This window comes from Rufibacter radiotolerans, assembly GCF_001078055.1.
GTDB lineage: Bacteria > Bacteroidota > Bacteroidia > Cytophagales > Hymenobacteraceae > Nibribacter > Nibribacter radiotolerans.
On sequence record NZ_CP010777.1, the window covers coordinates 3,098,700 to 3,156,370 of the forward strand.

A 57,671-nucleotide genomic window follows, 5' to 3' on the forward strand; every position below is an offset into this window, starting at 1 on the left:
CCTACCAGGCCAACCGCCTCAAACTACGCCAGCGCACCGAAGGCGGCAAACCCCAGCTCCTGCACACCCTCAACGGCAGCGCACTGGCCCTGCCCCGCATTGTAGCGGCATTACTAGAAAATAACCAGACCCCGGAAGGGATTAAATTACCAAAAGCCCTTCACCGGTTCACTGGGTTTGAGATGATTACCAAATAGCGGTAAGGAAAATTTATCAAAGGCGTTTTAGGCTTGTTTTATGGAAAACAGGCTTAAAACGCCTTTTTATATTGGTTCTGTTTTGCTTTCGGCTAGTAATTGTAGTTAGCCTTGGATTGGCTGCTTCTTATTTTTCTGCCTTTCCATTCCGCCCTTGGCTAGCGTGGTGTCTGCTCTCGCCTGAGTCCTTATACTCTTAAGTTTCATCTGCTCCCTCCGAGCGCTCACGGCCGCGGGGCCCCGTCTTTCCCCCTCGCACTGCCCTTGCGGCCTACTCTTGCTTATCGCTCTTAGCTAAAGCTGTTGCCGGGCCACAAGCGAGGCGCTCGAGGTAAAGACTGGAATCGGGGGAATGGACGCTATGAGTCATTAGCTCTTCCGGATTTGCAATCCGGAAGTTCCGAAAGGGGGATTTGCAATCCCCGGCGGAGGCGGCGTTCCCGATCTTAGTCCCAGGCGGATTGCAAATCCGCTTTACAGAAGTTCGGGATTGCAAATCCCGAACAGCACACTTGGCTTTGTTTTAGAGCCGTTTCTGCAAAACAGGGCCAAAACGCATCACCGCCTACTAATCACGGACTTTCCGCTTGAGGATTGCCCAAACGAGAGTTTGAGGCAGCGAGCGAAGCTCTGAAGAGGGGTGTTTACACAGGAGATTGGCTTTCCACTAGTGCGCAGAGCGCTGCCGCTAACTCTCCGAACAACACAGGTGAAGGCTTGAAAGTAAACTCAATAAGATAGAAGACCTTACCGCCCGCCGTTGTTGGTGTCCCAGGCCAACAACCACTTCGTCACCCGCCTCTAAAAGCCCAAACAGCTACAAACACCAAGAAAAGTACAATTATCCCTTCTCCTCCAATGCGGTATCCAGTTCTTCAGGCGATGGGTTTTTCATGGGGGTGCCCTCTCCTATGACCACCATCGGGAACCGTACCCTTCCACGGTTCATGTCTTTGATAGCTTGCATGGCTTCCTCGCTTTTTTCTACATCAATGTAATGGAAATCCAGGTCCCGCTCTTCAAAATAGCCTTGAATGGCGATGGTCTTTTTACACCAATCGGCGCCGTAGAGGATAGATTTTGCCGGCATAACAGTTCAAATCTGATGTGCCGTCTTGTACTTCTTTTCCTGAAAACAGGCTAAAAAGTGAATTTCCTGGGTTGTTAGTCTGCCCTACTGATTGGGGGAAGTTCAAAATTGAACTGGATTTCGCGCATGCACCGGAAATGGCCTTGCGGGCATTTAGAATAGCCAATCTTGGAGCAGGGGCGGCAATAGAGGTTTTTGACTTCCAGCACTTCAAAGTTCTGGGTGTACGGGTACATACCAAACTCGGGCACGGTATTGCCCCAGATGCTGTAGATTTTCTTTTGGAAGGCAGCCGCAATGTGCATGAGCCCGGTGTCATGGCTAAACACCGCCCTGGCCTGCCGCACCAGAGAGGCCGAACCGTTCAGGTTGTACTTTCCGGCGGCGTTATAGATAGCGGTGGTTTTAGACCCGGTGGAGGAAGTCTGAGAAAGGTAGGGCTGCGTGGTAAAGTAGATTTCTATCATCTTCGCCACCGGCACGTCTTCCTTGCCCCCTAACAGCACGATGGGGCCGTTTATTCTCTCGCAGAGTTCAATCACTCGGTCAATGGGCAGGCGTTTGGTGTAATGCTGCGCCCCAATGGCTATGGCATAATACCCATTTTGGTGTGTGGCCGGCAGGGTGGTTATATCTACCTCGTCTTTTTCCGGAATAAAATAATCCAGCCCCAGCCCATCGTTCTGCACACCTAATGAGGTAGCCGTGGCCAGGTAACGGTCCACAATGTGCACCTTGGGCATCTGGTTGATCTTGAATTTCACCAAAAGCCACTTCTGGTAATTAAGCTTGTTGAAGCTTCGGTGCGGACGGCCCAGACGGGCCTTCATGATGCGCGTGCGCAGGTTGTGGTGCAGGTCCAGCACCATGTCATAGTTCTCGGCCTTGAGTTGCTCCAGTAAGTCTTTGAGGGAGTTCTCCAGGCAAAAAACCTTATCCACGTAGGGATTGCTGGCAATAATATTTCTAAAAGCGGCCTTGGTGCAGAAATGAACCTCTACCCCAGGCACCTGCTGCTTCACGCACCGAATGACCGGAGTGGTAAGCACAATATCGCCAATGGAAGAGAACCGGATGATAAGGATTTTTTTCACGCGCCTGCCGTTTGTTGCCGGGGCAAAGGTACAGGTTGCCGGGGAGATTTCCCGCGGGAAGCAGCGGTTCTGTTTTAGGGCCGTTTTCTGAAAAACGCAATGAAAACGGCTAGGATGGAAAGGGCTAGGGCAATGTAGGAAATGTAGTCTTTATTGTTGATTTGGGTTTTTACTTCTTCGCGGTGGTTGTTTCGGTATGCGTTGAGGAGAGCGTATTCAATCGTCCAATTTGTAGTAAGAAGGAAACTCTCTTCTGCCTGATTAAATCCATTGTGTAGATAATACTTATTTATATCCCCTTTATACCCTGACGGAGGAGGAAGAACTAATCCTTGAGAGAGGGGAGGAAGAACTTTTGAAATAGAGCAGTCGCTTACATTAATTCCGCCATCGTCCATCTGAGTTGAATAAAATACTCCAAATCCTAAATAATAAATTGCTGAGCATTTATCATACATTTTTGCCAAATGGGTAGAACCTACCTTGAGCCTACCTTTAAACACATCAATGACTTTAATTAAAAAACTACCATCATTAGTTGAAATAACTTCCCCAACAAATACTTCTGGATAAGTAGCTAATTGGCTCTGAACAACTTTTACCCATTCCTTATTATTAGGAACGGCACACTCACAAGCAAAGGTTTGCTGCTAGAAAAGGGTAATTAAACCAAGCAATAGAAATTTCAAAAGCTTTTTCACAGGAGCAAGCACAAAGATATTAGGCCAATAGCAGTTCTCACCGCAGGCGATTCAATCAAAGCTGGGGCATCAATTCCACGCTCTGTCGTCCTGAAAGGACCTTGTGGGCGAACTAGAGAAGCGTTGTAGTAAATGTTATTACCGTTCGCAACCGAGATCCTTTCAGGATGACAAAAATGGAATTGTGATTGGTATTTTGGCCTAGTCAGATACCCTACAACCCGTACTTATCAATCAGATACACCAACGCGGCCATAGAGGCACCGCCCAGTTCTAGCTCCCTCCGGTTTACTTTGTCAAAGGTGTCGTTGGCGGTGTGGTGGATGTCAAAGTAGCGTTGGGAGTCTGGCCGGAAGCCGATCAAAGCCACTCGGCCATCCTTCAGGGGACCAATGTCAGCGCCGCCGCCGTTGCGGTCAATGTCGTGCAGGCCGTAGGGGGCCAGCAGTTGTTTCCAGCTGAGTGCTTTCTGAAAAGCCGGCTCAGTGGTGGCGCTGATTCCGAAGCCGCGGGGCGTAAACCCACCGGCATCTGACTCAATAGCGGCAATGTGCTTCTCGCCCTGCTTTTTGGCTACTTCGGCATACTTGGTGCCGCCGCGCAGTCCGTTCTCCTCGTTCATGTACATGACGGCCCTGATGGTGCGCTTGGGTTTGTAGCCCATACTTTTCATCAGGCGCAGTACTTCCATAGATTGCACGCAGCCGGTTCCGTCATCATGGGCGCCTTCGCCAATGTCCCAGCTGTCTAGGTGGCCGCCCACCACAATAATCTCTTCGGGTTTCTCAGAGCCTTTAATCTCGCCAATGACGTTGTAGCTGAGCACGTCTGGCAGCCACTGCGGGTTCATGCGCAGGTGGAACTGCAGTTTCTCATCTTCCTTCAGAAGTTTGGTGAGCAAATCTGCGCCTTTGCTGCTAATGGCCACGGCCGGAATCTTGGGGGCATCTTCTGCATATTTCAGTCCACCGGTATGCGGAAAATCATCATTGTTAGAGGCCATGGACCGCACCACTACGCCCACCGCGCCCAACTTGCCAGCCTCAGAGGGACCACTGGAGCGTTGGTCTACGGCATCACGGTAAGCAAGCCCCGTAGTAATATGCGTCTGGTTGAAGGCCCGGTTGAAGAAGACAATTTTGCCTTGCACTTTTTTCTTGCCCAGCTTCTTGAGCTCGTCAATGCTTTGCACCTCCACCACGTCGGCGGTAAGGCCGTTGGCGGGGGTTGCCACCGAGCCGCCCAGGGCCAGCACGTTCACTTCACGGGTGGGACTGATCTTGGAGTTCACAATGGCACCGTATTCTTTGTCGCCGCGCACCCAATGGGGCACCATCACTTCTTGCAGGTACACGCGGTCCAGGCCCATTTTCTCCATCTCCTGACGGGCCCACTCTACGGCAGCGGCAGCCTGCGGCGATCCACTTAGGCGGGCCCCAATACGGCTGGTGAGGTAGCGCAGTTGCTCATAGCTCTGGCCCTGAGTAAGCGCCTGGTCATATATTTTTCTGATGTGCAGAGAATCCTGGTTCTGGGCCGAGGCCCCAAGCGGAAGCGCAAGCGCTGTTGCCAGCGCCAAATGTTTAAACAGAGATTGCATGTTAGGTTAAGTAGTTTGTGCGAAGGTCCAAATTATACAATTCGGCGCTAAATGCTGCAAAAGGCCCGGCAACTTTTTGAAGGTGGGCCCACATACCTTAGAGCTTTCCGGTTATTGCTTTGTTTTCAGGAATTCCCCTGTGTTTCATGCTGTGTTTTCAAACCCTACTTTTTCTGATAGGACAGACCCCCTCTTGGTGCATTCTTCCGTTTGAGTTCAGGTGGCTGGAAAGACCGTTTAAGAGGCGTATCTTTGAACTATAAGGCCCCGGAAGACCTTTCTACTAGGTGGCGTTCAACAGCCTATTCAAATCTTTTCTCGACCTTCTTTTCTTGTTACCTGATCAGGAAAAATCAGGGTCGGTTAAACTAAAACCTATGCAAAGCCTACTTTCAAAAGAATATAAAAACGAGTTTGTCCAAACCTTTCCCGGCGATGATAGTGGCAATAATAAGCCCCGCCAAACGCCTGGGGTACTGTACAGCAAAACCATCCCTACCCCGGTAAAACTGCCGGTGCTCCTGGCCTGGTCAGAGGACCTGGCGCAGGAACTGGGCATTGCCAAACCCGAAGTCCAGCAGGAGATTGATATTTTGGGCGGTAACCACGTCACGTCTTCCATGCAACCCTACGCCGCCTGCTACGCCGGGCACCAGTTTGGTAACTGGGCCGGTCAGTTAGGTGATGGCCGCGCTATGACCTTAGCAGAATGGGAAGCCCCCGATGGCAAGACCTGGGAATTCCAGCTGAAAGGCGGCGGACCTACCCCCTACTCCCGCCGGGCCGACGGGCGGGCCGTGCTCCGGTCTTCGGTGCGGGAGTACCTCATGAGCGAGGCCATGCACCACCTGGGCGTGCCCACTACCCGGGCCTTAAGCCTGGTGGCCACCGGCGAAAAAATTGTGCGGGACATGTTCTACAACGGCAATCCTGCCTATGAGCCGGGCGCTGTAGTCATGCGCGTAGCCCCCAGTTTCCTGCGTTTCGGGAGTTTTGAGATGCCCGCCGCCCGCAAAGAGCTGGACAACCTCAGGCAATTGGTGGACTGGACCATTGACCGCTACTATCCGCACCTGCAGGGCGAAGGCCGAATTCTGGCCTGGTTCAAGGAAATAGTGGAGAAAACGGCCCACCTAATGGTGGAGTGGATGCGGGTAGGCTTTGTGCACGGCGTCATGAACACCGATAACATGTCCATCCTGGGCCTCACCATTGACTACGGCCCCTACTCCTTCCTGGACAACTATGACCTGCGCTTCACCCCCAACACCACCGACCTGCCCGGCCGCCGGTACGCCTTCGGGCAGCAGGCCACCATGGGGCAGTGGAACCTGGGTTGTCTGGCCAGCGCCCTGGCACCGTTGTTTTCGGGCACCGAGGAATTGGTAGCAGCTTTGGAAGCCTACGGCGATATCTTCTACCAGAAGTACTACACCATGCTAGGGAATAAACTCGGCCTTGATGAGGTAAAAGAAGAAGACCTCGCCTTGATCATGCAGGTAGAGAAAACCCTGTCTACCGTGCAGCCAGACATGACCATTTTCTATCAGTTGCTCATAGACCTTCCCTTAAATCTGCAAACCGAGGAAGAGGTGACCAACTACTTCAAAGACAGCTTCTACGCAGAGCTCCACGCCACTGAACGCGAAGCCCTGCACGCATTTATCACCGCGTATATTCCCCGTATCAAGGCCAACACCATTCCCCGTGAAGAAGCCCAGGAACGCATGCGCGTCGCTAACCCGCGTCTTATCCTACGCAACTACCTGCTGCACCAGGCTATTGAAGAATTAGAAAAAGGCGAAGACACCCTGTTCAAAAAACTGCAGGTAGCCCTGAAGACCCCGTACTCCAAAGAGCACGATGAGTTCTTTATGAAACGTCCCGACTGGGCCAGCCAGAAAGCCGGCTGCTCCATGTTGTCTTGCAGTTCTTGATGGACGGGTGAATAGAGCCTCTTAGGAAGAGTAAAAATGAAAAGGGTGAGCTACAGGATAGCTCACCCTTTTCATTTTTACTCTTCCTGGTTCAAGTTTGCAACTTGGACCTACTATGGTGGGAAGTTTGCAAATTCCTTTATGCAATAGCCGCAAAAGAGTATTTCATTTTTAGAGGTGTTTTTGGAAAAACAGGCTTAAAACGGTTTGCATAAAAAGCGCTTTAAGGCTTTTTAGGTTTTGTAGTGCTTATTTTTTATTTCTTCATTCCATCCCAATACCCTAACTCTCCTAAAATAGCCTTTATTTCTTTATCAACTTTTGATTTCGATGTGTAAAAGGCTAAAATATCTAAATATTTAGGAAATGGTTGTTTTATAAATGAGTTAAAGTCTATGTCTGTTCTATAAATTCTTAATTGTTTCAAGGAAGGCAAATTTCTAATCCCTTGAAGCTTATTGAATGTCTTACAATTGATTAACCTTAAATCCTCGAGGCCATTGAATGGCTTATCAAAAATTAACTCGGGCAACTGAATCTGGTCTTCTATAAGAAGCTTTTTAAGACTATTAAAGTTTGAGATGTTTGTAAAACTTTTAAAACCCCTAACTCTAATAATCTCTAAGTTTTCAATATTGTTCTCTTCAATTTCATTAATATTCTCCCTTCCGCCAAGAACAAAGTTTAAAGTTTTTAGCTTTCTAAGCCTGTTAATAAAATCTAATGGAACTTTAGAGATGGAATTTAAACCTAAATATTCTAAATCAGATAACTCTCCAATAGCATCAATGTTCTTAGTGTGTCCACAAATAGTCAAAGAAGTAAGGTTGTTGTATTCTTTTAAATAGTCTAGATTAAGCGCCTTTGTTCGCGTATCTGTAATAATTAGATCATTTAAGTTCTTCAAGTTGTCTGCATTAAAGAAGTCTACCTCTTTAAGCTCAAATACTCCCAAACTTAATTTTTTTAAATTTTTTAATTTGGTTACTACTAATAAGTTATCTGCTTTGATTAAGCAATCTAGATACAACGATTTAACATTTGGAATCTTTCCTACAACTTTACAATCAAACGAACCAGAGTAGTGCCCATAAAAACGCACTCCAAAATTCTCATCATAAACCGAACATAGCTCATTTATTTCGCTTAAAATTTTATCATTATATAACCCCTCTGAGTATTGAACAATAACTTCTTTTCCTTCTTTTAATTCCCTCTCTATTAAATTACGGTCAATTCTTTCTGGATTCTGGAATCTATTTTGAATTTTCATTAATTATGCAAAACTTTTTAGTAAATGAGATAATATAATTCCTATTCAATTAGAAAACACCCGCCACTACTGTTCGCCCACAAGATCCTTTCAGGATGACAGAAAGAGGGAGAAAGATATTGTGATAAAATGAAAAAGGGAGCGAGAAACATACAAAGAGACAGAGAAAGTGGGACTGAGCGAGTAAACCCTTTACCGCAACTCCTACCCTTACTTCACTTCCAAAATCCGTTTCAAATCTGCCGCAGAAACCGTAAGCAACCCAACCGGCGGGAGGCGCTCTGTTAAGATGCGCCAATTGTTGTCGGCTTTGAAAACGGGTTGCAGGATTTTGAGGGCATCGTCTACCTTGCCGGTGTTGGCCAGGGTAATGGCGTGCCAGTACTGCATCTCCAGATTGTTAGGCTGAAGTTGCTCGGCGGCGCTGTATTCTTTCATGGCCAGCGTCATATTGTTCTTCTCTACGGCCAGGTCGCCGTTGTTCATGTGCTCATAGGCGCGTTGCACGGTGAGCAGGCGGCGAAGTTCTTTTAACGGCCTCTCGTGGTCATCAACGCGCAGGTCCACCAGGCGCTCATTCCAGGGTTGCTTGTTGCTATTGCCCGGCACCACCAATATGGCCGCCGACTGCCGTCCGCGAATATCGCCCCCCTGGGCCTCGGCGGCATCAAGGGCTGCCAAAACCCGTTCGGCCAGGGGCAGATGGGCCTTCTCCTGGAAAGCCTTGGCCATGGCCGGCCATACCTTGTCTGAGAGCATCATGTTGGCCTGCACCGAGAAATCCTTGCCCGTGATATGCCCGGCATACGTGATGCACTTCTTACCGGTGTGGGTGGCTACGCCCCCTTTGGCGTCCAGAATAGCCACTTGGCGCACCTCGCGGCCCGCATCATCTGAGAGCAGAATTTTAAGCGTTTCCGCGGCAGATTTGCCTTGTTTCATGAGCGCCAGCCCCCGTAGCCCGAAGGATTTGTTGGTAAATGACTGCGTGGCCACTACGCCTACCCCAGCCTCGCCCCAGCTCACCGAGGTACCCACCGAAAACCAGTGGCTTTGCACGGCCACGGCCATCTCGCCGGTTTTGGGGTCGCGGGCCACAATGGAATACGTGTGCGCCAACGGTTCCTGGGGACTGTATATCTGCGCCGTGGCAGCGGGTGCGGCACCCAAAAGGCCTAGGCCCAATAGTAGGAAAAGCTTCTTCATGTAAGTAGTAATTGAATGAATAACCATGAAAGATAAGCAAAAAAGGATTCTGAAGGCGGCCGCATCCCCGGGCATTTCTATCCAAAAGACTATCCCGCAAGTACCAAGAATGACCACCGCCTGGGATTAACCGAAACCAGAAGGCGTTTTAAGCCTGTTTTCCCTAAAACAGGCTTAAAACGGCCCTGTTTCCAAACCTGCCAATTGTTGCTTACATTTAGGATGGTATTCCAAACTACCCAAACAAACCACCTATATGATCAAACATTTACCAAAGCTCTTATGCCTGTCATTGCTGGCCCTGGGGCAGGCGCAGGCGCAGAAATTGCCTATTGCGCAGTTCGGCCAGATGAAAGCCCGCAGCATTGGCCCCGGCGTGATGAGTGGCCGGGTAACCGCCATTGACGCCGTGGTGAGCAACCCAGACATTATCTATGTGGGCGCGGCCTCTGGCGGCGTCTGGAAAAGCGAGAATGGTGGCACCACCTTCGCCCCTGTCTTTGACGAGCAACCCAACATCAATATTGGGTCTCTGGCAGTGCAGCAGAGCAACCCCAGCGTAGTATGGGCCGGTACCGGCGAAGGGAACCCGCGCAACTCGGTGAACATGGGCAACGGCATCTACAAAAGCCTGGACGGCGGCCGCACCTGGAAACACATGGGCCTGGACAAGACCTTCAACATCCACCGTATCCTTATCAACCCCTCTAACCCAGACATTGTCTACGCGGGCGTGATTGGTTTGCCGTTTGGCGAGCACCCCGAGCGCGGCGTGTACAAAACCACCAATGGCGGCCAGACCTGGGAACGCATGTTGTTTACCAATGAGAAATCGGGCGTAGCCGAAATGATCATGGACCCCGTGAACCCCGACAAACTGATCGTGGCCATGTGGGAACACCGTCGCACCCCCTGGGACTTTACGTCAGGTGGTCCCGGCTCCGGCCTGTACATCACCTATGATGGCGGCAAGAACTGGAAAAAGAAAGGTGCCCCAGACGGCCTTCCGGCCGGAAACTTCGGTCGCTTAGGCCTGGCCCAGAGCCGAAGCATGCCCAGCCGGGTCTATGCCATGGTAGAGGCCACTAAAAACGGCCTGTACCGCTCAGATGACGGCGGCGAGAAATGGACCAAGGTCACCGAGGAGCCTTCCATTGTGACCAACCGCGCCTTCTACTTCAATGAGATCTATGTTGACCCCAAAAACGAGAACCGCATTTACATGCTTTACCAGCCGGTGGCGGTGAGCGAAGACGGGGGCAAGACCTTTAACGTGACCGCCTCTATGGACCAGGTGCACGCTGACCACCAAGCCTTCTGGATTCACCCCGAAAATCCCAATCTGCTCTTGGACGGCAACGACGGTGGCCTGGCCATAAGCCGGGACCGGGGCAAGACCTGGAGCTTTCCGGAGGCCCTGCCGTTCGGTCAGTTCTACCACATTAATGTAGACAACGAAGTACCTTACAACGTGTACGGCGGCCTGCAGGACAACGGCTCCTGGACCGGTCCTGCTTACACTTTTACCCGCGGCGGCATTAGAAACTACTACTGGCAGACGGTGCAGGGCGGCGACGGCTTTGACGTGGTACCTGACCCGGTTGACTCCCGCTACGGCTACGCCATGTCACAGGGCGGAAGCCTGGCCCGGTATGACAAGCTCACCGGCAACTCCTACATCGCCAAACCCACCGCCCCAGACCTCAAAACCAAACTGCGCTTCAACTGGAACGCGGCCATTGCCCTGGATCCCTTCAACAAAGCCGGGGTGTACTACGCCAGCCAGTACCTGCACTTATCCGGTGACAAGGGCCTTACCTGGCAGACCATCTCCCCGGACCTTACCCGCAACAACCCCGCCCAGCAGAAACAGCAGGAAAGCGGCGGCTTGAGCCTGGACATCACCTCGGCGGAGAACCACAACACCATTCTCACCGTGGCCCCCAGCACCCTGGAAAAAGGCGTGATCTGGGTAGGTACGGATGACGGCCACGTGCAACTCACCCGCGACGGCGGAAAGTCCTGGACCAACCTGCGTGACCGCCTGCCCGGCCTTCCGGCCGAAGCCTGGATTCCCCAGATCACCGCTTCTCGGCACAATGCTGGCGAGGCGTTTGTAGTGGCCAACCATTACCGTTTCGGGAAAGATTTCAGCGCCTATGTGTACCGAACCACCAACTACGGCAAAACCTGGACCCGCCTGGTAGATGACAAGAAAGTGCGCGGTTACTCCCTTTGCTTCTTGCAGGACCCTGCCCAACCTAACCTGATGTTCACCGGCACCGAGCACGGCCTGTGGGTGAGCCTCAATGAGGGCAAAGACTGGACACAATGGACCCAAGGCTTACCTTCGGTTCCGGTGATGGACCTGGCTATTCAGGAACGCGAGGCAGATCTGGTGATCGGTACCTTCGGGCGTGCCGTGTACGTGCTGGACAACATCCGGCCGTTGCGCCAACTGGCCGCTACTAACGGCAAGGCTCTTGACAAACCTATGGCTGTTTTCGAACCATCTGGGGCGTATCTGGCTTCCTATGCATCGGCGCCGGGCTACGGTTCTGAGGCAGACAACCTGTTCCAGGCGGCCAATAAATCTTCCGGTGCCACCATTCCTTATTACCTGAAACCGAAGGCTTCTACCCCCACCCCAGGCCCGGCCAAGAAAGCTCCAGCCAAGAAGAAATTACCTGCTACCGTGATGAACGAGGAAACGGGCACCCGCATGCCCACCTCTTTACCGGCCCGCGACACGGCTGCGGCTCCGGCGGCAGCCCGGGGCCCTAAAGTAGACTCGGTGTTCGTGCGGGTGTATGATGAGCAGAACAAACTCATCCGGACCCTTTCCCAGAAACCAGACTCCACCCTTGGCTTCCAGCGTATTACCTGGAACCTGACTGAAAAAGGTATCCGGCAGGCCGGCGGAGGCGGTGGCCGAGGTCAGCGGGGAGGCGGAGAGCCTAGCGGCAACCCGGTATTGCCCGGCAAATACAAATTGGTGATGCAGTACGCGGGCAGCAAAGACTCTACCCATGTGAACGTGCTCCCAGACCCGCGCATTCCGTTCCAGAAAGAGAACGTGATTGCCCGCCGCCAGCAGCTGGAGCGCCTGAATAAAAGCACCCTGCAGCTCAATGACGTAATAGACCGTTTGCAGCAAGCCTCAGACGCCACCGACGCCATTACTGGACAGTTGAAAGTAGTAGGTGGCAAAGAGGTCGCCGAGTTGCAGCGCGCCACCAAAGCCATGCAGGACTCCATCAAGACGTATCGAGAATCCCTGCAAGGCAAAGGTCTCACCCGCCAGGGCTATGGTCGGCCTAGCCAACTCACTGCGCTGTCCAAATTGCAGGAGGCCCGTTCTTACCTGGGTAGCCGCTCAGAACCCATCACCCAAACGGAGACGCAACTGGTAGAGCAGGCAGAAACGCTTACCCAGGAAGCTGTAGGAAAGGTTAATTCCTTCTTCTCTTCCATCTGGGCAGGCTACCGTCAAAAAGTGCAGTCAGCCAACTTAAATGTGTTTAAGGATAAAGACACCAAGGTAATTCTCTAGCCCATAGTTAGCCTCTTTTTTTACGGCCCGCTGGCCTTCCCCCAGCGGGCCGTTATAACTAAAGACGAAAAGGAGTTTCTACCGTATTTACTTGTACATCAGTCTCTTTTCACACCACCTATTCCTAGCTCGCTTCTATGAAAAGAAAGACCCTTTTTTGTATCCTCGTGCTTGTGCTCCTCTGCGCCGGTCAGCTTTATGCGCATGACCCCTCAGACCAAGACAACGTTACACAGACCGTCATCAATAATGGGGTTGGGTTAGGGTCTGTCATTGCGGTGGTGGCTTCCTGGTCCAGAAACAGCTCTATTCTTTGGGCTATCCTGCATGGCCTGTTTAGCTGGTTCTATGTGGTCTACTTTGCCGTAACCAGAGACGCTAAATAATAGCGTGTAATTTATTACTAAAGTGAGATCCCAGGCCAAGGGAATCAATATTAAAAAGGAGGAGTAAGATTCATTTCCTGAATAGCTCAAAAATTAAAAGCCCCGCTGCAGTGTTGTAGCGGGGCTTTTTTGTAGCTAGCACAGATATATTCCGCGAGATGAAAAAGCAAACGCTTTTAGGCCCGTAAAGGCGTTACAGAGTAATGCCGCTACGGGCGGAAGAACTGGTCTTCTTGCCAATTTGCGGGATTAGAGAGAATATAATTCTAAATTTGGACCAATTCACGCTGGCTCCTCACAACGCGGTCATGGAAGCGGGGCTGCCAGCCAAAAGGCTTATTACTCATACTCCTGATCATTTTAGTACAGGCTGCCTTATAGGATCCTACAATTCTAGAAATGGAGCCTGACTTAGGCGAAATAGTAGCCATCATTTCCTTCCTTACCTCTGCTTTAGAGGCGGCACTAAGTACCTCTAAATCATTCTCCTTTTTCAATGGGCTTTCTGCAGCACTTCCTTCCAACCCAAGTATTCCATGTATATGATTGGGCATAACTACGAATTCACCTAGAAAAACGCGAGACCAATGTTGTTCTAGTTCCAGCCAATAATCTTGGGCAACGAGGCCTTCGTCTGACAATTCCATTTGGCCATTCTTTACATCGCCAAAGAATGGCCATCGGTCTTGGGTGCAGATGGTAATAAAATACAGTCCCTCACAACGGTAATCATAGTCGGCCAGGCGGCGATTATTTTTGCTGAAGGTATCATATCTGGCCATAATGGGATGGGCAAAGTCAATTTCCTTTAACGAAAAGACATTAAGCAAGATTTAAATTCCAGATACGTAGCGGCGTTACCCTGTAACGCCGTGTCTCTATGAAACAGGAATCTTTCCACCAAAAATAGCCTTGCTCTTGGGCAAAAAAAAAAGGTGCTAGTTGCAAGAATGACCTTTAATAATTGAGGCTTCTTAGCTGCGTGGCACCACGGCATTACAGGGTAACGCCGCTACAGATCCTTCATTTAGGCCTATTTTCAGGGAAACACCGTTCATTCACCCAAAAAAAATCCCCACCCGCCAAATTCAGGCAGGTGGGGATTTTTAGTTTAAACTTTACTAGAATCCTAGCTGGCAACTACCTTACGCTCAATCTCGCGCAGGTTCTCCATTTTCTTATTGCGCAGGAAGCCGTTGATGTCTTCAAAGTGCTCGCGTATGCGCTTGTTCCCGAACTCAAACACCTTGGTGGCCAGGCCGTCCAGGAAATCGCGGTCGTGGGAAACCAGGATGAGGGTGCCGTCAAAGGCTTTGAGGGCGTCTTTCAGGATATCCTTGGTCTTGATGTCCAGGTGGTTGGTAGGCTCATCCAGAATCAGCAGGTTTACCGGTTGCAGCAAAAGCTTGATCATGGCCAGACGGGTTTTCTCCCCGCCAGATAGCATCTTCACTTTCTTCTCCACGGTATCGCCGCTGAACATGAACGCCCCCAGAATGTCTTTGATGCGGGTGCGCATGTCGCCCACGGCAATCTGGTCAATGGTCTGGAACACGGTTAGGTCCCCATCCAGCAACGACGCCTGGTTCTGTGCGAAGTACCCGATCATGGAGTTGTGGCCCAGCTGCAGCTTGCCGTCATAGTCAATCTCGCCCATAATGGCTTTAATGAGGGTTGACTTTCCTTCGCCGTTCTTGCCCACAAAGGCAATTTTCTCGCCCCGCTCAATGGTGAGCGACGCATCTTTGAACACGGTATGGTCGCCGTATTTCTTGGTGAGTTCCTCCACAATCACCGGGTAGTTGCCAGAACGTGGGGCGGGCGGGAATTTGAGGTTCAGCGCCGAGGTGTCTACCTCATCCACCTGAATGATCTCAATCTTCTCCAGCATCTTCACGCGGGACTGTACCTGCAGCGTTTTGGAGTAGGTTCCCTTAAAACGGTCAATAAACGCCTGTATGTCGGCAATCTCTTTCTGCTGGTCGTCAAACTGGCGCTGCTGTTGCTCGCGGCGTTCTTTGCGCAGTTGCAGGTATTGGCTGTACGGCACCTTGTAGTCGTAGATACGGCCCATGGTCACCTCAATGGTACGGTTGGTGATATTATCCACGAAGGCCTTGTCATGGGAAATCACGATCACGGCCTTGGCGTTGTTCAGCAGGAAATCCTCCAGCCACTGCACCGACTCAATATCAAGGTGGTTGGTAGGCTCATCCAGCAGAATCAGGTCAGGCTTCTGCAACAGGATCTTGGCCAGCTCAATGCGCATGCGCCAGCCTCCAGAGAACTCACTGGTAGAGCGGGTGAAATCTGTCCGCAGGAAACCCAGGCCCAGTAGCGTTTTTTCTACCTCGGCGTCAAAGTTGATTTCCTCAATGGAGTAGTATTTCTCACTCAGCTCAGACACGTCCTCAATGAGCTTCATGTAGGAATCTGACTCGTAGTCGGTGCGCGTTTCCAGCTGGAGGTTGAACTCATCCATCTGTTTTTTCATCTCCAGAATCTGCCCGAACGCCTTGGACGCCTCCTCAAACACGGTGCTCTCGTCTTTGGTAAGCAGGTGCTGCGGCAGGTACGCGATCACGGCATCCTTGGGGGCCGATACCTTACCGCGGGTGGGTTTGTTTACCCCGGCAATGATTTTGAGGAGCGTAGATTTACCGGCGCCGTTCTTGCCCATAAGGGCGATGCGGTCGGTTTCATTGATGTTGAAGGTGATGTTACTGAAAAGAGCCGCGCCGTTGAATTCAACAGCGACCGAGTCAACTGAAATCATGATTTTCTATAAATAAGACCGCAAAGATACTACTTTATTTTCCGGATTTTGCCCCCGCCGGCAAAGAGACAGAGGCGCTCACCCACAGGGTTTTGACAGGCACTGCGGCAAGAAGCCTCCCGGCACAGCAACCTTCCAAATACAGGAAAGGTTCAGGCGGAACGGGCACGGTACTTGCAGAAAAATCGTTATCTTTTCAGACACAAAAATATTTCCCTCCCTCTTTCACTGCGCAGCAGCAGCAAAAGCGGTTAACTAAATACGTCTTACATGAATCCATCCCATCATCATTTCCTGAGGTTCTCGCTGGGGCTTTTCTTGACCGGAGCCACCTTTTCCCCGGCCCTGGCCCAGGATAATCCTGCCCCTTCGGTGGCAGCCTTTGACCAATCTCTGGTGAACTGGCACAATCTGGACCCTACCAAAGACCAGGTGCAGGGCACAGGCGTAACCCGCGCCTACAAAGAGTTGCTGGCCAATAAAAAGCCCAAGAAAACCATTGTAGTAGCCGTGATTGACAGCGGTATTGATATTTTCCATGAGGAGCTGAAAGGCAAGATCTGGACCAACCCCAAAGAAGTTGCCGGCAATGGCCAGGACGATGACCAGAACGGCTACGTAGATGATATCCATGGCTGGGGTTTCCTGGGCAACGCCAAAGGCGAGAACGTAAGGTATGAGACGTATGAATACGTGCGGCTGCTAAGAAAACTGGCGCCCACCTACCAGAGCTTCAACTCCATTAAAGAGGTTCCACTGGCCCAGCAGCCCGAATACAAAACTTATCTGCTGAGCAAAAAAACCTATGAAAAAGAGCTGGCCAAACACACCGCCACCAGAGCCTCGCTTCAATCTTTTGAAAATGCCTTGACCACCGTGCAGGGCATTTTGGGCGAGCATTTTAAAGTCACTACCTACACCCTGGACCAAGTAAAACAGATTTCCTCAGCAGACGAGCGCCTGATGGCCGCCCGCGCCTGGTGGCTGGACATTCATGCCAAAGGCCTGAGCGTGGCCTCCTTTCTGGAATACAAGGAACACACAGACACCTACCTGGACAAGCACCTGAACCTGAACTTTACCCCCCGCGCCCTGGTAGCCGACAACCCCGAATCCATCACCGACACCAAGTACGGCAACAATGACGTGGTAGGCCCAAGACCCAACCATGGCACCCCGGTAGCAGGTCTTATTGCCGGTTTGCGCGGCAACAACCTGGGCATAGACGGCATTGCCGAAGACATCCAGATCATGGCGCTGCGGGCGGTCCCCGAAGGCGATGAGTATGATAAGGACATTGCCCTGGCCATTAGGTACGCCGTAGATAACGGGGCCAACATTATCAACATGAGCTTCGGGAAGGGCTTCTCGCCGCAGAAGTCTTTTGTAGATGAGGCCGTGAAGTATGCCGAGTCTAAAAACGTGCTGCTGGTGCACGCCGCCGGCAATGAGGCCACGAACAATGACCAGGTGACCCACTACCCCAGCCGGGTGCTCCTGGACGGAAGCCAGATCAAATCCTGGATTGAGGTGGGCGCCACTTCCAGAAAACTGGGCCAGGAATTTATTGGCGTGTTCTCTAACTACGGCAAGCAGACGGTAGACCTGTTCGCGCCGGGCGTGGACATTATCTCCCTGGCTCCTGAGAACAAGTACAACAAGATGGACGGCACCAGTTTCTCCAGCCCGGTAGTGAGCGGCGTGGCCGCCCTGGTTTGGTCGCATTACCCAGAGCTTACGGCGGTAGAATTAAAAGAAGTCATTCTCAAATCTGCTACCCTGCACCCCAAGGAAACCGCCACTTACCCCAATCTGGAATCTAAGGACAGGAAACGCGCGAAGTTGACAGACCTTTCCGCCACTGGCGGCCTTGTGAACGCCTACGGGGCTTTGGTCCTGGCCGAGAAAATGGTCAGCCAGAAGGGCCCCAAAAGCTAATCTCTAACAGCTTCTTTTTCAGGAACCGCCCCAGATACTTCATCTGGGGCGGTTCTGTTTTGGGATCGTTTTCCGGAAAATGGCCCTAAAACAGAACCGCGCTTTAATAATCTATAGGTGTAGCCCTTATCATTCCCGTGGAATGCACCAAAGAACCTTTATTAGCATATTTATATAATAAACGTAATTTTTTAGGGATAATTTTTCCTGATTAGAAAAGAACGAAATTAAGTCTATATTTGCCCTACCTACTCTATACACCCTTTATTATATAATTATTGAATGAAACGTATACTCAAGAAAGCCATCACTCCCTTCCTGCCTTCTTACAAGGTAGTGACCACCACCTACCAAATCATACCTGGTCTGCCTATCACCAAAAAGCTGTCTACCCATTCTTTTGACAAGGGAGCCGCCAAAGAAGCGAAAGCATTTTACGGCAAAGTGATTTCTTCTGAATTCACCAAGACCCTGGCCCCGGTGGAAGTAAAACTACGCGTGGCAGGTATCACCGTAAAGAAAACCCAATACGGCCCCATCCAGAAACTCAACAAGAGAAAAATACAGCACCACGCGTAATATCCAGGCCCTAAGGTGCTTCCTTCTTCAAAGCCGTCCTGTCTCCTAGCAGGGCGGCTTTTTTTTTGCATTGCCCCTTCAATCATCTCTTTTGGTCATCTCCCATTTTAAGGCCGTTTTTCTGAAAACAGAGCAAAACCAGCATTCCCTTTAGTTGACTCTGTGAACCCATTGGGCCTCCACCCTAAAGCAATGGTGGTTTCCGACAAGGCCTTTCAACCGCCGGCTTGCCCTTTACAATCCCATATTCTCTCTCTCCTGAAAAAAACCGGTAAATATTTCACAACCAACAAACTAGCTCCATTGCTATTTAAATAAGCGTAAGGTTAACATAAAAACAGTCAGAAAAACTAAATAAACAAACATCTGAAAACCAATTAGTTACCATATAGCAACTTTAATAAAAATTTTGCACACAGGTGCAATTTTTTGTGCAATCGATTGTGCAAGAAATTGCACACTTTTTAGATTTTTCTACTATTATTCTATCTTGGCGCTTAGGTTAAATTATATCAATTCAATAATTTAGGGACAGTTCCTGCTCCTGAAATTCATAATTTCTCAATAAATCCCCTAAGTATGAAAAGACAACTACTCCTTCTTAAACTATTGGCGCTTCTCCTCCTTTTAGGACTCAGTCCGCAGGTAGATGCCTTCACGCCTACTAACGTAGACATTACGGTGGCCCTGGACGGGACCGGAGATTTCACCAAAATCCAGGATGCCATCAACGCGGTGCCTTCCAACAGTGAGCGTCGCACCGTTATTTACATCAAGCGCGGCCTATATAATACTGAAAAGCTCATTGTGCCCGGCGACAAGAAAAACGTCTCCTTTATTGGAGAAAGCCGCGAAGAGACCATCATCAGCTACCATATCTATGACTGTGCTACCGGCAAGTGTCCCACCGCCGATGCCGCCAAATGGACCGGTGACAACATCCGGACATCGGCCACGCTCACCTTATATGGCGATGGGTTCAGGGCAGAGAATCTCACGCTCCAGAACACGGCTGGCCCCGTAGGTCAAGCCCTGGCCCTTACGGTGCTGGGCGACAAGAACGTGTTCATCAACTGTAACCTGTTAGGCTACCAAGACACCATTTACCTGTGGCAGCCGGGCAAACGCAGCTATTTTGAAAATTGCCTGGTGTTGGGTCGCACAGACTATATCTATGGGTCCGGCATTGGGTACTTTCAATCGTGTGAGATCAGGAGTTTCGGTGGCGGCTGGATCACGGCCCCGGCTACTCCCAAAGACCAAGCATATGGCTTCGTGTTCAACAATTGCAGGTTAACGTACGCCACCAACAGCCCCCGCGCCGGCGATGACGGCACTTTAATCCGGTTGGGCCGCCCGTGGCACGAGTACCCCAAGGTTACCTGGCTGAACTCCTACATGACGGAGATGATTCACCCGGAAGGGTGGGGCGACAAGTGGAGCATGGACTACTCAGACACCAGCCCAGACCTCAAACTGTTTGAGTACAACAACAATGGCCCCGGGGCCGATATGAGCAAGAGAGCCAATTGGGCCGGCCTGCGCGCCATAACCGCCACCGAAGCCCTGGAATACACGGTTCTAAAGGTCATGGGCGGTGCTGACAACTGGAACCCTACGGCAGAAGCGGCCACCGTGCAGTCTTTCACCTGGACCGGAACCGGTGCCACCAAAAGCTGGCTCCTGGCCAACAACTGGAATCCGGCGGCGGTACCCTCCACCGGCGAGTCCGCCACGGTAGACGGAACGCATGAAATTTTAGCAGATGGCGGCTCGTTTCTGGCAGATTTGGCTTTGAAAAACGGCGCCAAACTTACCCTCACCGCTAACAGCACCCTGGCCTATCTTTCTATGGCCACCTCTGAGATTTCTACGGCAGGCACGGCATCTCTAACCGGGAAAATAGCGACCAAAGAAGCTAACAGATTTACTATAACTGGCACGCTCACCTTGCCTGCCACCCTTACCGGAGTGCATGAATTCAGCAAAGAGGGAACTGGGAAACTGGTGTTGACCGGCAACAGCCCCGACTACTCGGGTAACTGGCTGGTGAAGGCAGGCATTCTGGAAGCTAACACGGCCAATGCCCTGGGCAAGGGCCACGTGACCGTAAGCAGCGGGGCCACGCTTACCATAGGCATCAGTAGCGCATTCCAGCCGAAGTCACAGTTAAAGGTAGTCACCGGGTCTGCCCTGGTCTTAAACGCTGACATTACCTTAAGTGAGTTCTTTCTCAATAACACCCTGCAAGCCATGGGCGAATACACCGCCGCCACGCACCCTACCCTCATTGCGGGCACCGGAAGGATCATTGTAGGCCGGCCCAGCACCTTCACGTTTGTAGGCGGCGCTAACGGCAACTGGGACAATCCCGCCCACTACAGCCCGCAGCTGTTGCCGCACGCCGGCGAGACGGTGCTAGTGAACAGAGAGATTGAAACTACCAGCCTGGTGTTCCCGGCTAAGCTGGTGATCCAGAGCGCCGGCAACATACGCATGCGCGGCAACCACTCCGCCACCGGCGAAATTGAAATGCTGACCGGTGCCCGCATTTCCTACGCCACCGGTGGGGCCAGTTTCTCTCTGAACGCCCCTTTGACCGTGACCGGTGACATTCTGGTACAGATCAGCAGTAACACTACCGCCGCGGGCGGACACCAGTTCCAGTACCTGGGCATGGCCAAAGGCGCCGGGAAAGTAACGGTGTACAATAACAGAGGCGCCCCGGCTACTACGGTTAATATGGTTTTGCAAGGAGACAACAGCGCGTTTACCGGCACCTGGGATCTTACCCGGGCGAACGGCGTGGCCGAGTCGGTTACCCGCCTGGAAGGAACCAGCGCCAATGCCTTCGGGAATGGCAAAATACTGGTGGGTGCCAACAACGTTCTTGTGTTCAACCATGAGAAAAGCGCGGGCAACAACCTGGACCTCACCGTTTCGGGCACCGGAAAAGTTACCCTGAAAACCAATGTACTGGTAAGAACCTTTACCCTCAACGGCACTGCCATGGCAGATGGCACTTATTCCGCTTCCACCCACCCAGACTTTATGGAAGGAACTGGTTCTATTGTGGTGTCTAACACGCTTACCGCCTCAAAAGAAGAGCTGCAGCAGAAACCGGTCAGGTTCTATGGGAACACCTTGTATGTTAACGGAAGCCGCTCCCTGGTCACCGTCTACACTATGACGGGCGCCGTGCTCATCAAGGAAAACAGAAATAACACCATCTCCTTCCAGGGCCAAAGACCCGGAATTTACGTGGCCCGCTACACCATTGACGGCAAACAAGGGGTATTGAAATTCTTTGTGCGGTAAGTCTCTGCGCCAGAGAAACAAAGGATTCACTTCAACAAAAAAGCCCGGTGTCCTCCGGGCTTTTTTGTTGAAGTGAATTTTCATGTTCTGTTTCTGATGTTCTCACAAAGTTGATAACAGGTAACAGTCTCTTGCTCCCTTCAGTCCGATCCCTTATATCAAAACCGTTTTGGGCCTGTTTTTGAGAAAACAGTTCTAAAACAGCTTACCCTTCGGCGGCGCCGCTTTCTGCGGTTTTGGAGCCTATCACAGGAATAGCCTCTGGGTTGAGGTTCCACTCATTGTTCAGGAGGGCGATGGCGTGGCTGGCAGTCATATCAAACTGGCAGGGCACCACAGACACGTAGTTATCGGCGAGGGCGGCCTCATCGGTGTCATCGCCTTTGTCAAAGTTCACAAAATTGCCCGTGAGCCAGAAATAGCTGCGGCCGCGGGGGTCCAGGCGTTCGTCAAATTTCTCTTCCCACTTGGCGCGGGCCTGGCGGCAGACCTTTACGCCGGCAATAGGTTCCGCAGATTTCTTGGGAAAGTTCACGTTCAGGGCCACGCCGTGCGGAATGCCAAACTCCAGGGCTTGGCGCACAATCAGTTCCACGTACTCCTCGGTGTGGGAGAAATCTATTTCATGGCCGTAGTCACAGAGCGAGAACCCAATGGCAGGCAACCCTTCAATGGCCGCCTCAATGGCCGCCGACATGGTGCCGGAATACAGCACACTGATGCTGGAGTTGGACCCGTGGTTAATGCCGCTCACCACTAAATCTGGGCGGCGGTCTTTGAGCACATGGTGCTTGGCCAGCTTTACGCAGTCGGCGGGGGTACCGGAGCACTCATAGGCCTCCACCTCGGTAAAGGCAAGGGATCTATCTAACCGAAGGGTATTGCCAATGGTGATGGCGTGTCCCATGCCAGATTGGGGCCCGTCGGGCGCCACTATTACCACCTCGCCTATTTTCCGCATTACCTTTACCAGCGTGTGAATGCCGGGGGCGGTGATACCATCGTCGTTTGAAATCAAAATAAGTGGCTTCTTCTTCATATTCTCTCAAAGTTTGCGACCAAATTACTTGGTATACGGGCTACCGCCAAATGCAAATACAGTAACTTCACGGGCAGGCTTGCGTTATGCCCCAAGATGCTGTACCTATGCTGTCTAAACTTCTTTGCACCATGAAGCACACCACCCTACTGCTGGGCGCCTTGCTGGCGCTGGCGGCCTGCAAACAAGAAACCACTTCTGAGAAAACCGATAAAGAGGCCCAACTGGAAGAAGCCGCCGGCAGTATTTCTGAGGATTCTGAACTAGACCCTACCCTGGCGGCAGACGCTTCAGATACTTCTGCACCCACTACTGCCAATGACGAGGCCATGTCTGAAGAGCCGCTTCCGGGGGCTACCTCCACGGCCTCTGCCGCGCCCAGTGCCGCCAACCCGCTCTTTAACCTAACCCTGCAGGCCGGCCAGGCCGGAGCCGTGAAAATAGGCATGACCATTGAGGAGCTTAAAAAGCAGTACGGGCAAAACAAGATCAGGGAAACGGAGCATTCCATAGAGGGCACCACCACCAAAGCCTATGAAATTCTGGGCGAACGCCGCCGGCCCGACCTGCTGGTGGAGCAGCAATGCAAAGGCAACGTCTGCACCGTCTTCCGGATCACGGTGCTGAACCCCTCCTTCCGGACCCAGGGCGGCATAGGCATAGGAAGCATGTTCAGAGACGTGAAAGAAAGCATTCCTATTTCCAGCGTAGGCGCCGGCGAAGGAAATTTTGTGGCTATCTCTGAAGGAGCCCGCATGAGTTTTGTGCTGGACATGCGCGGCATCCCGGCCCAGCGCTGGAACAAACTCAAGGTAAAAGACATCCCCAACACCACCATGGTCTCCGGCATCATGCTCTGGTAAGCCGGTTCAGGCTTTTTCTGTTTTAAAGGTGCTTTCCGGGAAACGGCCCTAAAGCACCCGTACGCTAAAATTTCAGATTATGACTTTCTTCCCTTCCCTGTACCGCTACCAAGACGAAGGCTTATTGATCATCCGGGTAGGTATTGGCATCATGTTCCTGTTGCACGGCTGGCCTAAAATGATGGGTGGCCCCGAGGTTTGGGCCAACGTGGGCAGCGCCGTGGAGACCGTAGGCATTACCGGCGGTTTTACGTTCTTCGGGTTTATGGCGGCGTTCGCCGAAACCGTGGGAGGCCTATTCATTGCCTTGGGCCTGTTCTTCCGGTTCTCCAACTTCCTGCTGTTTGCCACCATGGTAGTCGCTACGATGAAGCACGTGATGGCCAACGACGGCTTTAACGCGTATTCTCATGCCTTGGAAGCGGCTTATCTGTTCATAGGTCTCTTTTTTATTGGGCCAGGGCGCTATAGCCTGGATTACCTTTGGTTTGATAGAGCGCCAGTGGAGGAAGGGGATTGGGAGTAATAGGAAGGGAGGGTCGGTTGTTAGCCATAGCCTTTCGCCGTTGTTGGTGTTCCTAGGGGCCAACGACTGAGACTGCTGCTCCATCTGCCAATAAGCTTATACATTCTATTAACTTCCTGTCAAGCCTCAAGGCGGGAGTCGCGGCCTGCCCGCGTCTGTCACTTTTCTCCTTGATGAGAAAAGTAACCAAAAGAATCAAGAACCCCCGAACTCGCTGCCGCTCGGACAGGCGGGGCTCCAGAAAGGTACCACCTGGCAAAGGCTATCCGTTCCATAGGGAGCTTACGCCTTTGCCAATTGGATAGCCGCTGCCTGCCCCTGCCCATGCTTCGGGCTACGCGGTGGCGGCCCTCCGCCAGGTACGGGGCAGGATATGGGTTGCTGCTGGTCCGTTGCAATGCCTTCCTTCGCTTGGCGGGCGGAGGGAAAGAGTGCCTGTTTCTTGCTAGACTGCGCTGGCGCCGAAGACCTCGTAGCGCGCGCAGCTCCTGCGAGCGTCTGGGGCAGTGGCTTCTCCAAGTGTGCCCTCCCGTGTAAACACCCCTTCACCCCTCAAGGGGAGAGTCTGTGTTTAGTAAGCGATGCTGGAGTTATTAAGCCCTAATTGCGTTTTGAGGCTGTTTTTCGCAAATCTTGTTTAAAACACGCATCTCCACGTATTCCCCGTTTCCAGTCTTTACTTCGAGCGCCTCGCTTGTGGCCCTGCAACAGCTTTACTAAGAACAGAAGTCAAGTAGGCCGCAAGGGCAGTGCGAGGGCGGAAGGCGGGGCCCCGCGGCCGTGAGCGCTCGGAGGGATACCATGAAACATTACAGCATAAGGACTCAGGCCAAAGCAGACAATCCTAGGCTTAACCAAATTCTTCCTCCAATAACCAACAAGGCCCAAGGAAATATCCTCCACAATAGCAAAAGCAAAAACTTTCAAATAAACCTCAAAACCGCTAACATTACCGTTTCAACAAAACTTCACCCATGCTGCTTTCCCTGCTCCTTACCCTCAATACTTTTTTCACCGCGGCCCCAACACCCGACTGGAAAACGCCTTATGAAAAAAGCAATCGCACCAAGACCGCTACCTATCAGGAATGCATAGACTATTATCAGCGGCTGGACCAGGCGTACCCAGAAATTAAGATGACGGAGATGGGCATGACCGATGTGGGCAAACCGCTGCACACGGTGATCATCTCCACGGATGAGGATTTTGACCCGGCTTCCATCCACCGGAAAGGCAAGACGGTCTTGCTGGTACAGAACGGCATTCACCCGGGAGAGCCCGAGGGGATTGACGCCACCATGATGCTGGCCCGCGACCTCATGCAGCAGAAAAAGCTGAAGAGCCAGCTAGACAACGTGGTGCTGGTGATCATTCCTATTTACAACGTGGGTGGCGCCCTGAACCGTAACAGCCATACGCGCACCAACCAGAACGGGCCTGAGAGCTACGGCTTTAGAGGCAACGCCCGCAACCTGGACCTGAACCGCGATTTCATCAAAGAAGACTCAAAGAACGCCCGCACCTTCGCCACTATTTTCCGGACCTGGGACCCCGAGATCTTCGTGGACAACCACACCAGCAACGGTGCTGATTACCAGTACACCATGACGCTCATCCCCACGCAGCACAACAAGCTGGGCGGGGCGTTGGGTACCCTATTAAAGCAGCAGATGGTGCCCGCGCTTTACAAAGGCATGGAGAAACGCAAGTGGCCACTGGTGCCCTACGTGAACTCCCGCGGCGAATCGCCGGAGACGGGTATTTTTGGTTTTATGGAGTCGCCGCGGTATGCCACCGGCTACACGGCTCTTTTCCAAACCCTGGGCTTCGTGCCCGAGACGCACATGCTTAAATCTTTTGACAAGCGCGTGGCCTCTACCTATGACCTCATGCTGGAGTTCCTAGACTATGCTGCCAAACACGGCAAAGAGGTGCAGGCCGCCCGCCAGAAAGACCGCGCCGCCCTGCAGACACAGCAGCAATTTGTCCTGAACTGGGCCCCGGACACTACGCAGGTGGAGACCATCCAATTCAAAGGCTATGAAGCCAAATACAAGCCCAGCGAGGTAAGCGGACTGGAGCGGCTGTACTATGACCGCAAGGCCCCGTTCACGCGCCCAGTGAAGTTCTTTGACACCTACCGCCCTACCGTGACGGTTACGAAACCAGTCGCCTATATCATCCCCCAGGCCTGGGCCGAGGTGATTGAGCGACTGAAGCAGAATCAGGTAGAATTGAAACGCCTGAGCAAAGACACCGTGCTTACCCCCGAGGTCTATTACATCTCTGACTACAAAACCGGTCCCCGCCCCTATGAGGGCCACTATCTCCACACCGAGGTGCAGGTGCAGAAATCGCAGCAACCCATCCAGTACTTCAAAGGCGACTACGTGGCGTACCTGAACCAGGTAAGCAACCGGTTTCTGGTGGAGACCCTGGAACCGCAGGGCCCAGACTCCTACTTCGCCTGGAACTTCTTTGACTCGGTGCTGGGGCAGAAAGAACATTTCTCGGCGTATGTGTTTGAAGACCTGGCTGCCCAATACCTCCAGAAAGACCCCAAACTGAAGGCCGCCCTGGAAGCAGCCAAAGCTAAAGACGCCAACCTGGCCAAAAGCGCCCGCGAGCAACTCAACTTCATTTACCGCAACACGCCTCACTTTGAGAACACATTCATGCGCTACCCCGTCACCCGGTGGTTGGGTGGGGCGCTGCCGGTTCAGTAAGCACGCGTTTTAGGCTTGTTTTTCAGAAAACAAGCCTAAAACGGAAATCATCAGAAAGGCCTCTTCTATCCTAGGGAGAGGCTTTTCTACTTTTATTCAAAAAATAAATTTCTCAACGATTGACTTTAATTACGAAACTTTCGTAATATTATGAAAACATCGTAGACATCCACACATGGAAAAGCTAACCCAACAGGAGGAAGAGGCCATGCAGGTGATCTGGGAGGCCGGCGGCGGCTTTATCAAAGATTTCCTGCAGATGCTGCCTGAGCCCAAACCGCCTTATACCACGCTGGCCTCCACGGTCAAGAACCTGGAGAAGAAAGGTTTTCTGGCTTCTGAGAAACTGGGCAACACGTTTCGCTACACCCCGCTCATCAAGGCGCCTGAGTACAAGAAGAAATTCATGAAAGGGTTTGTAGGCGACTATTTCCAGAACTCCTATAAAGAGCTGGTGGCCTTCTTCGTGAAGGAGAAGCAGCTTTCGCCGGCTGAGCTCAAGGAGATTATCCAGATGATTGAAAACCAAAAACCCGAATAACATGCCGGCTCTCTTCCTTTACTTGCTACAGGTGAACGCGGGGCTGGTGCTCTTTTACCTGGCTTACAAACTGGTCTTGCGCCAAACCACTTTCCATGCCTGGAACCGGCTTTTCTTGGTGGCTGGCATTCTGCTCTCGGCGGCGCTGCCCTTGGTGGACGTGAGCCCGCTACTGGCGCAGAATGAGAAAGTGTACCAGACTTTCTCTGCCATAACTTTTGAATGGGCCTCCCCGGCCATGGCCCCCACGTCAACCGCTTCCGCCTTTGACTTTTGGCTAATCCCGGTGGGCATCTTTTGGCTAGGCGTAGTCGTCATGGCGATCCGTTTAATGGTGCAAGGGATTTCGTTGTATAGTATCCATCGGCGGTCACGCCCGACCAGTTACCAGGGCGTTGCTTTCAGAGAAATGGAAGCAGATCTGCCGCCTTTCTCCTTTGGGAGAACCATTTACTTTAACCCCACCAACCACCCGGAGCAGGCCTGGCGCGGCATTCTGCAGCATGAATTCACCCACGTGCAGCAGGCCCATACGCTGGACATTCTGCTAGCCGAGCTCACTACTGCCTTCCTGTGGTTCAACCCGGTGGTGTGGCTTTGGCGCACGGCCCTCAAACAGAACCTGGAGTTCCTCACCGACCAGCAGACCCTGCAGGCCGGCATTGACCGAAAGCAGTACCAGTTCTCGCTTTTACAAACCACTACTACGTTTCCGCTTACCCTCGCTTCCGCTTTTAGTTATCCATCCCTTAAACAAAGAATCATGATGATGAACCAACACCCCTCGGCCAAGGTACAGCGCATGCGTTTCCTGGCCACCCTGCCTCTGCTGGTGATCTTTTTGCTGGGCTTCCAGGGCATTGCCAAGTCCCACTCCCAATGGAAAGGCTTGTTGCAGGAAACTACCCGTGACGGGCAGAAAGACTATGAGGCTTTTCTCAAACGCAACCCCAATGTAAAAGGCCTGCGTTGGAGTGACGGCACCATTTTCGTAGAACTGAAATCTAATCAAACCGAAATCTACCCCAACACTCCCACCGGCGTGGCCCAGTTAGAGAAGAAATACGGTACCTTGCCTACCCCTCCTTCGCCACCGCCGCCCCCAGCCGAGCCACCTGCTGCTCCGGCCGCCGCATTAGCTCCGCCTCCCCCACCACCGCCCATGAACGTGCCCTTGACCAAGGAATTCATAAAGCGCAACCCCACGGTGAAAGGCATCAGCGCCGCCAGTGACGGCCTGCATGTGATCCTCAAATCTGGCGAGGTGGAAACCTTTGACAACACCGCTGCCGGCAGGGCCGCCTTTGAGAAGAAGTTTGGCACCCTGCCTCCGCCCCCGCCACCGGTCATGAAATCTAAAAAAGACCTGCCACCCCCGCCACCTCCGGTAAGAAAGAACTAACCACTGGGTTTCTGCTGTAATGCGTTCATCTGGTAAAGTCGTTTTGGGCCCGTTTTCCTGAAAACTGGCCCAAAACGGAAACAGGAAAGCCTTCCCTTTGGGGAAGGCTTTCCTTTGCCCCCTTTCCCGCCACTCGCTTTTCAGGTAAATCCTTCTAGCTTTGCAGAAGACCTACACCAACCTCCAAAAATTTGGCAGACATTTTAGAAATTCAGGGGCTGAGCAAGCGCTACGGTAGCGTGCAGGCCCTGGACCAACTGAGCATAAACGTGCCCGAAGGCAGCATCTTTGGCTTGCTGGGGCCCAACGGAAGCGGCAAAACCACCACCCTGGGCATTGTGCTGGACGTGATCAACGCCAGCGCCGGCAGCTTTCAGTGGTTCGGGCAGCCTATGTCCAAAACCACCAAACGCCGCATTGGGGCGCTGCTGGAGACGCCCAACTTCTACCCCTACCTCACCGGCGAGCAGAACCTGCGCATTGCCTCCGATGTAAAGCGCGTGGACCACAGCCAAGTGCAACGATCCCTGGAAATGGTGGGCCTGGCCAACCGCAAGCATGACAAATTCAAAGGTTACTCCCTGGGCATGAAGCAGCGCCTGGCCATCGGGTCGGCGCTGCTGGGCAACCCCGAGGTATTGGTGCTGGACGAGCCCACCAACGGCCTTGACCCGGAAGGCATTGCCGAAGTACGGGCCCTTATTCTAGACGTGGCCGCCCAAGGCAAAACCATTGTGCTGGCGAGTCACCTGCTGGACGAGGTAGAGAAAGTCTGCACCCATATGGCCGTTCTGCGCACCGGCAAACTAAAGGCCCAGGGACCGGTCTCCTCCATCATGGCTACCAATGATTTAGTATTCATTAGCGGCGGTGCCCCGCTGGAACAGTTGCTGCAGGTAGCGCGCACGTTACCGCTGGTGGCGCAGGCGCAGCAAGTGCAGCAACAAGTGCAGCTCACGCTGCGCGAAGGCGTGGACAGCACCGCCCTTAACCGCGCCTTCTTTGACCAGGGCATTGCCTTGGGCCAACTGGTGGTGCGCAAGAAAAGCCTGGAAAGCCAGTTCCTGGAAATCATTAAAGCCGACAACGCATGACCTCCCTCCTTCGCATAGAACTCCGCAAGATCTTACCTTACTCCACCTTCTGGGTCATTCTGCTGCTACAGTGCGCGCTGCTGTTCATCTTCTTCTACGCCCGCGGCAACGTCATGATCAATGGGCAGATGGCCGGCGCCGAGCTCTACCAGTTCCCTAAGATCTGGTCGCACCTGGCCTACGTCTCCAGTTACCTGAACCTGATCCCGGGTATCTTGATCATTATCTTAGTCGCCGATGAATACGCGTACCGCACGTTCCGGCAGCAGGTGATTGACGGCTTTTCGCGCGCCGACCTGGTACAGAGTAAATACTCCGTGATCCTGCTGCTGGCTGCTTTCTTTGCGGTGTATGTGTTGGCACTGGGTTTGGGCTTCGGGTTAACCTACGGCACCGCGGGAGCATCTGATAGCATCTTCACAGACATACAGTTTATCTTCTATTACCTGGTGCAATTGGTGGGCTACATGAGCCTGGCCATGTTCATCGCGTTTCTGGTAAAGAAGACCGGCCTGGCCATTCTGTTTTTCATGGCTTACACGCTGCTGATAGAACGGCTTTTACAATGGCAGACCCCCGACCAGTTGGACAAGTATTTTCCTATGAAGGTGCTTTCTAACCTTACCCCCAACCCCCACCAGGAATTGGAGCAGATGGTGCTGGGCGCCACCGAGGTGTTGCCCCCCTTACACGCCCTGGTGCCGGCGATGCTGTATATCACCCTCTTCTGCCTTTTCTCTTACCTACTTTTAAAGGCCAGAGACCTGTAAACCTGTTTTAGGCCCGATTGCACCAAAACAGGCCCAAAACGCAAAAAGGGATGCCCCGCTGAACCAGTATCAGCGGAGCATCCCTTTTTTATCACTTCGGCCAGGGCCGATGTCTTTTACATATCCAGCTTGGTGGTTTTCACCTCAGGCTGGGAAATAGTACCCAAGTAGCTCACGATCTTGGCCAGGTCTGGCAGGTGGGTGTACTTGAGCTTGTTTTGTTTGATGTACGTTTTCATGGCGCCGCCTTTCTTGCCGTAGATGGTTTCCAGGTCTTTCTTGACGTTGCGCAATTCCTTTACCTTGCCGCTGGGCAGCAGGATAAAATAAATGTCTGTGCGCTGGTCTACATACACGGGCCCGCCCATGGGGTAATTGCCATAGGGGTAATAACCGCCGCGGTACATAGGGTCACGGCTGATGTCACGGCGGGTCATGGTTTCACGCCGCAGGAGGCCGTAGTTGCCAATCACGATCTGCTCAAAAAAAGCCGGGGCCAGAAAATCACTGTAGTCGTTGCCCAGGTTCCAGCGTTGGGTCACAAATACCCGGCGGTAGCGCCCGTCATTGTCAATCGCTTCAAACCCCCGCACCGCCACGGGCGCATAGGCTACCACAGAACCGTCTGGTTTCACAATTTTCACCAGGTCTTCTGAACGGTGATAGGTGATCTTTCCGGTTACGGAATCACCTGAGGCCAAAAACACGCGGCCCCGGGGCCACTCATCTACCAGGCCGGTAACTTGCGCCATGGCACCGGCTGCCCAGAACACCAATACCACCAAAAGCCCACTTACTTTCCTTGCCATCGTCTTCGTTTCTTTATACCCACTTAAAAGATTCCAATGCACTTCTAAGAAAAATATACCTTAAAAAATTAAAGAAGGTTTCCTGATTCTTGTCACTTTCCAGGGGTAAATGCAGAGAAAATTGTGCCACAAACCACAAATTAAAGCAGGAGTTACAAAAAACTTTTAAAATTGAAAAGAGGCTTGCAGAATACCAATATCTGAAAATTTCTAAACCGTTTCCTTCCCGGCCCTAAAAAGCGAAAGGCGGAAGATGTGTCTTCCGCCTTTCGCTTTTTATTTCTTCATGATGGAATGCCCCAGCTTGTCTCGCTTGGTGGTTAAGTACCTTTGGTTGTGGGCGTTGGCTTCAATCTCTATGGGCAACTGCTCTACAATCTGCAGACCGTAGCCAATGAGGCCGGTGCGTTTGCGGGGGTTGTTGGACAGGAGTCGCATTTTAGTGACCCCTAAATCCCTCAGAATCTGGGCGCCCACGCCGTAATCGCGCTCATCGGTCCCGAAGCCTAGTTGCAGGTTGGCCTCTACGGTGTCCAGGCCCTGCTCCTGCAGCTTGTAGGCTTTTAGCTTGTTCAGAAGGCCAATGCCGCGGCCTTCCTGGTTCATATACACAATCACACCTTTGCCGGCTTTCTCAATGATCTCCATGGCGCGGTGCAACTGCGGACCGCAGTCACAGCGGCAAGACCCGAAGATGTCTCCGGTTACGCAGGAGGAGTGCACGCGCACCAATACCGGTTCATCTGGTTCCCAGGTGCCTTTCACCAAGGCCAGGTGCTTGGCGTTGTTGCTGCGTTGGGTATAGGCGTACAGGTCAAAGTTGCCCCAGTCGGTAGGCAGTTCCACGGCTATCTCACGGTCAATGAGGCTTTCCTTCTGCAGGCGGTAGGTGATCAGGTCTTTGATGGAGATAAGCTTGAGGTTGAAGCGCTCGGCTACTTTCTCCAGGTCTGGCATGCGGGCCATGGTGCCGTCTTCGTTCATGATCTCTACCAGCACGCCGGCCGGGGCCAGGCCCGCCAGCGCAGCCAGGTCAACGGCGGCCTCGGTGTGGCCGGCTCTCCTGATCACGCCTTCCTTGCGGGCGCGCAGCGGGAAAATGTGGCCGGGTTTGCCTAAAGAAGCGGGATCAGTGGTAGGGTCGGCCAGGGCCAGGATGGTCTTGGCGCGGTCAGACGCCGAGATACCGGTGGTACAGCCGTGGCCCAGTAAGTCTACAGATACGGTAAAGGGGGTGGCGTGCAGGGCGGTGTTCCGGCCTACCATCAGCTCCAGGCCCAGTTCATCGCAGCGTTCCTCGGTGAGTGGAGCGCAGATGAGGCCGCGCCCGTGGGTAGCCATGAAGTTCACAATCTCAGGGGTGATTTTCTCGGCGGCGCAAATAAAGTCGCCTTCGTTCTCGCGGTCATCGTCATCTACCACAATCACTACTTTACCGGCTTTTATATCTTCTATGGCGTCTTCTATGTTATCTAGCATGGTTCTTTGCATCTAATACCGGCAGGCTGCCAAAAGCGGAATTCTGCCTTTCAAAATGCAAAGATAACGGTTTTTGAGCGGTTTAAGTAGCTGCTGCTCAAACACCAGATATGTCAGAAATACATTTATTCAGGTTTCGCTATGTTTTGGCTGTCGATTTAGGTGACTCTCAACTTACTCCTATTGGTATTCTGGTTACCGCTTATTATTAATTAATGGCCTTTACCAGGTAGTAAACCCGTAAATCAACCTGACTCAGAGGAAAGAACGGTAGCCAATTACCTGAAAAGCAAAACGGCGTTTTGGGCCTGTTTTCAGGAAAACAGGCCCAAAACGCCGCTATTGAAAAAGTAAGCAGGTTTTCTTTTGGTAAGTGCCGCTGGTGCGCGGGAAAAGGCTTAGTTCATGGAGAAGGAGTAGATGAGGGCCGCCCCTACCGTGGTTTGGGTTTTCTTAGAGAAATTACCGCTGGCGTCTTCAAAAAAGGCGTCCTTTGCTTTGTCAAACCGCACCTCGGGCTTTACTAATAGGTTGCCGCCGGCCAGCTTAATGTTGCCGGTCACGGTGTAAGAAGCCACCTCTAAGGGCCCGAAGTACCGCACTCCCTCGGGGTCTGCGAAGTATTCTCCCCTGAACCCAAGGCCAAATTTATCTGAGAGCTCATAGCTGGCGTATAGCGCGCCGCCACCCCAGGTGGCGTCTTTAGACCAGGCATCTTCCGCGTCTTCGGTGACGGCCCCGGTGTAGAAAGATCCATAGGCGGCGTTCACTCCTAACTTAAACGCATTGGTAATCTGGTAGGAAGAGGTGAGGTCAAATAGGCTGGTATAGCTGCCCCGGGTGCCGCCAAAGTTGGAAAGTGTGTTGTATTCATCGCCGCCAATCCAGTTGAGGTAAAGGCCCATGCCCTCCCACGGGGAAAGGTGCACCTGCGCTGCCACCGACTTTTTATCATTGAAATCGCGCAGCCCGTCCCATCCGTTCACTACGCCCAGCATAAGGCCCAACTGCGGGCTGACGGCGTAGTCCAGCTTGACACCGGTGTGGTAGAAGGGCCCGTTGCCGAACAGGTACGAAAGGCTGTAGTGGTAATTGAGCGGCGCGTCTATCAGTTCATAGCCAATGTGGGTGCCATACTGCCCGGCCGTGAGCTTGAGTTTGTCTGTGACCTCATAGGCTAAGTATGCCTGTTTGATGATTTTGGCCGTGCCCGTGTTCCCAAAGTTGCCCAGCTCGGCATTGGGCCCAAAGGTAAGATCGGCCACGATGGTAGCCTTGTCCTTTGAATAGGTGAGCAAGGCTTGCACCAGCCCCAGAGAAATGTTGTTGTGGAACTGGTCAAAAATGCGGCCTTGGTTCAGGTCTGACTTGGGTCTGTTGAGGTTGTACTGGTAGAAGACATCGGCGTAGCCGCTGATGTTAAACTTACCCGGGGCCGGTTCTGGCATTGGTACTTCCTGGGCATTAGCTATCTTTGCCGTGGCCAAGAGCGCCACCGCCGTAATGGTGTAAAGCTTTTTCATACTGTTTCTGTTAATGGTTAGGAATATTCTCAGGAAGAGTGTTCTGCATTAGACCCACCGGTAGCGTCCCCTCAAATTGCCGTTTGAGGAATTAGGAAATTACCATGTAGGAAGAATGACGAAATGGACAGAACCATGGAAAGGCCGCCCGCCGGGCGCTGTCTCTTTGCCAGGGTAAAAGCAGGGGTAATGCCTAGACCGCATTACCCCTTGTTTTTACTTCCATGTCAAGGGAAAGGAAATCTTACGCTTTTTCTTAGGCCGTTACGGCCGCTCTGGCAGGTAGCTGGGGCACCAATACCTCCTCTTTCTCAGGCATACTGATCTCATAGCCCGGGGCGTTAATGTCTGGGTAGGCATGCATCTTGTGCTCATGAATGTCCAAGCCTTCTATTTCCTCCCGCTCAGTCACTCTGATGCCCATGGTGACCTTGAGCACATACCACACCACAAACGCAAACCCAAAGGAGAAGACCGCCACGGCCCCAATGCCTATCAGTTGGCTGATTAACTGCTGCGTGCCGGCCAGTTTCCCGAACAGACCCACCGCCAGCGTTCCCCAGAGGCCGCACACCAGGTGCACCGAAAGCGCTCCCACCGGGTCGTCCAACTTCAGTTTATCAAAAAATACCACTCCCAGCACTACCAGGCCTCCGGCCACGCCCCCAATCACCACTGAGTCTACCACGCCCATTTGGTCGGCGCCAGCGGTAATGCCCACCAAGCCGGCCAGAATGCCGTTGAGTACCATGGTAAGGTCATTTGACTTAAAAAGAACGTTAGAGACCAGGCAAGCGCCCACTGCACCGGCCGCCGCAGCCAGGCTAGTCATCACCAACACCCTGGAAACCGCACCTGGCTCCGCTGACAGCACCGAGCCACCGTTAAACCCAAACCAGCCCAGCCACAGGATAAACACGCCAATGGTAGCCAAGGGAATGCTGTGCCCCGGGATGGGTTTTACTTTGCCCTCTACGTATTTGCCAATTCTGGGCCCCAGCAGCAGTATACCAGCCAGCGCTCCCCATCCGCCCACAGAGTGCACAATGGTGGAACCGGCAAAGTCATAGAACGGGGTGGCCAGCGTATTCAGGAAACCTCCGCCCCACTTCCACATACCCACTATAGGGTAGCACAGGCCCACAAACAGGATGGAGAAGACCATAAAGCTGGAGAACTTGATCCGCTCGGCCACTGCCCCAGAGACAATGGTAGCCGCGGTGGCCGCGAACATACCCTGGAAAAGGAAATCGGTCCAGAAGGTGTAGCCGGCGTTATAGGCAGAGGTCTCCCCGCCCTCTGGCAACGTAATGCCAAAACCAGCGAAACCAAAGAAGCTTCCGGCAAAATCTGCACCCGGGTACATGAGGGAGAACCCCCACAGGGCGTAGGCCAGCAGGCCAAGGGGCGGAATCATGCTGTTCTTAAACAAGATGTTCACCGTGTTTTTAGAGCGGGCCAGGCCAGACTCCAGCGTGGCGAACCCCAGGTGCATGATGAAAACCAGGAAGATGGATACCATCATCCAGACGTTGTTGATGACGAATAATTCTTTTGACATGGTACTAGTAATTAGTGAGTAAGAAATTGTTTATTAGTTGGAAAATCTAAGGTCTACAGGGCCAGTTCGCCCACATCTCCGGTCCTGATCCGGATCACTTCTTCCACGTCCATGATGAAGATCTTGCCGTCTCCTACCTTGCCGGTGGTCGCTACCTTGAGTATAATGGAGACCACCGCGTCTACCTGTTCATCTGGGGCAATGATCTCTACCTTGGTTCTGGGAATAAACCCCACGTTATAGGTAGTGCCGCGGTACACCTGAGAGGCCCCATGCTCCAGCCCGAACCCCTTCACATCATAGGTAGACATGAACGGAATGCCTATCTCCGCCAGGGCCTCATACACATCCTCAAATTTGGACGTTCTAATGATTGCTTCAATCTTCTTCATAAACCTTCATTTTTATTTTTAACTTGTTCTTAAAGGGTCTGTTTTTATTATCTATGATGAATATAGTAATCAAGACCTTAAATACAATAGGGTGTTTTCCATAAAAACCTACCAATACCCAAAAAATACCCTAATTTTTATAGTCTCACGTAAATTTAAACTCTCCCATTTTTCTATCATGTTTTAAATACCGTTAAGATTTTTCAGGAGAGTACCTGATTTTCCTTCCCCCTTCAAGAAAACAGAAAGTTTTTTACTTAAAACCTACTGAAAATCGCCATCCCTTACGGAAATCATATAATCCCGGAAAAGCCGTTAAAAATTTTTTATTTTTTTTAAGTTTTTTCAGAAAACTTAGCAGAGAAAAAACAGAGGGGCAGCCAAAAGGCAAAAAGCCCAGCAAGAATGTTGGGCGCCCGGGGCGGGCAGAAGAAAGGAATAGCAGGGGAAGACGTAAAAAAGATGCCCCGCCGTTTTTGACCTATTTTAAGAAAAACAGGCCAAAAACGGCGGGGCATATGACTTCTGGAAATGCAGGCTAGCGGCTAGTCAACTGAAAAAGAATGGGTTACACTCTGCTACCCGCGAAAATCTTAGTAAAGGCCTCTATTTGCCCGCGGCTACCTAACAAGATCAGGACATCACCTGCCTGCAACCGGGTATCGGCGTCTGGGCTTACCAGGAATTCGCTGCCGTGCCGGTTTAACCCGATGAGGGTAGCGCCGGTGCGGTTTCTAAGGTCCAACTCCCGAATGGTGAGGTCCCGCAGATCTTTAGCCAATTGGTCCAGGTGTACTTCCTCCAGGTGCATTTTATTAGGCCCAGACCCGTTGAGCAGCGACAGGAAATGAATGACCTGGGGCTGCGTGATCAGGCTGGCCATGTGGCTGCCGCCAATTTCGTCTGGCATGACCACGTGGTTCGCCCCGGCCCTGAACAGTTTCTGCTCGGTGGTTTTCTCAGAGGCTCTGGCAATGATCTCAAGTTTGGGGTTCAGGCCGCGGGCGGTGAGCGCCACAAACACATTGTCGGCGTCTTTGGGCAGGGTGGAGATAAGCGCCTTGGCGTGGCGCACGCCGGCCTGCTCCAGCAATAGGTCTTCGGTAGCGTCGCCCAACAGGAAGTTCAGCTTCCCCTCCTGCAAAGGCTCCCCTGCGGCGATGAGTTCCTGGTTTTGCTCAATGACCACAATCCGTTCGCCGCTGGCCAGCAGGTCACGGGTGGCCTTGGAACCGTTTCGGCCGTAGCCGCACACAATAACGTGGCCGCTAAAACTCTTGATTTCACGCTCGTTCATATAATTTTTCCAGATGCTACGGAGTTCGCCCTCAAATAAATACGTGGAGACCACGGAGACCGTGTAAGCTAGGAGGCCTATGTTGGCCAGGATATAGACCGAGGTAAAAAGCCGACCCTCTGGGGAAAGCGGGTGCACCTCGGCAAAGCCCGTGGTGGACACGGTGATCACCGTCATGTAAAACGCCTCGGCCAGGGTATAGCCCTCTAAAACCTGATAGGCCACTACTCCGGTCACCAAGCTGAAAATTATCAGCCCGAAAGCCCAGAAAAACCTATACAGCTTTAGTTGGCGCCACCTCATCTGCTTACCACTATACCCAGGAGATCTGCTATCTGTTTTTCAAACTCTTTCAACGCCTTGATGGTACGCAGGCATTTGTCCAGGTCCTGCGCATTAGAGAGATTGGGCAGGGTGTCCATCTGGTCTTTGATCATCATCTGCACGTTGCGCCATTTCAGACGCAGCACCTCGCGCTCAGAGCCATAGGAGACCAGATCCGCCTCCCGGGGCACAAAGATCTCATGGGTGGCCCAGCCGTCGCTGAGTTCGTATTTCTCACTCACCAGGTCAATGACCTCGTTGCGGATCTCTTTGTCTTCATGCTGCATAAACTCAGAGGCGGTAGGCACAAAGCCCTGCTCCAGCTTAAGGCGGCACATGTCAAACAAGCGCTTGTAGATAGGGGTCTTGAACTCAATATCCTCCAGCTCGCTCAGCATGAACTGGCTGGCGGTAAGGCCTTCCTCAATCTCTTTGTCGGCGTAGTTGAGAATAAACCGGATCACCTCGCGCTCGCGCCGCTGGAGCACGTCATTCTGCGAGGTTTCCGCCTGGTTTTCGTCCTCGTACATGGCCGCTTCGGCCGCGGCCGCGGCTTCTGCCTCTGCGGCCATCTCATCAAAGGAAGAGCCGTAGGAAGACGGTTGCGGCGGGGCCTGGTGACGGGCGTTCTTCTGCTCGGTGAGGTGAATCTTGTTGTACTCCGAGATGAGCACCTGCTCGTCAATCCCGAACCGCAGGCTACACTGCTGTAAAAACACCGACCGCTTGATGGCGTCTGGGATCTTGGAGATGGACACCACCATTTCCCTGATGGCGTCTGCCTTCTTAACCGGGTTATCTTTGGCCTCCTGCGCGTACAGCGCCGACTTGAACGAGATGAAATCCTGGCTGTGCTCTTTCAGGTACGCCTTAAAGGCCGTGTCCCCTACTCTTCTGATGTAGCTATCAGGGTCATCGCCGTCCGGGAACAGCACCACGTTCACGTTCAGGCCGCCTTCCAGAATGAGGTCAATGCCGCGCAAAGAAGCTTTTATACCGGCGGGGTCACCGTCATAGAGCACCGTAATGTACTTGGTGTAGCGACCAATGAGCTTGATCTGGTTCTCGGTTAAGGACGTCCCCGAAGAAGCCACCACGTTCTCTATGCCGCCCTGGTGCAGGGACAGCACATCCAGGTAGCCTTCCACCAGAAAGCACTCGTCTTCCTGCCGAATAGACTGCTTGGCCTGGAACATGCCGTAGAGCACATCAGACTTGTGGTAGATGGGGCTCTCCGGGGAGTTGACGTATTTGGGGGATTTCTTGTCGTTGGATTTAAGCGTACGGGCGCCAAACCCGATGGTACGGCCGCTTACGTTCTGGATGGGAAACATAACGCGCCCCCTGAACCGGTCATACTGCTTGCCTTCTTCCTGCTTGACAATGGTGAGGCCGGTTTCCTCCAGGTACTTGAGCTGAAAGCCTTTGTCCAGGGCCGCCTTGGTGAAATCATCCCAGGAGTCTAAGCTGTAGCCCAGCTCAAATTTCTGAATGGTAGCCGCCGAAAGTCCCCGCTGCTTGAAATACGGCGCGCCTATGCTCTGGCCCTCGTCGTTTTTATGGAGTGCCTTTACGTAGTATTCCTTCGCGAAGTCAGAGATGATGTAGAGGCTATCGCGCTCGTTCTGGGCCTGCACCGCCGCCGGGCTCTGGTCTTCCTCAATGTCAATGCTGTATTTCTTGGCCAGGTACTTGAGCGCCTCTACGTAGCTGGTGCCCTCCACGTCCATGATGAACTGCACCGAGTTACCCGCCTTGCCACAGCCAAAACACTTGTAAATACCTTTATTGGGCGCCACGCTGAACGAGGGCGACTTTTCATGGTGGAACGGGCAGCACGCCCACATGTTCTGGCCCTTCTTCTTCAAACTCACAAAATCACCCACCACCTCCACAATGTCGGCTTGCAGGATGATCTGGTCAACAACTTCTTTCTTTATCAGGGCCATGGGTAAACGTAGATCGGGGCGGTAGACAAAGATACTTGTATTAAGGATTAGTTGTTAGGGGCGCTGGCCAGGCGGGCGGCAGAAATAAAAAAAGCCAGCTACGGGAGCTGGCTTTTGGATTAGTAGTGTTTTGAGCCTGTTTTGGCCAAAACAGGCTCAAAACAGCATTTACAGCAAGTGACACTTTCTGCTTGATAAACCCCTGGCAAAGGGTTCCACTTCTTTTTATGGCCCTGTGACGGTTCCCTCAAACGCGCCCCCGGTCAACTCCAGAATCTCTGGGGAGGGAGGTGAGCTATTGGTTGATTTATTTAAAGTAAACTGGAAAGAGCCTTTGATAAACCGCGTTGCAGGGTTCCACTCCTGAATCCTGAGCTCAGAGAAGAACTCGGTACCAGAAAGGTGATAATCATTTAGAAGTGTGCCGTTAATGTACTCATAGTAAAAGGCCGTCCCGTCTTTGCTGAACCTGTAAATGCCTACCCCTTTAAAATTTACCTGAACATTTAATTCCCCGTTAAATTGCCCGTTCTGGTTGTAGAACTTCAAAGCCAAAGAGTCTACGTTAGTGACATCATTGTGCCACAGCAGAACAGAAGGGGCCTTTTCAGATTTCCAGGCTAAATTTTTCTTGGTGGCCATTTCAGTGTCCGGCCTTGGCTCATCCTCCCCGCAGGAAAAGGAAAGCAAGGCTATAATGCAAAATAGAAACAGATTAAGCTTTTTCATGTTCTTATTCATAGGGGGTTGTGAAAGAATTTACGTACGAAAACGTAACCTAAAATTGCTGCTAAATAGTGCCTTTTCATACCCAAAAACTTAAAGTACTCTATTCCAGGGAGAAATTTGGCACGGGCACTGCAGCCGCCTGAAAGAGCAAGCCTTCTTCCCGTTGCCTTAGGGCACGGGGCCAGGGCGGCGGCCCGACCTTTTGGTATATCCCATGACCCTTTTGCCCCCGCAACGGTTTCAGGCGCCTTCCCTTATTTCTGTTTTGGCGTTACTTTTTGGAAACCAGGCCTAAAACGGGTATTTGTTTCTTCTTACCTCTATAGTTTGTACCTTTACTCCAGTGATTTCAAGCACTGAACCTGTTATGGCTATTACTCAAGAAGACGTATTAAAAGCCCTCAGTTATGTAGAGGAACCAGACTTAGGCAAAGACCTGGTAACGCTTAACATGATAGAGGATGTACAGATAAACGGTTTGGATGTTTCCTTTACCGTCATCCTCACCACCCCGGCCTGCCCCCTGAAAGACCTGATCAGAAATGCCTGTATCAGAGCCATTCACACCATGGTAGACAAGAACGCGAACGTGACGGTGAACATGACCTCCCGCGTGACCACGGCCCGGCAAGACAATGCCAGCATCCTTAAGGGCGTAAAGAATATCATAGCCGTGGCCTCTGGCAAAGGCGGCGTGGGTAAATCTACGGTGACCGCTAACCTGGCGGTGGCCCTGGCCCAGTCCGGCGCCAAGGTAGGCTTGGTAGACGCAGACATCTCCGGCCCCTCCGTACCTACCATGTTTGGCGTGGAAGACGCCCGCCCCAGAATGTTCCGCTCTGACGATGGCCGCAACCTGATTGAGCCCATTGAGAAGTACGGCATCAAACTCATCTCCATCGGGTTCCTGACCCCGGCCGAGCACGCCGTAGTATGGCGCGGCCCCATGGCCAGTTCTGCCCTTAAGCAATTCATTACGGAGGTAGACTGGGGCGAGCTGGATTATTTGCTCATTGACCTTCCGCCGGGAACCAGTGACATTCACTTGACGTTGGTACAGACAGTACCGGTAACGGGTGCCATCATTGTGACCACCCCGCAGAAAGTGGCCATTGCCGATGCCCTGAAGGGTTTGCAGATGTTCCGGCAGCCGCAGATCAACGTTCCGGTATTGGGCTTGGTAGAGAACATGGCCTACTTCACGCCGGCTGAACTGCCAGAGAATAAATATTATATCTTTGGCCAGGGCGGCGGACGTGATCTGGCAGAGCGCTACGGGGTTCCGTTTATTGGCGAGATTCCCCTGGTACAGAGCATTAGAGAAAGCGGTGACCAGGGCGCCCCGCAGATTCTGCAGACCGGCACCCCGGCGGCCCTTGCCTTTGAGCAGGTTGCCCAGGAAGTGGCCCGCCAGATATCGGTGAGGAACGCCAGCATGGCCAAAACCAAAATAGTAGAAATTAAAGCGTAAGCACTATGGTAGATATCGCACTAAAGGAGATCTTGATTCAGAAGGTAGAGCAGGCTCTGGACACTATCCGGCCGTACCTGAAAACCGACGGCGGCGACGTAAAAGTGTTGAACATCACCGAGGAGAAAGTGGTGGAGTTGGAGTTGCTGGGCGCCTGTGGTTCCTGCCCCATGTCTGCCATGACCTTTAAGGGCGGCATTGAGCAAGCCATCATGCGCGCCGTGCCCGAGATCACCGGCATTGTAGCCGTGAACCTGACCCCTATGGACGTGTAAACACGTCTCTTCCCGTATACCATCGCCCGCTGGCGCAGGAGCTTTTGCCTCTGCGCCAGCGGGCGATGTCGTTTTAAGCCTGTTTTGGCCAAAACAGGCTCAAAACAGCCTTTGAAGCTCCCTGCTGCGCCAATAAACCTCTTCCCTTTTCTCCTAGACTTTCTATCTTTGCTTGTCAACCACCTACCGCCATGCTGAAAGCCAACGACCCTGCCCTCCATTCCTGGATCCAGATTGCCCCTGACAGTGATTTCCAGATCCAGAACCTGCCCTTCGGGATTTTCCGGACCCAGGACCGGGACCCGCGCGTGGGCGTTGCCATTGGCGAGTATGTGCTGGACGTGTATGTGCTCACGCAGCACGGGCTGTTTGACATGCTGGACGTGGAAGACCCCACCGTGTTTCACCGGCCGTACCTCAATGACTTTATGGCCCTGGGCAGGCCTATCTGGCGCCAGGTGCGGGACCGCATCTCTGAGCTGCTGCGCAACGACAACCCCGAGATACGGGACAACCGCAAACTCATGGCCGAGTGTCTGTTGGTTAGAAAAAACGTGCAGATGCTCATGCCCGTAAATGTGCCCAACTACACAGATTTCTATTCCAGCATAGAGCATGCCACCAACGTGGGCAGCATGTTCCGGGACCCGGCCCACGCCCTGCTCCCCAACTGGAAGCACCTGCCCGTGGGCTACCATGGCCGGGCGTCGTCCATCATCCCTTCAGGCGTGCCCATTAGGAGGCCCAAAGGCCAGATGAAACCGGCAGACGCCGATGCCCCTATCTTCGGGCCTACCAAGCAACTGGATTTTGAGCTGGAAGTAGCCTTTATCACCGGCCAACCCACCGAACTGGGCAGCTCCCTTACTACCGCCGAGGCGGAGGAGTACATCTTCGGGATGGTCTTGTTCAATGACTGGTCGGCACGCGATATCCAGGCCTGGGAGTATGTGCCGCTGGGTCCGTTTCTGGCCAAGAACTTCGCATCCTCCATTTCGCCGTGGGTGGTCACGCTAGATGCGCTGGCCCCGTTCAGGGTGCCCGGCCCGGTACAGGAGCCCAAAGTGCTGCCTTACCTGGAGTTCAGCGGAGACCACCATCTGGACATCCACCTGGAGGTAACCCTGCAGTCGCCTACGCTAGAGCACGAAGCCGTTATCAGCCGGTCCAACTACCGGCACATGTACTGGAACATGAACCAACAGCTGGCCCACCACACCATAAACGGCTGCAATATTGAAGTAGGCGATATGTACGCTTCGGGCACCATCAGTGGTTCTACGCCAGACTCCTACGGCTCTATGCTGGAGCTTACCTGGCGCGGCACCAAACCACTGCACCTGCCAGACGGCTCTGAACGCAAGTTCCTCCATGACCATGACATTGTCACCATGCGCGGCTACGCCCTGAAAAACGGCGTGCGGGTTGGTTTTGGAGAGGTTCGCGCCGAGGTTCTCCCGGCTATTTCCATTTAAGTTGAAACCATGAAAACGTTTGACCCCAAAGAGATCTCTACCGGTGAGTTCCACAGCCTTATGCTGGGGACCATAGCCCCACGCCCCATTGCGTTTGCCAGCACCGTAGACAAAGAGGGAAACGTGAACCTGAGCCCCTTCAGCTTTTTCAACTGCTTCGGGTCCAATCCGCCGGTGCTTATCTTCTCCCCTGCCCGCCGGGTGCGCGACAATACCGGAAAGCATACCCTGGAGAACGTGCTGGAAACCGGTGAGGTGGTCATTAATATCGGAAATTACGCCATAGTGGAGCAAATGTCGCTGGCCAGCACCGAGTATGACAAGGGCGTCAACGAATTCATCAAAGCCGGCTTTACCCCCGTGCCCTCCACCAAGGTAAAGCCGCCCCGCGTGGCCGAGGCGCCCGCCGCGTTTGAGTGCAAGGTACTGGAGGTAAAACCCATAGGAGACCAAGGCGGCGCGGCCAACCTGGTCATTTGTGAGGCCATATTGCTGCACGTGCGCGATGAGGTCTTCGGGACCGATGGCAAGACCATTGACCCCGTAAAATTGGATGCCGTGGCCCGCCTGGGCGGCGATTGGTACTTACGGGCGACCGGCGACTGCCTGTTTGAATTACCCAAACCCGTCCGAAACAAAGGCATTGGCATTGATCAGCTTCCGGCCCACATCAGGAACAGCACCGTTCTAACCGGCAACAACCTGGCCCGCCTGGGCAATACAGAGGCCCTCCCCACGGAGGCCGAGGTGCAGGAGTACGCGCGGGAGCCCATGTTCCGGTACCTCCTGCAGACCCACCAGCAAAACCCCGCCGAAAGAGAACGCCAGATCCATCTGCTGGCCCAACGCCTGCTCGCCGAAGGCCAGGTGCAGGAAGCCTGGAAAGCTCTGCTCACCCTTTCACTGCCGCAAAAAGGCTAATACCGTTTTAGAGCCGTTTTTGGGAAAACAGGCTTAAAACGCGTTAGGTCAAAAAAAACATTATCTGATTCTGTAGGGGCAATCCCTTGTGGTTGCCCATTTGCTTTGATGCACTGAGAAGGGCAATCACAAGGGATTGCCCCTACATTCACCTAAAATTGAAAAACCCGTTTTGGGGCCGTTTTCTGTAAAACAGCCCCAAAACGGGTTTTTCAATAACTACAAATTTCTGTCTGGCTTCTAATTCCTGACGGCAATCATCAAACTTAGTTCTTTGTAGCGCATGTTGAATTTCTTAGCGATGGCGGCGTTGGTAAGGCTTCCTTTGTAGATGTAGACGCCGCTACGGTAATGCTCGTGGGTGAAGAGGGCCTCGTTGACGCCGCCGTACTTGGAGATCTCCAGGAACATGGGCGTGAAGATGTTGCTGAGGGCTTTGGTGGCGGTGCGGGGCACGCGCGAGGGGATATTGGGGACGCAGTAATGGATTACGTCATATTTGCGGTACACGGGGCGCTTGTGGGTGGTCATCTCTGAGGTCTCAAAGCAGCCCCCTTCGTCTATGCTCACGTCAATGATCACCGAGCCGGGGTTCATCTTGGCCACTACTTCCTCAGAAATCATGCAGGGCACCTGGCCCTCTTCGGCGGTGACGGCTCCAATGACTACGTCTGCGTCCTGAATCTCTCTGTGCAGCACCGTGAGGTCCAGCGTGGAAGTGAAGAGTTGGGTGCCTACGTTCTGTTTAAGCCTTCTGAGTTTGTAGAGATGGTCGTCAAACACCTTCACCTCGGCCCCAAGACCCAGGGCGGCGCGGGTGGCATACTCGGCCACGGTGCCGGCGCCAATGATCACTACTTTGGAAGGGGGTACCCCGGTGATTCCGCCTAAGATGACGCCTTTGCCCTCATTACTGCTGCTCAGGTACTCGGCGGCGATGAGCATGACGGTACTGCCGGCAATCTCGCTCATGGCGCGCACCACCGGCTTGGTATCTGATTTGTCTTTGAGCAGCTCAAAGGAGATGGCGCTTATTTTCTTTCTACAGAGGGCGTTGATGTATTCTGAGGTAAGGCTCCCGATCTGCAGTGCCGAGATAAGCGTCTGCCCGGGCTTAAAGAACTCCATCTCATCATAGGTAGGCGGCGCGATCTTGAGCACAATGTCCGCCTCATAGACTTCCTTGGTGGAGTAGACAATGATGGCGCCCGCCTCTGAATACTCATGGTCTGAATATTTAGAGGGAGCCCCGGCGCCGGACTCTACCCAGACCTGGTGCCCATGGTCGGTGAGCTGTTTCACGGACTCGGGCGTGAGCCCGATGCGGTTTTCCTGGAGCGAAGACTCTTTAGGGAGGCCAATGAACAGATCGCGCTTGCGGGTCTCCACTGCCAGCATTGACTCTTTGGGCATCAGGCTTCGCGCCGTCGCCTTGGTCAGGGCCTCAAACCCGGTGTTCTTATCCGTCATGTCCTCCATCATAAACTCTCATGCTAATGATCCGCGCTTCTTCGGCCTCACCGTTTTCAATAGATACCTCTACCCCCTCATCGGGCAGCAGGCCTGCCACCTTTGAGGGCCATTCTATCAGGCAAAGGTGCCCAGAACTGAAATACTCCAGCACGCCCATGTCCAGGGCCTCGGCCTCGTTATCGATCCTATAAAAATCAAAATGGTAAATGAGTTCCCCCCCGGCTCCTTCGTACTCATTCACCAAGGAGAAAGTAGGGCTGCTAACCGGCTCCTGCACCCCTTTTTGGGCGCATATTGCCTTGATAAAGGTAGTTTTACCGGCGGCCATCTCGCCCTCAAACAAAATTATATTTTTTTGCCCGATAAATGACAATAATTCATTGGCGGCAAAGGGTAAATCCTGTTTAGAGGAGATTTGAATGGTGTGCTGGCGCGCTCCAGGGTCAGGCATTTTTAGTGGACAGCGTTATAAATGGGATAATACATTCTTCCAGAGACACGCCACCGTGCTGGAAAGTGTCTTTGTAGTGGTTCACGTAATAGTTAAAGTTATTGGGGTACGCGAAGAAGTCATCGTTCATGGCAAAGACGTAGGCCGTAGACACGTTGCTTTTGGGCAGGTGAAAACGCTCTGGTTTGCGGCACACCAGCACGTCTTTCTCCGTGAAGCCTAGGTTCTTGCCGTGCTTGTAGCGCAGGTTGGTGTTGGTATTACGGTCGCCCACAATCTTGAAGGGCTTTTTCACGCGCACCGTACCGTGGTCTGTGGTAATGATAAGGCGGCCTTTCTTGTCGGCGATGGCTTTGAGGGTGTCAAACAGCGGCGAGTGCAGGAACCAGGAGCGGGTAAGCGAACGGTAGGCGGCTTCGTCGGCGGCCAGTTCCCGGATCATCTGCATGTCTGTGCGGGCATGCGAGAGCATGTCCACGAAGTTGTAGACGATCACGTTGAGCTTGTTGTTTTCCAGGTTGTTGAACTTAGCCAGCAGGTCTTTGCCGGCGGTGTTGTTGGTGATCTTGTGGTAGCTGAATTTCTCCTTGATGTTGTTTTGTTGCAGCTGTATCTCCAGGAAGTCCTCCTCGTGCAGGTTTTTGCCTTCTTCCTCATCGTCAGACACCCACAGGTTGGGGTAGCGTTTGGCAATGTCGGCGGGGAGCATACCCGAGAAGATGGCGTTGCGGGCGTAGGCGGTGGTGGTGGGCAGAATGGAGTAATACATCTCCTCGCTCTCCACGTTGAAATAGTCGGTGATGATGGGCTCCAACACTTTCCACTGGTCATAGCGCAGGTTGTCTATGAGCACGAAGTACACGGGCACGTTGCTTTCCTTCATCATGGGGAACACGCGGTCCTTGAAGAGTTTGTGGCTCATCAAAGGAATCTCATCGGTCTCATCATTCACCCACTCCTCGTAGTTATCCATGATGAACTTGGCGAAGTTGGTGTTAGCCTCGTCCTTCTGCATGTTGATGACCTCAGCCATGCTTTTGCCTTCGGTCTCCGCGATCTCCAGCTCCCAGTACACCAGTTTCTTGTACACATCGGCCCACTCCTGGTAACTCAGGCGCTCGCCAAAAGCCATGCCCAGGGTCCGGAAGTCGCGTTGGTACGAGATGTTGGTGCGTTCCTCTACCAGGCGGCGGTTTTCTAATATCCGCTTAGCGGAAAGCAGGATCTGGTTGGGGTTGATGGGCTTGATGAGGTAGTCGGCGATCTTGGAGCCGATGGCCTCTTCCATGATGTGTTCCTCCTCGCTTTTGGTGATCATGACCACCGGTATCATCGGCCGGATGGCCTTTATTTCGCTCAGGGTTTCCAGGCCGGAGATGCCGGGCATGTTTTCGTCTAAAAAGACAAGGTCAAAGGTCTGTTCCTGCACTTTCTCTATGGCATCTGCCCCGCTGTTGACGGGGGTAATGTCATAGCCCCTTTCTTCTAAAAAGAGAATATGGGGCTTGAGAAGGTCAATCTCGTCGTCCGCCCACAAAATAGTATATCTTTGCATGGCTCGTAATTTATTTCATAGTTAGGTAAAGGGAGCAGCGGCGGCGCAAGGTAAAACAAATCTGCGGAGCAGGTAAATCTGAGATGTGCACGCCCTATCATTAACCGACAACGGACACTAGAAGCACTTAGTTATCTTGAATAAGAAAAAAATCTTCAACGACCCGGTCTACGGCTTCATCACGGTACCGTCTGAACTGCTATTTGACATTATCCAGCACCCGTATTTCCAGCGCCTTCGCCGCATAAAGCAACTGGGCCTCACGGAATTTGTGTACCCCGGGGCGCTGCACACCCGTTTCCACCACGCCTTAGGCGCCATGCACCTCATGAGCATTGCCCTGCAGAGCCTGAGCAGCAAAGATAACCTCATTTCAGACAAAGAGTGCGAAGCCTCCATGGCCGCCATTTTGCTACATGACGTGGGGCACGGTCCTTTCTCCCATGCGTTGGAGCACGCCATTTTTGACCAGGTGCCGCATGAGCAGATCTCGCTGCACATCATGGAGTTGCTCAACGTGGAGTTTGGCGGGCGGCTGCAACTGGCCATTGATATTTTTACGGACAGGTATGAGCGCCGGTTCTTCCACCAACTGGTTTCCAGCCAGTTAGACGTTGACCGCCTGGATTACCTGAACCGCGACAGCTTCTACACCGGCGTGTCTGAGGGTAAGATTGGCGCCGACCGTCTGCTCAAGATGCTGAACGTAGCCGATGACCACCTGGTGGTGGAGGAGAAAGGCATCTATTCCATTGAGAGTTTTCTGGTAAGCCGCCGCCTTATGTACTGGCAGGTATACATGCACAAGACCGTGACCAGTGCTGAGCAGATGGTCATGAAGATCATGCAACGTGCCCGCGAGCTTACCCAACGCGGCGAGGACGTACCGGCCAGCGCCAACCTGCAGTTTTTCCTGCGCGAAAGCCTTTCCATTCTGGATTTTGAGCGGGACCCGGGCATTATGAGGCGTTTTGTCTCTCTGGATGATTATGATGTGTGGGGCGGAATCAAGGCCTGGGCCGAACACCCGGATAGCATCCTGAGCTACCTTTCCACCTGCCTGTTGGAGCGGCGCCTGTTCAAGATCCTGCTTTCCCCTACCCCCTTTGACCAGGATCTATTGCTGGGCATTAAAGAACTGGCCCAGGACCACTTTGCCCTGGCCCCCGAAGACGCGCATTACCTGGTGGTGGAAGGTAAAATAAGCAACAACGCCTATGAGGCCACCGGCGAGAACATTAACGTGCTTACCAAAAGCAGCCAGGTGGTAGACGTGGCTGAAGCCTCTGACTTGCCCAATATTCAGGCCCTGAGCAAAAAGGTGGAGAAATACTACGTGTGCTACCCCAAGGAGATTGCCGGGTTATAAATCCGGAGCTAATTACTTCCTTATAGCTTAACTACCAGAGTCCAACAATTCTTTTAGAACTACTCAACTATACTCTCTATGAAAAACTTTTTATTGATTCCTGCCTTGCTGGTAACCTTTCTGGCCGCAGCGCAGGAAAAGCTAACCCCTGAGCTTCTCTGGAAGCTGGACCGCGTGAGCGGCGTAGGTTTGTCTAAAGACCAGAAATACGTGGTGTATACTGTGAGTACGCCCAACGCGGATGAAAACAAGTCAAAGCGCCAGGGCTGGATGATTCCCGTGACCGGCGGCACGCCCAGAAAAGTCAATAATCTGGACAGCGCCCTGGTCAATGACCGCGTTTCCCCAGACGGAAACTACATCATGAGCACCGAGGAAGTGAAGGTGCAGAAGGTTTTTGGCAAGGACTTTTACCCCGAACTGACCAAATCAAACGCCATGGTCTACACCTCTCTGAGCTACCGGCACTGGGACGAGTGGGAAGACGGCAAGTACAACCACATTTTTGTAGCGCCTTACAAGAACGGGGCGGCCGGGGCTAAAAAGGACATTATGCCCAATGAGCCCTATGACAGCCCGCAAAAACCGTTCGGCGGCGACGAGGACTTTATCTGGAACCCAGACAGCAAACGCATAGTGTATGTGGCCAAGAAAAAAGAAGGCACCGCCTACGCCATCAGCACCAACACAGACCTGTATGAGTATGACCTCACCACCGGTACCACCAAAAACCTGACGGAGGCCAACAAAGGCTATGACGTGAACCCGGCCTACAGCGCCAATGGCGTGCTGGCCTGGCTGCAGATGAAACGCGATGGCTTTGAGGCCGACAAGCAGGACCTGGTGGTGTCTACCGGAGCCGGCACCATAAACCTGACCGGGCACAGAGATGACCTGCACGTGAGTGGCTTCAGTTGGAGCAAAGACGGCAAGAATATTTACTTCTATGCCCCTACCAACGGCACCATGCAGCTGTTTGAGGTCGCTTATACCAACTCCTCGCAAACTCCTCCCAACATCCGGCAGGTAACCAAAGGCGACTTTGACGTGAACGGCATTGTGGCCCAGGCCGGAAATAAACTGATTGTCTCCAGAACAGACATGAACCACGCCGCCGAACTTTACACCGTTGACCTGGCCTCCGGCGATATGCAGCAGCTGACGCACGCCAATGACGCGGTCTTCAGTAAACTGCCCCAGGTGAAAACCGAGCGCCGTTGGGTGACTACCACAGATAAAAAGAAAATGCTGGTGTGGGTGATCTACCCGCCCAACTTTGACCCCAACAAAAAATACCCTACCCTGCTGTATTGCCAGGGCGGGCCGCAGTCACCGCTTACCCAGGCCTATTCTTACCGCTGGAACTTCCAGCTGATGGCCTCGCAGGGGTACATTGTGGTGGCACCTAACCGGCGCGGCATGCCCGGCCACGGCACCAAGTGGAACGAACAGGTCAGCAAAGACTGGGGCGGCCAGGTAATTAAAGATTACCTGAGCGCCATTGATGACGTGCGCAAAGAGAATTTCGTGGACAACAACCGCCTGGGCTGCGTGGGTGCCTCTTTTGGTGGCTTCTCGGTGTTTGCCCTGGAGGCCTTGCACAAAGGCCGGTTTAAGACATTTATCTCGCATGACGGCGTGTTTGATTTCAAGAGCATGTACGGCACCACTGAGGAACTCTGGTTTGTGAACTGGGACCTGGGCGGCCCTTATTGGGAGAAGAAGAACAAGGCAGCCAAAAAATCTTATACCCAGTCGCCCAGCAACTTTATAGATAAATGGGATACGCCTATTTTCATCATACAGGGCGGCAAGGATTACCGCGTACCCATTGAACAAGGCCTGCAGGCGTTCCAGGCGGCGCAGTTAAAGGGCATCAAGAGCAAACTGCTCTACTTACCTGAAGAAAACCACTGGGTGCTGTCGGCGCAAAACGCGCTGGTGTGGCAGCGGGAATTCTTCAAGTGGCTGGACGAGACGCTTTAGTAGAAAAAGAAGCAATTCCGTTTTGGGGCCGTTTTACTGAAAACAGCCCCAAAACATAGAATCAGCTATTGTTCCTACCCTAGGGACATATTTTGCCATAAAGCAAGAACAGGCTTGGCAACCCGTTATGATAAGTTTATAAAAAAGGAGCCGCTTAGAAAGCGGCTCCTTTTTTATTGGGTCCTTCGTTCTTATTTACAGGAACTGCCCGTTTTCATCGGTTTTCACTTTCATACGCTTGTCTCCGTTTTCCAGGGTGATTTTGTATTTCTTTTTGGCCCCTTTGGGCTCAGAGTAACTCACCAGGTACACGTCTTTGGCAATTTTCCAGCCTGGGTATTTGGTGACTACTGCTTTTGCCACCGCAGGGGGCAAGGCAGTGTTTGTGAATCTTTCGGCGGTACGCAGAAGCTTGCCGTTTTCATCATACGTGGCCAGGATTTTTCCTTGCGGGATCTCAAATGAAATGGAATAGTTGTCATAGTCATCTTCATACACACTTGAGGTTCTGATATCATAGGCCGCGGCCTCCCGCCGGAGTAATTTCACCGGTTCAGACACCTCATTTTTATCTAAGGCACTGAGGTATTTGTAATTGACGGCCGTCACCCTAATTTCAGGCAACTTGACGTCCTGCGCGGTCGCCAGGTTGACAAACCCCACCAGGAACAGGGCAAGGCTTGCCAGTAAGGGCAAAATGTTTAATCGTTTCATAGCTTTGAATATTTAGGTGATAGAATCTGGTAATGCTGTACTAGAAGGGGAAGTAGGATAAACCCTACCGGAAGTAGTTTCTGATCAGGGTGGAAGAGCGGGCTGGTCCGGGCGGGGGTAAACCCTTATGTGCGTTGGATCAGTCTGCCAATGGAGGATCTAAGAAAGAGCAGTGCCTGGCAACCGCCCTTTTGCGGGCCAGGGTGCCCGCCTGCCCAGGGGTCATGCCTGGGTAAAATCTTTTACTGGCGCCCCGCTGCGTTTGGGAGCCCCGTCTTATATTTTCTTAATGTACGTGGGGGAAGAAGTCACAAAAAATGCTGGCCCTTAGGCCCAGGCGCTGGGTGCCGCATTATCCCTACCTGGCGGGGAACCAAGTACTCAGGGGAGGTGATTGGTAACGAAGCCCCTGGCCCAATTTTTGGGTTGTTTCAGGTCTGCTTCTCACATTGTATTCGTACAAACTACAGTCGGCCTTTTAAAGTGTTCATGCCGCCCCGGTGGCCATTTTTCTGTCTTTTTTTTACACCGGCCATGGAAACGTAGCTATTTTTATTTCGCTCCCCGCCCAGCGTTTTCTTTTCATCTTAATATAGCACTACCATATATTAAGTACGTACTTTTCTTTGATCTGGTGAGGTAAAAAGCCATTTTAACAATTTCTTAAAACCTCTTTTTCAAGCTATTACCTCTAATACCTTACGTGCATTTGAAAACAGTGCAAACTCCTTTTTAGGCCTTATCGCCAAGGTGTTTCTCTGGGTTATGCTTAAACCACGCAAGTATGACTATTAGCTTCCATAGGCTATTGCAATGCCGGGCCACACAAGATTCTGCTTTTAAGGTCGTTTACAAAAAACAGGCTTAAAACGAACAGCCTCTCGGCTTGCTTTCGTACATTAGGCAATGGCTTTTGGCCGGTTGCCTGCTGAATTTTGAACCGGCGCCCTTGCTTATGATTATTTTGCAGAACTCCCTTACGCAGCTTGAGTACGACCCGTCCACGGATATCCTGTATCTGGACTGGCCTGACACCTCGCTTTTTACCCTGGAAGAGGTAAAGGGAACGCTGCAAGACACGGTGAAGGCCATCAAAGACTATGACATCAAGAAGCTGTTCATGGACTCTAGCCAACGGGAAATGAATTTCTATGACGCGGAGTTCTTAGAAGTGATGCAGGAGATTGCCTATAGCCTGCTGGATACCCGCCTGGCCAAGATAGCCCGCATCACCACCACAGACCATTACCGCGAGCAGAAGGTGCAAGAGGCGCAAGCAAGGGCAGGTATTCACTTACAGGTCAGGTCTTTCGCAGACAAAGAAACGGCCCTGGAATGGCTCAAAGACGCCTAACTCGAATGGCAAACCCGTTAATCTTAAAACCTGGGTGGGCGAACAAAGACCTCCCAGGTTATTTGTTTTAGGGCCGTTTTTCCAAAAACAGGCTTAAAACGCACTACCCAGCCCGCACCAAAAAATTCTATTCCCTGCCAAAAGAGGAGCATTTCTGTTTTGAAGGCGTTTTCCTGAAAACAGGCCTAAACCATGGCCAGGGGCTTTTTCTTCGGCTTTAGCCTATGAAAAACGAGAGGTTTGCATACCATTTACCACCGCGCAGATACCGCGCAAGATACCATCGTTTAAAAATTGTTTCCGTAACTTTGCCCCATGGAATTTACGGTTCAACAAATTGCTGATTTGCTCCGGGGTCAGGTGCTGGGAGATGGAAACGCCAAGGTAAGCAGACTGGCTAAAATTGAGGAAGGCACCCCCGGTTCGCTTTCTTTCCTGTCTAACACCAAGTACGAGCCTTATCTGTACACCACTGGCGCCACTGCCGTGATTGTGTCTAAAAACCTGGAGATAAAGCAGTCTGTTTCTACCAACCTTATTCAGGTAGAAGACCCTTACTCCTCTTTCTCTACCTTGCTGGAGATCTACCAGCAGGCCGTGGCCGCTTCGCGCGAAGGCGTGGAAGAGCCCTGCTTTATAGGCCAGAACTCCACCATTGGTGCCCGCCACTACCGTGGGGCCTTCTCTTATATTGGTAAGAACTGCCGCATAGGCGAAGGGGTCCATATTTACCCGCATGCCTACATTGGCGACAACGTGACTATTGGCGACAACACCGTGATCTACGCGGGCGTGAAGATCTACCCGGACACTGTGATCGGGAGCCATTGCACCCTCAACGCCGGCTGCGTGATTGGCAGCGACGGCTTTGGCTTCGCGCCGCAGAAAGACGGCTCTTACAAGGCCATTCCGCAGACGGGCAACGTGGTGCTGGGTGACCATGTACGCATAGGCGCCAATACCACCGTAGACTGCGCCACCATGGGCTCTACCATTATAGGCACCGGTTCTAAGATAGATAACCTGGTGCAGGTGGCCCATAACGTGGAGATAGGCAAGCACACCGTGGTGGCGGCCCAGACCGCTTTTGCCGGGTCTTCCAAAGTAGGCGACTACTGCACCATTGCCGGTCAGGTAGGCGTGGTAGGCCACGTGAAAATCGCGAATAAAACCATAGTAGGCGCTAAATCTGGCATCTCTAAAGACATAAAGGAAGAGGGTACGTTTGTGCAGGGCGCCCCCGCTTTTGACTATAAACAGAACCTGAGGGCCATGGCCGTTTTCCGGAAACTGCCCGAGTTGCAGAAACAGGTAGACGAACTCAGAGAAAAGCGTTAACTTTGGGCCCTCTTTACCTATTTAGTGCTTCATGAACGATAAACAGCATACCATTAAGGCGCCGGTGACGGTATCTGGTATTGGATTGCATACCGGAGTGGTGTCAAACATGACGTTTTTGCCCGCTCCCATCAACCACGGATACAAGTTCCAGCGCATTGATTTGCCGGAGCAGCCCATTGTAGACGCCGATGTAGACAATGTGGTAGACCTCTCCCGGGGCACTACTATTGAGCAGAACGGCGCCCGGGTGAACACCGTGGAGCACGTGCTGGCGGCACTGGTAGGTTTGGAGATAGACAACGTCCTCATTCAGATTGATGGCCCGGAGCCTCCTATCATGGACGGCTCCTCTATCCTGTTTGTGAACCCGCTGCTGGAGGTTGGCCTGGAAGAACAGAATGCCCTGCGTAACTTCTTTGAGGTACCCGAGGAGATCATGTTCCGGGACGGCGCCCGCGAAACCGAAATCGCGATCCTGCCCCTGGACAATTACCGCGTGACCGTGATGGTGGATTACCACTCCCCGGTACTGGGTAGCCAGCACGCCTCGCTCACAGACCTGAGCCAGTTCAAAGACGAGATTGCCTCTTGCCGCACCTTCTGTTTCCTGCATGAGCTGGAAATGCTCTACAAGCAGAATCTGATCAAAGGCGGTGACCTGAGCAATGCCATTGTGGTGGTAGACCGCGTGGTAGAGGAAAATGAGTTGGACTACCTGTCTGACCTACTCAAGAAGCCCAAAGTACAGGTAAAGAGCGAAGGTATTCTGAACAACGTAGACCTGCGTTACAAGAACGAGCCCGCCCGCCACAAACTCCTGGACCTGATTGGCGACCTGGCCCTGGTAGGCCGGCCGTTGAAAGGACAGATTCTGGCTGCCCGCCCCGGGCATGCGTCTAATGTGGCGTTTGCCAAAAAAATCAAGAAATACATCAAAGACTCCTCGGTGAAGAACGTGCCGGTGTATGACCCGAAGAAGACCCCGGTCATGGACATCAACCGCATCATGCAGACGCTTCCGCACCGGTATCCTTTTGTGTTCATAGATAAGATCATCCACCTGGATGAAACCACCGTGACCGGCATCAAGAACGTGACCATGAATGAGTCTTTCTTTCAGGGCCACTTCCCGGGCAACCCGGTTCTGCCAGGCGTGGTGCAGATAGAGGCCATGGCCCAGACAGGCGGCATTCTGGTGTTGAGCACCGTGCCAGACCCTGAGAACTACTGGACCTACTTCCTGGGCATTGACAAGTGCCGTTTCCGCCGCAAGGTGGTGCCGGGTGATACCATCGTGTTCAAATGTGAGCTGTTGGCCCCCATCAAGCGCGGCATCGCAAAAATGCAGGGCCAGGCCTACGTGGCGGGTCAATTGGTAATGGAAGCAGAGATGTCTGCCAGCATTGTAAGGAAAAACGCATGAACCAACCGCTAGCATATATCCACCCCGAAGCCAAGATTGCCACCAACGTGGTGATTGAGCCTTTCACCACCATCTCTAAAGACGTGGAAATTGGCGAAGGCACCTGGATTGGCCCTAACGTGACCATCATGGAAGGCGCCCGCATAGGCAAGAACTGCCAGATTTTTCCGGGAGCGGTTATTTCTGCCCCTCCGCAAGACCTTAAATACAAAGGCGAGCCCTCTACCGTGACCATCGGGGACAACACCATCATTAGGGAGTGCGTGACCCTGAACCGCGGCACGGCCTTAGATAAAAACACCACCGCCATTGGCAACAATTGCCTGATTATGGCCTACGTGCACGTAGCCCATGACTGCATTATTGGCAACCATGTAATTATAGCCAACGGGGTGCAGCTTGCCGGGCATATCGTGATCCATGACCATGTGTTTATTGGCGGTACCTCGGCGGTGCACCAGTTCGTGAGCATTGGCGCCCACGCCATGGTTTCAGGCGGGTCTTTGGTGCGCAAAGACGTGCCTCCTTTCATCAAGGCCGCCCGCGAGCCCCTTTCTTACGCCGGTGTAAACTCCATCGGCTTGCGCCGAAGAGGTTTCTCCAATGAGCAGATCACCGATATTCAGCAGATTTACCGTATCCTGTTCATGAGTGGTCTCAACACGGCCTCTGCGGTGGAGAAAATTGAGATTGACCTCTCGCCCAGCGCTGAGCGCGATGAGATCGTGAACTTTGTGCGCAACTCGGGCCGCGGCATTATCAAAGGTTACCAGAGAGATGCAGATTAAGCTTTCCTCTTTAGGCAAGCGTTACAATTACGAGTGGATTTTCCGGAATCTGTCCTTTGAGTTCGTCTCTGGCAAGGCCTACGCCGTTCTGGGGCACAACGGGTCCGGAAAATCCACGTTGCTTTCCATCATCAGCGGGTTTCAGCTTCCTTCTGAAGGCTCCGTTTCCTACGCCCTGAACGGGCAGAACATACCGGTAGAACAGGTATACCGTCACCTTTCTATGGCGGCCCCTTACCAGGACCTGCTGGAGGAGTTCACCCTGCTGGAGATGATCCAGTTCCATACCCGCTTCAAACCCCTGCGCGGCATCACCCCAGAACAATTACCAGATTTACTGCAACTGCAGGCTGCCAAACACAAACTTGTGCGCGATTTCTCGTCAGGCATGCGCCAGCGCCTC

The 57,671-nt window shown here is 52.6% G+C and carries 46 protein-coding genes (2 of these 46 cut by a window edge); 25 read left to right on the forward strand and 21 right to left on the reverse strand.

Translation table 11 applies throughout. From position 1 onward, the window contains the following. Nucleotides 1-197, forward strand: partial view of a serine--tRNA ligase gene (serS, locus tag TH63_RS12810; RefSeq protein WP_048921281.1) — the final stretch only. The gene continues 1,081 nt to the left of window position 1, outside the view; 197 of the gene's 1,278 nt are visible here — the last part of the coding sequence; its start codon lies off the left edge, out of view; it ends in the stop codon at nucleotides 195-197. Nucleotides 198-1,038: 841 nt separating this feature from the next. On the opposite strand, the gene TH63_RS12815 is transcribed toward serS, so the two are convergent. The 4 genes from TH63_RS12815 to TH63_RS12830 all read right to left on the reverse strand — a co-directional run bounded on the left by TH63_RS12815 (nucleotide 1,039) and on the right by TH63_RS12830 (nucleotide 4,682). After that, nucleotides 1,039-1,287: a glutaredoxin domain-containing protein gene (locus TH63_RS12815; RefSeq protein WP_048921282.1), complete on the reverse strand. Its 249-nt coding sequence runs from the start codon at nucleotides 1,285-1,287 to the stop codon at nucleotides 1,039-1,041. Nucleotides 1,288-1,361: 74 nt separating this feature from the next. Beyond that, nucleotides 1,362-2,381, reverse strand: a complete 1,020-nt coding sequence (locus TH63_RS12820) for a glycosyltransferase family 9 protein (protein ID WP_048921283.1) — start codon at nucleotides 2,379-2,381, stop codon at nucleotides 1,362-1,364. 74 nt (nucleotides 2,382-2,455) lie between these two features. After that, on the reverse strand, nucleotides 2,456-2,848 hold the full coding sequence (locus TH63_RS12825) for a hypothetical protein (protein ID WP_156180593.1): 393 nt from the start codon (nucleotides 2,846-2,848) through the stop codon (nucleotides 2,456-2,458). 448 nt (nucleotides 2,849-3,296) lie between these two features. Next, nucleotides 3,297-4,682 (reverse strand): M28 family peptidase, encoded by a 1,386-nt coding sequence (locus tag TH63_RS12830; protein ID WP_048921285.1) that lies wholly within the window; start codon nucleotides 4,680-4,682, stop codon nucleotides 3,297-3,299. A gap of 377 nt (nucleotides 4,683-5,059) precedes the next feature. Between TH63_RS12830 and TH63_RS12835 the strand changes: the two genes are divergently transcribed. Beyond that, complete coding sequence (locus TH63_RS12835; RefSeq protein ID WP_048922823.1) at nucleotides 5,060-6,619, forward strand: protein adenylyltransferase SelO; 1,560 nt, start codon at nucleotides 5,060-5,062, stop codon at nucleotides 6,617-6,619. A gap of 256 nt (nucleotides 6,620-6,875) precedes the next feature. Here TH63_RS12835 and TH63_RS12840 read toward each other — a convergent pair whose 3' ends face one another. Further along, on the reverse strand, nucleotides 6,876-7,892 hold the full coding sequence (locus TH63_RS12840) for a hypothetical protein (protein WP_048921286.1): 1,017 nt from the start codon (nucleotides 7,890-7,892) through the stop codon (nucleotides 6,876-6,878). Between the two features lie 210 nt (nucleotides 7,893-8,102). After that, a complete protein-coding gene (locus TH63_RS12845) occupies nucleotides 8,103-9,098 on the reverse strand; it encodes a DUF1028 domain-containing protein (RefSeq protein ID WP_048922824.1) in 996 nt (331 codons plus the stop codon). A gap of 256 nt (nucleotides 9,099-9,354) precedes the next feature. Between TH63_RS12845 and TH63_RS12850 the strand changes: the two genes are divergently transcribed. Together TH63_RS12850 and TH63_RS12855 are read left to right on the forward strand one after the other, a co-directional pair. Further along, on the forward strand, nucleotides 9,355-12,651 hold the full coding sequence (locus TH63_RS12850; protein ID WP_048921287.1) for a sialidase family protein: 3,297 nt from the start codon (nucleotides 9,355-9,357) through the stop codon (nucleotides 12,649-12,651). 137 nt (nucleotides 12,652-12,788) lie between these two features. Beyond that, on the forward strand, nucleotides 12,789-13,037 hold the full coding sequence (locus tag TH63_RS12855) for a hypothetical protein (RefSeq protein WP_048921288.1): 249 nt from the start codon (nucleotides 12,789-12,791) through the stop codon (nucleotides 13,035-13,037). A 266-nt stretch (nucleotides 13,038-13,303) separates the two neighbouring features. Here TH63_RS12855 and TH63_RS12860 read toward each other — a convergent pair whose 3' ends face one another. Then, entirely contained in the window at nucleotides 13,304-13,819 is a 516-nt protein-coding gene (locus TH63_RS12860; RefSeq protein ID WP_048921289.1) for a transposase, read from the reverse strand. A 347-nt stretch (nucleotides 13,820-14,166) separates the two neighbouring features. After that, nucleotides 14,167-15,813, reverse strand: coding sequence for an ABC-F family ATP-binding cassette domain-containing protein (locus TH63_RS12865; protein WP_048921290.1), 1,647 nt, complete (start codon nucleotides 15,811-15,813; stop codon nucleotides 14,167-14,169). A 270-nt stretch (nucleotides 15,814-16,083) separates the two neighbouring features. Between TH63_RS12865 and TH63_RS12870 the strand changes: the two genes are divergently transcribed. The 3 genes from TH63_RS12870 (at nucleotide 16,084) to TH63_RS12880 (ending at nucleotide 21,648) form a co-directional block, all read left to right on the forward strand. Then, the gene (locus TH63_RS12870) at nucleotides 16,084-17,751 is read left to right on the forward strand and encodes a S8 family peptidase (protein ID WP_076606484.1); all 1,668 of its coding nucleotides are present in this window, start codon (nucleotides 16,084-16,086) and stop codon (nucleotides 17,749-17,751) included. Between the two features lie 282 nt (nucleotides 17,752-18,033). Then, a complete protein-coding gene (locus TH63_RS12875; protein WP_048921292.1) occupies nucleotides 18,034-18,330 on the forward strand; it encodes a hypothetical protein in 297 nt (98 codons plus the stop codon). Nucleotides 18,331-18,909: 579 nt separating this feature from the next. Beyond that, nucleotides 18,910-21,648 carry a pectinesterase family protein gene (locus TH63_RS12880; RefSeq protein WP_082161684.1) on the forward strand — a complete coding sequence of 913 codons (2,739 nt, stop codon included), beginning with the start codon at nucleotides 18,910-18,912 and terminating at the stop codon, nucleotides 21,646-21,648. A gap of 205 nt (nucleotides 21,649-21,853) precedes the next feature. On the opposite strand, the gene surE is transcribed toward TH63_RS12880, so the two are convergent. Beyond that, nucleotides 21,854-22,687 (reverse strand): 5'/3'-nucleotidase SurE, encoded by an 834-nt coding sequence (gene surE / locus TH63_RS12885; RefSeq protein WP_048921294.1) that lies wholly within the window; start codon nucleotides 22,685-22,687, stop codon nucleotides 21,854-21,856. A gap of 131 nt (nucleotides 22,688-22,818) precedes the next feature. Between surE and TH63_RS12890 the strand changes: the two genes are divergently transcribed. The 7 genes from TH63_RS12890 to TH63_RS12925 all read left to right on the forward strand — a co-directional run bounded on the left by TH63_RS12890 (nucleotide 22,819) and on the right by TH63_RS12925 (nucleotide 30,609). Then, the gene (locus tag TH63_RS12890; RefSeq protein WP_048921295.1) at nucleotides 22,819-23,550 is read left to right on the forward strand and encodes a hypothetical protein; all 732 of its coding nucleotides are present in this window, start codon (nucleotides 22,819-22,821) and stop codon (nucleotides 23,548-23,550) included. A gap of 79 nt (nucleotides 23,551-23,629) precedes the next feature. Then, on the forward strand, nucleotides 23,630-24,076 hold the full coding sequence (locus TH63_RS12895) for a DoxX family protein (RefSeq protein ID WP_048921296.1): 447 nt from the start codon (nucleotides 23,630-23,632) through the stop codon (nucleotides 24,074-24,076). A gap of 974 nt (nucleotides 24,077-25,050) precedes the next feature. After that, complete coding sequence (locus TH63_RS12905) at nucleotides 25,051-26,802, forward strand: M14 family metallopeptidase (protein ID WP_048921298.1); 1,752 nt, start codon at nucleotides 25,051-25,053, stop codon at nucleotides 26,800-26,802. Between the two features lie 175 nt (nucleotides 26,803-26,977). Then, on the forward strand, nucleotides 26,978-27,343 hold the full coding sequence (locus TH63_RS12910; protein WP_048921299.1) for a BlaI/MecI/CopY family transcriptional regulator: 366 nt from the start codon (nucleotides 26,978-26,980) through the stop codon (nucleotides 27,341-27,343). Between the two features lies 1 nt (nucleotide 27,344). Then, the gene (locus tag TH63_RS12915) at nucleotides 27,345-28,745 is read left to right on the forward strand and encodes a M56 family metallopeptidase (RefSeq protein WP_156180597.1); all 1,401 of its coding nucleotides are present in this window, start codon (nucleotides 27,345-27,347) and stop codon (nucleotides 28,743-28,745) included. A 191-nt stretch (nucleotides 28,746-28,936) separates the two neighbouring features. Beyond that, nucleotides 28,937-29,839 (forward strand): ABC transporter ATP-binding protein, encoded by a 903-nt coding sequence (locus TH63_RS12920; protein WP_048921301.1) that lies wholly within the window; start codon nucleotides 28,937-28,939, stop codon nucleotides 29,837-29,839. Further along, on the forward strand, nucleotides 29,836-30,609 hold the full coding sequence (locus tag TH63_RS12925; RefSeq protein WP_048921302.1) for an ABC transporter permease: 774 nt from the start codon (nucleotides 29,836-29,838) through the stop codon (nucleotides 30,607-30,609). The genes TH63_RS12920 and TH63_RS12925 overlap by 4 nt, the downstream gene beginning before the upstream one ends. A 116-nt stretch (nucleotides 30,610-30,725) precedes the next feature. Here TH63_RS12925 and TH63_RS12930 read toward each other — a convergent pair whose 3' ends face one another. The 8 genes from TH63_RS12930 to TH63_RS12965 form a co-directional block, all read right to left on the reverse strand. Beyond that, a complete protein-coding gene (locus tag TH63_RS12930; RefSeq protein WP_048921303.1) occupies nucleotides 30,726-31,418 on the reverse strand; it encodes a hypothetical protein in 693 nt (230 codons plus the stop codon). A 276-nt stretch (nucleotides 31,419-31,694) separates the two neighbouring features. Further along, nucleotides 31,695-32,897, reverse strand: coding sequence for a bifunctional 3,4-dihydroxy-2-butanone-4-phosphate synthase/GTP cyclohydrolase II (locus TH63_RS12935; protein ID WP_156180599.1), 1,203 nt, complete (start codon nucleotides 32,895-32,897; stop codon nucleotides 31,695-31,697). A 398-nt stretch (nucleotides 32,898-33,295) separates the two neighbouring features. Beyond that, nucleotides 33,296-34,420, reverse strand: a complete 1,125-nt coding sequence (locus TH63_RS12940) for a porin (protein WP_048921305.1) — start codon at nucleotides 34,418-34,420, stop codon at nucleotides 33,296-33,298. 256 nt (nucleotides 34,421-34,676) lie between these two features. Next, nucleotides 34,677-35,981 (reverse strand): ammonium transporter, encoded by a 1,305-nt coding sequence (locus TH63_RS12945; RefSeq protein WP_082161686.1) that lies wholly within the window; start codon nucleotides 35,979-35,981, stop codon nucleotides 34,677-34,679. 53 nt (nucleotides 35,982-36,034) lie between these two features. Continuing rightward, complete coding sequence (locus TH63_RS12950) at nucleotides 36,035-36,373, reverse strand: P-II family nitrogen regulator (protein WP_048921306.1); 339 nt, start codon at nucleotides 36,371-36,373, stop codon at nucleotides 36,035-36,037. 568 nt (nucleotides 36,374-36,941) lie between these two features. Beyond that, complete coding sequence (locus TH63_RS12955; protein WP_076606485.1) at nucleotides 36,942-37,973, reverse strand: potassium channel family protein; 1,032 nt, start codon at nucleotides 37,971-37,973, stop codon at nucleotides 36,942-36,944. After that, complete coding sequence (gene dnaG, locus TH63_RS12960; RefSeq protein WP_048921308.1) at nucleotides 37,970-39,943, reverse strand: DNA primase; 1,974 nt, start codon at nucleotides 39,941-39,943, stop codon at nucleotides 37,970-37,972. The genes TH63_RS12955 and dnaG overlap by 4 nt, the downstream gene beginning before the upstream one ends. 225 nt (nucleotides 39,944-40,168) lie before the next feature. Continuing rightward, nucleotides 40,169-40,672 (reverse strand): hypothetical protein, encoded by a 504-nt coding sequence (locus tag TH63_RS12965; RefSeq protein ID WP_156180601.1) that lies wholly within the window; start codon nucleotides 40,670-40,672, stop codon nucleotides 40,169-40,171. A gap of 367 nt (nucleotides 40,673-41,039) precedes the next feature. Here TH63_RS12965 and TH63_RS12970 point away from each other — a divergent pair, with 367 nt between their 5' ends. From TH63_RS12970 to TH63_RS12985, 4 genes are all read left to right on the forward strand, one after another. After that, nucleotides 41,040-42,143 (forward strand): Mrp/NBP35 family ATP-binding protein, encoded by a 1,104-nt coding sequence (locus TH63_RS12970; protein WP_048921310.1) that lies wholly within the window; start codon nucleotides 41,040-41,042, stop codon nucleotides 42,141-42,143. Between the two features lie 5 nt (nucleotides 42,144-42,148). After that, entirely contained in the window at nucleotides 42,149-42,418 is a 270-nt protein-coding gene (locus TH63_RS12975; protein WP_048921311.1) for a NifU family protein, read from the forward strand. 191 nt (nucleotides 42,419-42,609) lie between these two features. Then, on the forward strand, nucleotides 42,610-43,893 hold the full coding sequence (gene fahA, locus TH63_RS12980; protein WP_048921312.1) for a fumarylacetoacetase: 1,284 nt from the start codon (nucleotides 42,610-42,612) through the stop codon (nucleotides 43,891-43,893). Between the two features lie 9 nt (nucleotides 43,894-43,902). Next, a complete protein-coding gene (locus tag TH63_RS12985) occupies nucleotides 43,903-44,814 on the forward strand; it encodes a flavin reductase family protein (RefSeq protein WP_048921313.1) in 912 nt (303 codons plus the stop codon). 240 nt (nucleotides 44,815-45,054) lie between these two features. Here TH63_RS12985 and TH63_RS12990 read toward each other — a convergent pair whose 3' ends face one another. From TH63_RS12990 to porX, 3 genes are read right to left on the reverse strand one after another with little or no spacing between them, the layout of a single operon-like run. Continuing rightward, complete coding sequence (locus tag TH63_RS12990; protein WP_048922826.1) at nucleotides 45,055-46,284, reverse strand: alanine dehydrogenase; 1,230 nt, start codon at nucleotides 46,282-46,284, stop codon at nucleotides 45,055-45,057. After that, nucleotides 46,274-46,738 carry a tRNA (adenosine(37)-N6)-threonylcarbamoyltransferase complex ATPase subunit type 1 TsaE gene (gene tsaE / locus TH63_RS12995; RefSeq protein ID WP_048921314.1) on the reverse strand — a complete coding sequence of 155 codons (465 nt, stop codon included), beginning with the start codon at nucleotides 46,736-46,738 and terminating at the stop codon, nucleotides 46,274-46,276. Before tsaE ends, TH63_RS12990 begins: the two co-directional genes overlap by 11 nt. Beyond that, nucleotides 46,731-48,293, reverse strand: coding sequence for a T9SS response regulator signal transducer PorX (porX, locus tag TH63_RS13000; RefSeq protein ID WP_048921315.1), 1,563 nt, complete (start codon nucleotides 48,291-48,293; stop codon nucleotides 46,731-46,733). Before porX ends, tsaE begins: the two co-directional genes overlap by 8 nt. Before the next feature lie 136 nt (nucleotides 48,294-48,429). Here porX and TH63_RS13005 point away from each other — a divergent pair, with 136 nt between their 5' ends. Both TH63_RS13005 and TH63_RS13010 read left to right on the forward strand, forming a co-directional pair. Further along, nucleotides 48,430-49,662: an HD domain-containing protein gene (locus tag TH63_RS13005; protein WP_048921316.1), complete on the forward strand. Its 1,233-nt coding sequence runs from the start codon at nucleotides 48,430-48,432 to the stop codon at nucleotides 49,660-49,662. A 78-nt stretch (nucleotides 49,663-49,740) separates the two neighbouring features. Then, nucleotides 49,741-51,648 carry a S9 family peptidase gene (locus TH63_RS13010; RefSeq protein ID WP_048921317.1) on the forward strand — a complete coding sequence of 636 codons (1,908 nt, stop codon included), beginning with the start codon at nucleotides 49,741-49,743 and terminating at the stop codon, nucleotides 51,646-51,648. Between the two features lie 195 nt (nucleotides 51,649-51,843). On the opposite strand, the gene TH63_RS13015 is transcribed toward TH63_RS13010, so the two are convergent. Then, nucleotides 51,844-52,362 (reverse strand): PepSY-like domain-containing protein, encoded by a 519-nt coding sequence (locus tag TH63_RS13015; protein ID WP_048921318.1) that lies wholly within the window; start codon nucleotides 52,360-52,362, stop codon nucleotides 51,844-51,846. Nucleotides 52,363-53,317: 955 nt separating this feature from the next. Here TH63_RS13015 and TH63_RS13020 point away from each other — a divergent pair. From TH63_RS13020 to TH63_RS13040, 5 genes are all read left to right on the forward strand, one after another. Then, nucleotides 53,318-53,716 (forward strand): hypothetical protein, encoded by a 399-nt coding sequence (locus TH63_RS13020; RefSeq protein ID WP_156180603.1) that lies wholly within the window; start codon nucleotides 53,318-53,320, stop codon nucleotides 53,714-53,716. A 315-nt stretch (nucleotides 53,717-54,031) separates the two neighbouring features. After that, nucleotides 54,032-55,054, forward strand: a complete 1,023-nt coding sequence (gene lpxD / locus TH63_RS13025; protein WP_048921320.1) for a UDP-3-O-(3-hydroxymyristoyl)glucosamine N-acyltransferase — start codon at nucleotides 54,032-54,034, stop codon at nucleotides 55,052-55,054. A 31-nt stretch (nucleotides 55,055-55,085) separates the two neighbouring features. Further along, the gene (locus tag TH63_RS13030) at nucleotides 55,086-56,480 is read left to right on the forward strand and encodes a bifunctional UDP-3-O-[3-hydroxymyristoyl] N-acetylglucosamine deacetylase/3-hydroxyacyl-ACP dehydratase (protein ID WP_048921321.1); all 1,395 of its coding nucleotides are present in this window, start codon (nucleotides 55,086-55,088) and stop codon (nucleotides 56,478-56,480) included. Continuing rightward, on the forward strand, nucleotides 56,477-57,268 hold the full coding sequence (gene lpxA / locus TH63_RS13035; protein ID WP_048921322.1) for an acyl-ACP--UDP-N-acetylglucosamine O-acyltransferase: 792 nt from the start codon (nucleotides 56,477-56,479) through the stop codon (nucleotides 57,266-57,268). Before TH63_RS13030 ends, lpxA begins: the two co-directional genes overlap by 4 nt. Continuing rightward, nucleotides 57,258-57,671: the 5' portion of an ABC transporter ATP-binding protein gene (locus tag TH63_RS13040; RefSeq protein ID WP_048921323.1), read on the forward strand. Its footprint extends 222 nt past the window's final position; the window shows 414 of its 636 coding nt (coding positions 1-414); the start codon lies at nucleotides 57,258-57,260; its stop codon lies off the right edge, out of view. The genes lpxA and TH63_RS13040 overlap by 11 nt, the downstream gene beginning before the upstream one ends.

What these genes read in the sequence shown, in the direction of transcription:
- TH63_RS12990 (WP_048922826.1), bottom strand. Translation starts at nt 46,284, where the DNA reads ATGACGGATAAGAACACCGGGTTTGAGGCCCTGACCAAGGCGACGGCG.
- TH63_RS12865 (WP_048921290.1), bottom strand. Translation starts at nt 15,813, where the DNA reads ATGATTTCAGTTGACTCGGTCGCTGTTGAATTCAACGGCGCGGCTCTT.
- surE (WP_048921294.1), bottom strand. Translation starts at nt 22,687, where the DNA reads ATGAAGAAGAAGCCACTTATTTTGATTTCAAACGACGATGGTATCACC.
- lpxD (WP_048921320.1), top strand. Translation starts at nt 54,032, where the DNA reads ATGGAATTTACGGTTCAACAAATTGCTGATTTGCTCCGGGGTCAGGTG.
- TH63_RS12975 (WP_048921311.1), top strand. Translation starts at nt 42,149, where the DNA reads ATGGTAGATATCGCACTAAAGGAGATCTTGATTCAGAAGGTAGAGCAG.
- TH63_RS12970 (WP_048921310.1), top strand. Translation starts at nt 41,040, where the DNA reads ATGGCTATTACTCAAGAAGACGTATTAAAAGCCCTCAGTTATGTAGAG.
- TH63_RS12845 (WP_048922824.1), bottom strand. Translation starts at nt 9,098, where the DNA reads ATGAAGAAGCTTTTCCTACTATTGGGCCTAGGCCTTTTGGGTGCCGCA.
- TH63_RS12890 (WP_048921295.1), top strand. Translation starts at nt 22,819, where the DNA reads ATGAAGCACACCACCCTACTGCTGGGCGCCTTGCTGGCGCTGGCGGCC.
- TH63_RS12930 (WP_048921303.1), bottom strand. Translation starts at nt 31,418, where the DNA reads ATGGCAAGGAAAGTAAGTGGGCTTTTGGTGGTATTGGTGTTCTGGGCA.
- TH63_RS12855 (WP_048921288.1), top strand. Translation starts at nt 12,789, where the DNA reads ATGAAAAGAAAGACCCTTTTTTGTATCCTCGTGCTTGTGCTCCTCTGC.
- TH63_RS12835 (WP_048922823.1), top strand. Translation starts at nt 5,060, where the DNA reads ATGCAAAGCCTACTTTCAAAAGAATATAAAAACGAGTTTGTCCAAACC.
- porX (WP_048921315.1), bottom strand. Translation starts at nt 48,293, where the DNA reads ATGCAAAGATATACTATTTTGTGGGCGGACGACGAGATTGACCTTCTC.
- TH63_RS12895 (WP_048921296.1), top strand. Translation starts at nt 23,630, where the DNA reads ATGACTTTCTTCCCTTCCCTGTACCGCTACCAAGACGAAGGCTTATTG.
- TH63_RS12925 (WP_048921302.1), top strand. Translation starts at nt 29,836, where the DNA reads ATGACCTCCCTCCTTCGCATAGAACTCCGCAAGATCTTACCTTACTCC.
- TH63_RS13030 (WP_048921321.1), top strand. Translation starts at nt 55,086, where the DNA reads ATGAACGATAAACAGCATACCATTAAGGCGCCGGTGACGGTATCTGGT.
- dnaG (WP_048921308.1), bottom strand. Translation starts at nt 39,943, where the DNA reads ATGGCCCTGATAAAGAAAGAAGTTGTTGACCAGATCATCCTGCAAGCC.
- TH63_RS13020 (WP_156180603.1), top strand. Translation starts at nt 53,318, where the DNA reads ATGATTATTTTGCAGAACTCCCTTACGCAGCTTGAGTACGACCCGTCC.
- TH63_RS12950 (WP_048921306.1), bottom strand. Translation starts at nt 36,373, where the DNA reads ATGAAGAAGATTGAAGCAATCATTAGAACGTCCAAATTTGAGGATGTG.
- lpxA (WP_048921322.1), top strand. Translation starts at nt 56,477, where the DNA reads ATGAACCAACCGCTAGCATATATCCACCCCGAAGCCAAGATTGCCACC.
- TH63_RS12940 (WP_048921305.1), bottom strand. Translation starts at nt 34,420, where the DNA reads ATGAAAAAGCTTTACACCATTACGGCGGTGGCGCTCTTGGCCACGGCA.
- TH63_RS12815 (WP_048921282.1), bottom strand. Translation starts at nt 1,287, where the DNA reads ATGCCGGCAAAATCTATCCTCTACGGCGCCGATTGGTGTAAAAAGACC.
- TH63_RS12985 (WP_048921313.1), top strand. Translation starts at nt 43,903, where the DNA reads ATGAAAACGTTTGACCCCAAAGAGATCTCTACCGGTGAGTTCCACAGC.
- fahA (WP_048921312.1), top strand. Translation starts at nt 42,610, where the DNA reads ATGCTGAAAGCCAACGACCCTGCCCTCCATTCCTGGATCCAGATTGCC.
- TH63_RS13015 (WP_048921318.1), bottom strand. Translation starts at nt 52,362, where the DNA reads ATGAAACGATTAAACATTTTGCCCTTACTGGCAAGCCTTGCCCTGTTC.
- TH63_RS12965 (WP_156180601.1), bottom strand. Translation starts at nt 40,672, where the DNA reads ATGAAAAAGCTTAATCTGTTTCTATTTTGCATTATAGCCTTGCTTTCC.
- TH63_RS12875 (WP_048921292.1), top strand. Translation starts at nt 18,034, where the DNA reads ATGAAACGTATACTCAAGAAAGCCATCACTCCCTTCCTGCCTTCTTAC.
- TH63_RS12880 (WP_082161684.1), top strand. Translation starts at nt 18,910, where the DNA reads ATGAAAAGACAACTACTCCTTCTTAAACTATTGGCGCTTCTCCTCCTT.
- TH63_RS12840 (WP_048921286.1), bottom strand. Translation starts at nt 7,892, where the DNA reads ATGAAAATTCAAAATAGATTCCAGAATCCAGAAAGAATTGACCGTAAT.
- TH63_RS12905 (WP_048921298.1), top strand. Translation starts at nt 25,051, where the DNA reads ATGCTGCTTTCCCTGCTCCTTACCCTCAATACTTTTTTCACCGCGGCC.
- tsaE (WP_048921314.1), bottom strand. Translation starts at nt 46,738, where the DNA reads ATGCCTGACCCTGGAGCGCGCCAGCACACCATTCAAATCTCCTCTAAA.
- TH63_RS12915 (WP_156180597.1), top strand. Translation starts at nt 27,345, where the DNA reads ATGCCGGCTCTCTTCCTTTACTTGCTACAGGTGAACGCGGGGCTGGTG.
- TH63_RS12910 (WP_048921299.1), top strand. Translation starts at nt 26,978, where the DNA reads ATGGAAAAGCTAACCCAACAGGAGGAAGAGGCCATGCAGGTGATCTGG.
- TH63_RS12935 (WP_156180599.1), bottom strand. Translation starts at nt 32,897, where the DNA reads ATGCTAGATAACATAGAAGACGCCATAGAAGATATAAAAGCCGGTAAA.
- TH63_RS13010 (WP_048921317.1), top strand. Translation starts at nt 49,741, where the DNA reads ATGAAAAACTTTTTATTGATTCCTGCCTTGCTGGTAACCTTTCTGGCC.
- TH63_RS12830 (WP_048921285.1), bottom strand. Translation starts at nt 4,682, where the DNA reads ATGCAATCTCTGTTTAAACATTTGGCGCTGGCAACAGCGCTTGCGCTT.
- TH63_RS12955 (WP_076606485.1), bottom strand. Translation starts at nt 37,973, where the DNA reads ATGAGGTGGCGCCAACTAAAGCTGTATAGGTTTTTCTGGGCTTTCGGG.
- TH63_RS12870 (WP_076606484.1), top strand. Translation starts at nt 16,084, where the DNA reads ATGAATCCATCCCATCATCATTTCCTGAGGTTCTCGCTGGGGCTTTTC.
- TH63_RS12850 (WP_048921287.1), top strand. Translation starts at nt 9,355, where the DNA reads ATGATCAAACATTTACCAAAGCTCTTATGCCTGTCATTGCTGGCCCTG.
- TH63_RS12860 (WP_048921289.1), bottom strand. Translation starts at nt 13,819, where the DNA reads ATGGCCAGATATGATACCTTCAGCAAAAATAATCGCCGCCTGGCCGAC.
- TH63_RS12945 (WP_082161686.1), bottom strand. Translation starts at nt 35,981, where the DNA reads ATGTCAAAAGAATTATTCGTCATCAACAACGTCTGGATGATGGTATCC.